The sequence below is a fragment of the Nitrososphaerota archaeon genome (assembly GCA_029785825.1).
Taxonomy (GTDB): Archaea; Thermoproteota; Nitrososphaeria; order Nitrososphaerales; family Gagatemarchaeaceae; genus UBA183.
Genome location: JAFLYY010000001.1, coordinates 396,954 through 454,004 on the forward strand (window position 1 = coordinate 396,954; position 57,051 = coordinate 454,004).

The following is a 57,051-nucleotide window of genomic DNA, read 5'->3' on the forward strand; positions in this document are numbered from 1 at the left end:
GTCGCCAAAGTCACCTGGGATGTCGTGCTGTTGACGTCTATGCTGATGCTTGTCACGGTGAACGCGAATGACTTGATGAGAGACCCGTTGGGGAGATTGGTCGACGCGACTGTCTGTGAGACGTTCAACGCCCCGAGCTCGAGGAGGTCAACTGTCGCCGACCCGCCAGGAGGCGAGACTGAGACTGTCGTCAGCCCGCCATGTGACGCTGGCTCGGAGACAAGGAGGGTGACCGACGAGTAGGTGAGGTTAAGGTAGGTCGTCCCGGTGGGGACCACTGGCGGATCTGCGAGCTGTATTATCAGACTCGCCTGAGTCCCGCCCTGCACGCCTGTAGTGTTGGTCTGCGATGCGCCCCCGTTACCGGAGGTTGGGGAAAGGAAGAATGTCGAAGAGACTATGATGAGTGCAGCGACGGCGAGCGCCGCCGCGGTGTATTTCAGTGCCTGTTTTCTTACGGACATTGTCCCCTCCATCCGGAGGTCCTCGGATATTGCTAGGCCCTTGAATGGACCGGGAGCACGCGGTCGCGCTCCTTTCAACGCCCCTGAATGCGGGCCGTCTCATCGAGGCTGCTATCGCCAGGATGCCAGTCTCCGCCAGACCCTGGCCGTCTCATACCACACCACTACGACGAGCGCGGCCGAGGAGGCGACCAGCAGTGGGACGTAGGAAGCAGACCTGTAAGCCATGACCGAGAAGTACGAAACCAAGACGGTGAAAAGCACCGATATGAAGAGCAGCTGGGGCACCACCACCGTCCCCACCTTGACGTAGCCTTCGAGGATCTGGCCAGTCGCATCCTTCGTCGCAAGGTATCGGCCGTAGCTGTCCTGGGATGCGTACCCCCAGTCGATGAGACGGCCGAGATGATATGAAGCGAGCGAGGCGGTCGAGAAACCTAGCCCGCCCTGGACGTCCTTGAGCTCGCAAGGGCCGTGCCGAAGGATGTAAAGATAGACGCGGAGCGTGTTCCCTCTCAACTCAGGCCCTGCATCGGGGCTCCCGGCCTTTCTCATCCTTCATCTGTCCGTCCGCGGCCGGCTCCATTTAATGTTAGGGGGCGGAACCGGCGATCCTTCCCATCGACTCGTAGTCCCGCTGGAGCCTGGGTCCCAGGGCCAGGAACCCGACGAACACCACGACGGTGAACCCTGCCATGACGTACCACCCCAGGGCCGGAGCGAAGCTCAGGATCTGGAAGAGAGAAGGGCCTGCGGCGTTGGCCGTGGACCGCCCCATGCTCGAGGCGGCGTAGTAGTACCCCTGGTACGTCCCTCTGTTGCCGGACTTCGAAAAGAGCGCGATTACGGTCTGGGACGGCACCGTCAGGAGAATCTCCCCGAGGGTGATCACCACCATCACGAGCTCGTATTGCAGGAACCCTTTGAAAAGCCCCGCCAGCAAGAAGCTGAGGCCCACTAGGAGAGGCGAGACCAGGAGCGGGAAGATGAGCATCCTCGCACGCTGCACGAGGTCGGTGAGCGGGAGCTGAAGCAGCACGATCACGGCGCCGTTGGTGGCGAACAGGTATCCGATCTGGGTGTTGGTGAAACCCAGGAAGTCGGCCACGTATAGCGACAGCGGGGTGATCTCGTAGCCGACGGCGACGAACAGGGCGCCGGTCAGGATTAGGAATGAGATCACGGTGCCGTCCTCCTTCCATGAGAGGGACCGTCTCACGCCGCTTTCGCGGGCTGTGTGCCTCACCCCTCCCCTGATCAGCAGGACAGTCAGGACGATGACAGGGATCACAGATGCGGCGCTCAGGAAGAAGACCGTGGAGTAGCCGTAGGCGTCCGCTATCGGCCCCCCGATAGCCGGCCCGATGGCAAATCCGAGGTTCCCTCCTATTGTGAGCAGGTTGTACCCCGGCCTGATCTGGTCTTCAGGGTGCCCTGCGATGATCGAGCCTGTTGCAGGGTTCGAAAAGCTCCTCAGCAGCGAGAACAAGCAATAGACGACGAAGAAGTAGACTGCGCTGGCGTGCCCTAGCACCATGTAGCCGAGCGCGACAGACGACGCGATCGACATGGTGTAGCCGGCGAGCATGACCTTCTTCGGGCCCACGGCGTCGACGATCCTGCCGCCGAACATCTGGCCCCCCATGCCGAGCACCCCGGCCGCGAAGTACACCAGACCGGTCGTAAGGAGGGAGACCCCCCTGGTCTCGACCAGGTAGATCCCAAAGAAGGGCATGGCCATAGAGAAGCCGAGCGAGTTGACCGTCCTGACGGTGAAGAGGACGTATGACTCCCTTGCAAGGCTCCTTAGCCCGTACCTTCCGAATAACCACATGTGCCCCTGCTTTCTTGGAACCTTTGCCTCGACCTGCTCGGTTCTACCCGAAGCCCAGTCCGGCGGAGTCCATCTTTTTGACGCAGTCGGCGCAACGGAGCCCCCGAGGCGTCCTGTACAGTCTCTCCTTTGACCCGCACTCTGGGCACGCGTGTTCAGTTTCTCTGCGCTGGGCGACGGAGTCTTCCAACGCTCGACGGTAAGGCATGGGGTTCTTATCCACTACTACGCGTCAGGCCGTGCCGGCTAGCTAACAAAACTTATAATTTGTATTGAAGCGTTCCTTGGTTATTGGCGAGTCTACGGTACCTCATAGACCGTGCGATAAACCGCATAGCGACCCTCCTCATACTGATGCTCTTCTCCTTCTTCATCTTCGAGGTCATCCCGCAAGCCGTGGGCTTCAATCTCGGCTTTTTCTTCTCTGGCATCACGATGCTCAGCCCGCATGCGGCCGAGGGGCAGCTCGCTCTCGTCAACGCGGCCGTAGTGAAGTTTGGCCTTAATGACCCTCTCCCACAAAGAATACTTGTCTTCTTCTACAACCTGTTCACGTTCAACTTCGGCAACAGCGCCCTCTTCAAAGAGCCTGTAACGACGGCGATAGCCCAGTACCTCCCCAACAGCTTGGTGCTGGCGAGTTTCTCACTGGCCACGACCACGATTCTGGCCATCGTTGTGGGCACTAGGGCGGCGAAATCCTTCATCAGTTCGAAGAGGAAGATCGGAGACTCAGCCCTTTCGGCCCTTTCGATAGTCACGTTCAACATCCCGTTCATTGTGCTCGCGCTTTTCCTCTACATACTCTTCGCAGACGAGCTCCGCTGGTTCCCGATCAACCTCGCGTTCGCGACCACCAACGGGGGTCTTTCCCACTTCACCGGGGTTGAGTATTACCTGAGGTATCTTTGGGCCGCTGTACTCCCAATCGTCGCGCTTACGATTGTAGGATTCGGGAATGGGGCCATCCTCATCAGGAACAACATCATAGACGAGTACAACTCCGCCGGCTATGTCACGTATGCCAAGGCCAGGGGCATCCCGGAAAACCAGCTGTTCTACAGGCACGCGTTCAGGAACGCGATGTTGCCTTTCGTTACCCAGGTCGGGCTCGCCGTGGCGTTCATAGTAGGGGGGTTGTTCTTTACCGAAGTCCTGTTCGACTTCCCGGGGATAGGATATGCCTCGGTCAACGCCGCTGTCTCTTTCGACATCCCGTTCCTGATTGGGTCTACCTTCGTCTTTGCTATTTACACCCTGGTCGTCCTGTACATTCTTGACCTCGTTTACGCTCGTTTAGATCCGAGGATTCAGCTTGTCTAAACGCGATGCTGGGCTCTTCGCCCGCGCGTTCAGGCGGAAGTCCGCTCTGTTCGGCATCGGGATTGTAATCATCTTCATCTTGATAGGGACCGTGGGGGCGACGACAGCGCCCTTCTCCAACGGGTATTCTCCTCCCCAGTTTGATGCGGCGGCGCCCAACGCTCTCCCAGGCTGGGTCTCGGTGTTTCCTGGCTTCCAATCCCTTCCTCCAAACATCGCCTACCCCTCCTCGGTTTCTGCCCAGGAGTTCAAGACCGCAGCTGCCGTTGCGGCCTGGTCACCTGCCGGGCCAAGCGCCAGCTTGGTGCACTATTCTTCCACGGTGGGCCCCAGCGGGATGACTCCAGCTCAGCGCGCGTACGAGCTTGTGAACTCGGGTCCCGGCAGCGAACTGATCAACGCAAGCGGAAACTCCCAGACACCGATTTCCCTGGAGTTCGGGGCCACCCAGAGCTACCGTTACTCGTCTCCTAGCATCTTCGCGGCGCAGGTAGCGTTCGACCCGGCGTCGGTAACGGGTGCCGGAGTCGCGGTGTTCCTTTCCATCAAGACCACCAACGGGACATACCCATTGGCCCTTGAAGCCAATCCAGCGGGGGTGTCCGCCCTCGAGTCAGGTAGTTCAGCATCAGCGTACCTCTCATACTTTACCAACCCTATCATCCCGGCGCTCCAAGAAGGCAGCTGGAACTATGTGAGCGGAGTGACGACGGCGACCCAATTGATGCCCCTGTACTATCTCAACTCCAGTGTCGTGTCAGGAGCAAAGGTGACCACCTTGGCTTCGACAATCTTCAAGGGGATCACGTCGTACACTCTCGGCGAGACCGTAATGATCTTCCCCCAGGGGAAGTACAGCGTCCAAATCTATCAATCGGATCTGAAGTACCAGGTCTTGGGTAAGGTCTACGGGGTTCTCGGCACCGACACGAACGGCGCCGACTTCTGGTCCGAATTCGCGATAGGTGCAAGGGCAGCCCTGGAGATCGCGTCCGGCGCTGCCGTCATCACGCTTGCCATAGGGATAACCGTCGGGCTCATTGGTGGATTCTTCGGGGGTATCGTGGACAGCGGCTTGCTCCTCCTCACGGACTTCCTCCTCCTCATCCCTGCTCTCATCCTGCTGGTGGACCTTGACACCGTCTTCACGTTGGCCCACATCATAACCAACAAGATATTGTTGCTCGACATCATTTTCGGTGTCCTCCTGTGGCCTGTACTCTCTCGGACTATCAGGTCACAGACGCTTTCTCTAAGGTCGACGACCTACGTGATAGCCGCCGGGGCCATGGGGGGCGGGAGGCTCTACGTCTTGAGGAGGCACATCCTCAATCACGTAGTGGGCACGATCATAGCCCTCACCATCTTCTTGCTGGCAGGGTTCGTGGTCCTCGACGTGGGGGTCGATTTCCTAGGACTCGGCATAACCCAGACACCAACATGGGGGAACATCTTCGCCAGCTTGGTCAACACGGTGTCACCGTCTAACGGGTACCTCTGGTGGATGACTCTCCCGCTATCTGCGGCGATACTGCTGGTCTCGGTGTCGTTCTTCTTCATAGGGTACGCCATCCAATCGGAGTATTCAAGAGCGGCATAACGATGGCGTCCCACACGAGCGTCCTCAGTGTTAGAGGCTTGCATGTGACCTTCTCGACGCCGAGAGGGCCGCTGCACGCCGTGCAGGGGGTCAATTTCGATCTGGGAGAGGGAGAGACAATGGGCCTGGTGGGAGAGTCTGGCTCAGGTAAGTCTACCCTTGCGCTGGGTATCCTCCGACTCCTCCCCCTGAACGGAAAGTGGACAGCAGATTCAATCTCGGTAATGGGTCAGAACGTGACCTCGATGTCGGAGAGGGACCTCGACGACAAATTCAGATGGACGAAGATCGCCTACGTCCCCCAGGCTTCCCAGAACGCACTCGACCCGCTTTACAGGGTCGGAGACCAGTTCGTCGAGACCGTGGCGGCCCACGCCAAGACCGAAAGGGATGACGTCCTGAAAAGGGCGAGGACGCTCCTCGAACAGGTCGGCGTCGACCCGTCTAAACTTCAGAGCTACCCATGGGAGCTTTCGGGGGGTCAGAAGCAGAGGGTCATGATAGCCATGGCCCTCATATTGGAGCCGAAGATTATCATACTCGATGAGCCCACGACCGCTCTGGACACCATCATCCAAGCCCAGATACTGGAGCTCTTCAAGCAGATGCGGACATTCCAGAAGCTGTCGAGCATCTTCATATCCCACGACATCGCTGTGATAGCAAACATAGCTGACAGGGTGGGCGTTATGTACGCAGGAAACCTGGTCGAGGTCGCCTCGGTGAATGACATCTTCAAGAATCCTATTCATCCCTACACTCAGGGCCTTCGGGAGTCGGTTCCAGACGTCCGCAAGAACAAGGCGATAAGCTTCATACCTGGGACCCCTCCTGACCTCGTGAACCCTCCCGCAGGGTGCCGATTCCACCCGAGATGCCCGTACGTCCAAGGAGTTTGCAAGACTACCGATCCACCGCTCGTTCGGTATCCTGGAGACCACTACGCCGCATGTCACTTCGCCGAGAGATGGGTGACGCAACAGTGACGCCTCAACCCAGAGGGAACGACCCGATTCTCGAGACACAGGACCTCACGGTTCAATTCAAGCTGAAGGGGGGGCTGAAGCTGAACGCAGTTGACGGGGTCACGCTCTCCATCGCCAGGAACCAGTCTTTGGGGGTCGCGGGCGAATCGGGTTCTGGCAAGACGACACTGGGCAAGACCCTCTTGAGGATCCAGAAGCCCACGGGGGGGACGGTGAAGTTCGAGGGGAAGGACATCACCAAATTCAGGGGCAAGGAACTCCGAAGGTTCCAAAGGAGCGTACAGATGGTTTTCCAGGATCCCTTCGACGCCATCGATCCACTCTTCACAGTCTTCGACGCCGTTGCGGAAGGGGTGAGGGTCGGCCAGATAGAGAAGAGTCAAGACAGGCTCGAGGCCATCGTGTCCGACGCCTTGAAGCGCGTCCAGCTTAGCCCGCCAGAGGAGTTCATCCGCCGGAGGATAACAAGCCTGTCCGGGGGGCAGAGGCAGCGTGTAGCCGTAGCCCGCTCGCTCGCCATGAGCCCGTCGGTCCTGGTCCTTGACGAACCTGTTTCGATGCTGGATGCGTCGGTCCGGGGAGGGGTAATCGCCCTCATGGACGACCTGAAGAAGCTGGGGACCACTTTCGTGACAATCACGCACGACATCGCGACTGTGAGGTTCTTCACGGACACTCTGGTCGTAATGTACCTTGGCCAGGTGGTCGAGATCGGCGCTACAAAGGAAGTGGTCGGCGACCCCCTCCACCCCTACTCCCAGGCGCTGATCGCCGCGGTCCCCGTCCCGGACCCGTCCTACCAGGTGAAGAGCCTGGCCAAGGGCGAGATAGCCAACGCAGCCGCACCGCCGTCCGGCTGCCGCTTCCATCCTCGCTGCCCCTACGCCCAAGAAAGGTGCAAGGTAGAGGAGCCGAAGCTGAGAGAAGTGAGGAAAGGAAGGTTCGCTTCGTGTCACTTCGCCCAGTAGCGATATTAGTCCTGGCGCTGCTCGTTGCAGTCCCTGCGCCTGTCCTCGCCGGGGGAAGCGGGACCGTCTCCAAGACTGTGCCTGTATCCGAGGTCCTGCCTTGGTTCGACCAGGCCGGGTTATCCTTCAGCTATAGCTTGACAGGCACCAGCGTGGGCATTCAAGGAGGGCAACAGACCTACCTCGGGACTGCGTCTGTCGAGACCCTTGGCATGGCTTCAAATGACACCCTCCGAATATCCACAAATGCAGACGTCGGCAATCCCCTTTTCCCCAACGGCACTTTCTACGATGACCCCTTCTTTCCCGGCTACGTACAGGTCCTTCCCCTAGCGCTCGTAGTTCCGAGCACCTTTACCGTCCTCTCTCCCTCCTACGGGCTCACCTTCCATTACCTCGGGAACGTCACGAGCAGTTTTGAAGGCGGGACGGTGGAGACCTACGCCTACACCGTCAGTGCCTCTGGCCCTGCCCAAGGGGAGTCCGCCGTCGTGAAGTACTACCGGGTCATCCCATCAAGCGGCCTGATTGTGGAGGAGGAGCTCACCAACACGCAGGTCGGGACGACTCTCAATGCGACGCTTACCGGCTTGGGTGGCGGCTCAACCGCGCGGTCGGGCGGAACTCTGCAGTTCACCGCGCCAGTTTTCGCGGCTCCAGGGAGTTCCATCGTTTACAAGAACACGGGGGCAGGGAACCAGGTCATCAACTACACGACAATCTTCTCAGAGCCTGGGGGACTCTTTGCTTATTCGCGAACAGTGGTCGCGAACGGCACGCTGTCCGGGACGCAGTTCTTCGTGGACGACGCGGCCGGGCCCAGGTTCTACCCTGCCGCGAGCAGTTTTGGGAGCGTCATCACCTTTCCAGTCGCGGTGGGCTCGCTCGAGACAGGGATCCTTACGAGGCTTGGAACGACGACGGTCAAGACCCTCGACGGCTACTTCCTCACGCAGGCGTACGCCAACAAGACGATAGGGTTCGAAGCGTACCTTGACAACTCCACTGGGGTCGCTGTCTTCTTGGAGCTCCCGGGAGGGGTGCTCCAGCTGTATGCGTCAAACTATCTCTTTCCGGAACCACCGCCGGGACCGAGTCTCCTGTTGGATTATCTTGTCCCGGTCGCTATCTTGGTAGTCGCAGGACTACTCGTAGCGATGCACTTCCGGAGGGCCCCAAGAAGGCGCGGCCGACGGTGACCCGCCGCCAACGAACATGCAAGTGGACTGCAAGGTGGTTTTTCTAACGAATGTACGAACGTTAACAATACCTAAATACTGTTGGTGAGGTCGATGAGCGCAAGAATTGGTTCTAAAGCACCACGAGTTGGTGATTGCGAGCGTTGCCGTCGCCTTCTTGTTGAGCTTTAACGCGCTGGCTGCGGTCGCGGCCGGACCCAGTCCAGGAGCGGAGTACCTGCCGTCGTACTCAATCTATGGAACTCCGTCAGTACCAAGCAGCGTGTCGGTCCTTAACGCGACCAGTGAAACGTGGGGGCCGTACATCAACACTCTGTACATGACGTGGTTTACTACTTCTGAGGCGATTGTGGAGGCGCTCGTCAACGGCTACATTCAGTTCGACAGCGCCGGAGTCGGGAACATCCAGCAGTACAACCAGCTCCAGCCCTATACGCTCACGGGGCAGATCGCTATCAACATAACCGTGACGAACAGTTTCGGTTACATCGGGTTCAACACCAACAAGGGACTGACGTCGAACGTATGGGTCAGGAGAGGGCTCCAGCAACTGACCAACTATGCCGAGATGTCGCAGGCGCTCGACAACGGTATACTTGGACTAGCCTCGCCATACTACTTGTACCCGTCAGTGTACGGGTCCTACTTCACTACCGCTGAGGCTCAGGCGTACGCAAACTATGGAGCATACAACGTAGCGGCCGCAGAAGCCGACCTGGCAAAGGCGTGTTTCCCGACGGGCAGCACGAACTGCTTGGTTGACCACTCAGCCGCAGGATATTGGTCCTTCACCAACGGCACAAAGGTGGCCCCACTGTCCATATACACGAGCACGGGTCCCGGACTGCAGCTAGAGGACGCCCAAATCGAGGCTATGTCGAACAACGCGAACGCCATTAACTTCACAGTTAACATCACCCCGGTCAACTTCAACACCATCATCGACAGTATCCTTCCGACCGGATCGTTCGAGATGTACTTCCTAGGGTGGTCTCTGGGCACGCCAGTCACTCCCACTTGGATTTACTTCATATTCGGGAACTACGTCCTGAACACTTTCTACCAGGACTTCGTCAATCAGACGATGTGGAATGAGTTCAGCCTTCTTGAGAACTCTGCATCGACGCGGGCTCTGGCACAACAGTACACCCAGGTGTCTGCCGTCGACCTGCAGCTGCAGCTACCATACATCATGATGAGTTGGGGGACGAGCCTGACGCCAGTGAACGTACAGACATGGAAGGGGTACTACCTGGAGGCACCCTACGGGATCAACAACCAATTCCCTGGTGAGATCCATCCTGCCGGTTCGATCTTCGGAAGCCTCTACAGATTCGGGATGCCGCAGAACCCGGACACACTGAACTTCTACTCCGCGACTTCGTTGTACGACTTCCAGATTCTCGATAACTGGGTCGCGAACCCGCTGACCGTCTCCCCGAGCAACCCTGTAGGGATTGCCCCAGAGATTGCGTCGAACTACACGGTGGGCTCGCTTACCGGGACCGACCCGAACGGGCACTACGTGAACGGCACTGTGATCACGATGAACTTCAACCCGAACGCGTACTGGTCTGACGGAGTCCCGTTGACTGCAGCTGACTACAACTTCACACTATGGTACCTGGACCTCGGTGGCTTCTCAAGCAACCCATACAACCCCTCAAGTGGGGTCGTGAACATCGACCCTGGGGTATCAGTGAACTACACTGCGGAGTCTAGCGCGCCGGGCCTGGAGTACTTCGGCCTTGCATCTGGGATGGTCGACACCTACGTGCCGCCAAGCAACCCATACCAACTTCAGATTTTCTTCAACACGTCATCGATATTCAACCTAAACAACGTCTACGCGATCGGCTCAGGAATCATCCCGGAGCACATATTCGGCTCGATATCCCCTGTCACGCTAAACGGCGAGACGACCGCGCAGTACCTGTCCCAAGCGGTGGGCGCCGGTCCATACACACTTGCCGAATACAGTCCGACCAACTCGTACGCCCAGTTGCAGTACAACCCGTCGTTCTTCTTGACGAACCCGCTCTCTGTCCAGCTTAACGCGACCCAGGGGGGTACGGCCCTCTTCTCCATGACGGCAAGCACATGGAGTGGTTCGGGGCTCACGTCGAGCTCCACCGGCTTCACAGGCGCATACGCGCCGGTGACCGGCGCAAACGGCACAGTCTACGTGATTAACCCGACGACACAGGCCGTCGTAGCTTCGTACCCGCTTAATGTAGGAACCAACGGCCAGTACACGGCCCAGATCCCCACAGGATCACTCACAGCGGGGACCTCATACACACTGGACGCACAGCTATCATGGACGGGATTGCAGTACATGGACTTCGCGAACGGCGGGACGACTGGAACCACCTACTACTACCACCAGTACTCGACGCTGAACGTGCTTGCCGCTGGTCCAACTAGCTCGCAGTCGACAACGGCGCCGACGACCCCCAGTACCACCGCGCAATCAACGACCGCTCCCGTCGCTTCTTCTAACACTGCTCTGTACATCGTGGCCGCAATCGTCGTAGTCGCAGTCGTAGTACTGATAGCCGCCCTGGTGACGAGAAGGGGCGGTAAGGCAGCGCCTGCGTAGCAGTAGTGAGGAAGAGATGGCCATCAGTTTGATGAACGCGTCGAGATTCCCATTGTCCCGCGAGTCGGGGACATCGAGCTTAAATCGGTGCAATGGCGTGGTGGTGCCGTAAGGATGAACAGGAAAGCGTGGAACCATGCCGTTCCAAAGGCTGCTTGTATCGCAGGCATCGCATCACTTTTGCTTCTAGGAATGTCAGTGACGCCAGCGATGGCGCAGTCGTCCGGATGGGGAATGACTCTGACCTTCTCATCCTCACTCCAGACGGGCCAGAACCAACTAATCACTGCACTTGTTACCTTCAATGGGGTCCCGACAGACCCGGCTGTAGTCAATGCAACCCTAATTACCCCGGAGGGGACCCAGGTAAGCCTAACTGGCTTCCTCGATGTAACGACCGGCCTCTGGCAGACGCTTTACAGGATTCCTGACACCGGGTCGTACTTCCTTGCAGTGACAGCGTACAACGGCACTGAAACGATTACCGCGTGGGGTACATTCAGCGGGCTGGAGTCGAACACCGCGGGCCTCACCAACATCGCCACCAGCATCGGCTCGGTCCAGGGGAACCTCACTCAAGTGAAGAGCATGCTGTCGGCGATACAGAGTTCTGACACCTCACTGGGCAACCAAATCACCAGCGGGAACAACGGGATTCAGTCCTCGATAGCCGGGCTGAGCTCTCAGCTTAGCAGCCTCGCGAACACCGTCTCGTCTGTTTCGACGAGCGCGTCGAACGCCGAATACTACGCGTTAGGTGCGCTCATAGTAGCGCTGATAGCCGTGGTCGTCGGGGCCTACGGCATCATGAAGAAACAGTAGGCACTGCGACTGTCTAACAACCGATATCCATACATCCGTTCTCTAGGACCCCCCTTCGCTTGAGCAGTTTCGAGGTTCTGCCGCTCCGACCCAACATCCTGAAGGGCGTCCTGGCCGCAGGATACATCAGGCCGTTCCCCGTGCAGGCGCAGGCCGTCGGCCCCCTTATCGACGGGAAGGACTTCGTCGGGCAGGCGAGGGCGGGGTCCGGCAAGACGCTGGCTTTCGGGATCCCCATGGTCCAGGCAATCGACGAACGCCAACGGGAAGTCCAGGGGCTGATCCTGGCTCCTACCAGGGAGCTCGCCGTGCAGATAACCCTCGAGCTGCAGAAGATAGGGTCCTTCACGGCCGTGAGGGTCGTGACCGTGTACGGGGGGCAGTCCATGAACACCCAGCTCGACGCTCTGAGGAGGGGCGCCCACATAGTTGTAGGCACTCCAGGCAGGACCATCGACCACATCAAGAGGGGGACCCTGAGGCTCGATTCTGTCCGCTTCGCGGTCCTCGACGAGGCGGACGTCATGCTAGACATGGGCTTCATCGACGACGTCGACTTCATCCTCGGCAAGACCCCCCGCGGGCGGCAGATGGCCCTGTTCTCGGCCACCATGCCAGGTTCCATCCTCCGGCTGTCGCAGAGGTACATGAAAGATCCGGTGAAGGTGATGGTGGACGAGAACGTCACCTCAGCCGATACGCTGGAACAGCTCTACGCGAGGGTCGAGCGTGACAAGAAGCTGGAACTGCTTCTAGACATCCTCGAAAAGGAGAGCCGGAAGAGCGCTGTGATATTCTGCAGGACCAGGCACGGCACCATCCGGCTGGCCAGGGAGCTGGAGAGGCGGTTCCACAGCGTCGTGTCCCTCCACGGCGACCTGACCCAGAACCAGAGAGACCGCGCCATGGCGCTCTTCAGGTCGGGGAAGGCGGACATCCTGGTAGCCACCGACGTGGCCAGCAGGGGGCTCGACATAAGACAGGTGGACTGCGTGATCAACTACGACGTCCCCGAAGACCCGGTGGTCTACTTCCACAGGGTCGGGAGGACGGCCAGGGCGGGAGACGTGGGACGGTCCTACACGTTCGTCAGCCGCGACGAGGAGCACGACTTCGCCCGGATAACCGCCCGCGCAAGCGCTCCCGTAAAGCCGCTGAGGGAGGAAGACGCCAGGAGGCCGCAGGGGCCGGTCCTGTCTTCGAAGGGCGCGCACCCATGGAGGCACGGCCGTCGGGAAAGGCACAGGGGGAACCCCGGGCGCTGGCGCCGATACCATTAAAATAACGCTTGGGCCGGCGTCCCCCTGGAACAACATGGGGAAGAGGAAGGTCCTCAGCGAGGCGAACCTGAAGGAACTGGTCATGCCCCAGCAGGGAGAGATCCTCGGCAGGGCCATCAAAATGACGGGCGGAGACCAGGTGATAGTGAAATGCGCCGACGGGGCGACCCGGATGTGCCGGATCAGGGGGAAGCTCAAGAGGAGGATGTGGATCCGCGAAGGCGACATCGTCCTCGTCGCCCCTTGGGACTTCGACAACTCCAAGGCTGACATCCTCTGGCGCTACATCAAGGCACACGCCGACTGGCTCGACGCCAACGGATATCTGAAGGGCGTATAGCAACAAGAGATTAACGCCGCTGCCGTCAGGCCTCAGCCCATGGCGGTGCCCCGTCAGACGGACGTCCTCGTCCTGGGGGCGGGGGTGCTGGGTGTGACGGTAGCCTACTGGCTTACCTCGCTCTACGACTGCACCGTGACGCTGGCGGACCGGTCGCCATACGCGGGGGCAAACGCCACCGCCAGAAACACCGGGGTGATCCACCGGCCCTTCTACCTCGACCCTGTGAAGAAAAGGGTCTTTGCCAGGTCGGCCCTGATCTCCCGCGGCCTCTGGAAGGCTTTCGCCGAAGAGGAGGGGCTCCCATGGAGCCCCACTGGGACCTACAACGCTGCGGTGGAAGAGCGCGAGATCCGTACCCTGGAGACCTACCGGGCCTGGGGTGTCGAGAACGGGATGGACGCGACGGAGATGGAACTCCTCGATGCGCGCGAAGTGAGATCCCGAGAGCCAGAGGTCACCTGCAGGGCTGCGCTCTACTCCAAGACCGATGTGTCGGTAGACTTCGCCGCGTTCACCCGCCGCATCCTGCGGCGGCTGCTCTCAAAGGGGGTGGGGTTCCTCGGAGGCCGCGAGCTGACAGGGGTCAGGAAGGAGGGTGGGGGGGCGCTCGCGGAGTTCGAGTCCGCGGACGGCAGGGAGCTTGTCAGGTGTGGTTTCCTGGTCAACGCCGCCGGAGGGGGTGCCCTCGGCGTCGCCCAGCGCATGGGGTTCGCCCGGAGGTTCGCGGCCCTGCACTTCCGAGGGGAGTACTGGGTGGTGGAGGGTCCGCTCTCCTCGAAAGTCACGTCCAACGTCTACAGGCCGCCGAGGTTCCCTCAGTATCCCTTCCTAGACCCTCACTTCGTGGTGAGGGCGGACGGGTCCAGGCAGATCGGCCCTAACGCGGTCGTGGTCCCCGGGCCATACGTCTACTCCGGAGCCGGCCTTACAAAGCTCCCCCAGGTCCTCGAGCGCCCGGCCGCGCCGAAGGTCAGGCTCTTGGCCGACAGGGGCTTCGCGTCGCTGGTCCTGCGAGAGTGGAGGAGCTCCCTCTCGAAAGGCGTCATGTGCGGCAGGGTCAAAGAATTCATCCCAGCCCTGGAGCCTTCAATGCTCAAGAGGCATGCCGTGTTCGGGGTCCGTAGCTCCGTCGTCGATGCCCAAGGGTTCGTCTCCGAGGCGCTCCTCTTCAAGGGGGAGGGTTCGGCTCACATCATCAACTACAACTCCCCAGGCGCTACCGGAGCCCCCGCTTACTCTGCCAGGGTCGTGGACGAGCTCCGTTCGGCAGGCCTCCTCGCGCGGCTGAGGCCCAGGAAGGAGAGCGTCGGACTCCCGGGATGGTCTTTCGACGACGTGATCGCAGGGTTCTAGGCCAGGGCGAGCCTAGCCGGCTGAAGGACCGTCCCGTGGAGGGACCGGGCGTCTCACCGGTACCGCTTGCGGTATGTAACGAAGGCCATGAGGTCGTAGGCGACCTTTGCAGCGCCCCCGGCGAAAGGGAGCCCTCCAACCAGCCCCGCCCCCAGCATCGCGGCCGACACAGGGCTGGCGAAGAACGTCCCTGCGCTCCTCACCGTGTTGGTGACGGCGTAGGCCTGGACCCGCTCCTCCTTCTGGAACATCTCGGTCATCAGCGCCTGTCTCGTGGGGACGTCCATCTGCGAGAGGCTCTGACGGAGGAAGAGGAACGCGAGCGCGAGCGTCAGCGACCCTGCGGCCCCCATGAGGATCAGGAACGCGTTCGAAGCCAGGTGGGTGTAGACCATGGTGCGCAGGTTTCCGACCCTGACGGCTATGAATGCCGACCCATAGGTGGATGCAGCGGAGATGAGGGTCGCCACGAAGAACACCAGGCCGAGTGCGGCCAGGGTCAGGCCATAGGTCGAGTTGAACCAGATGGACAGGAGGTAGGTCGTGGCGAAGACCCCCCCGAAGGCGTCCACCGAGAACAGGCCAGAGAGCCTGACCAGGTCCTTTTTCCCCTGGGGCGTGAGGTTGGCGAACCCCGGCCTAGTCGCCCTGCTTCTCTCTAACCCATGCAGCCCGCTGTATGTCACGAAGAGTATGGCGCCGGCGAGGGCGAACCCAGCGAAGGCGGCGTGGAAAGCGAAGACCCTGTCGCCCAGGAAACCTGGGCCCGACGCCGCCAGCTGCCCCAGCGCGGCCGCCGAGTACCCTATCATGTTGTACCTTCCGAAAACCTTGACGCTCGTCCCCGAGCCAGCCAGGTCTGGGAGGGCCCCTGCCTCTATAGACTGGAACGGCCCCGCCTCAGTCCCTGTGCTGCTTATGTTCCCGATGAGGCACGCGCCCAAGATAGGTACCGCCGCCGGGGAGACCACCAGGATGACCCCGGCCACCACCATGAGCAGGCTGAACGCCTGCAGGAGCCGCCTCCTCCCCACGGCCGAGTCGAGGTAGGTCACAGTGACGTTGGAGAGGGCGTTCCCTGCGACTATGGCGACCAGGGCTAGCCCCTGGAAGAAAGGGCCGTACCCGAGAGCCCTGAGATAGAAGGGGATCGAGATGCTGAGGAGCCCAGAGACGAAGACCCTCACCGCCTTGACGAAGTAGACCCTGCCGGGCCCTTGGCGAATCACGAATGTCGGCCCTTCCTCACCGCGCAGCAGGCGCGGACCGTCTCCACCGTCACCCTTTCAGCCGTGGCGTCTTCGAACCCTTCGGACTCCATCGTTCCCTGAAGCCTTCCGTCCCAGCGGGTGTCCCAGATTGCCTGCTTCAGCGATTCGCCGTCCCCTTTCTCCAACCGGGCTCCTGTCGCTCCCCCACCTCTTATCACCTTTCGGGGATGGAAGTCGGGCCGCCACCTCTCGCAGGCGAGCTTCCGTCACCATTCCCTCATGACCGCAAGCTGTGTCCCAGTCTGGTCCTTGCTGGCTCCGTCGGTCCGCTTCGACAGGATGGCCGGCATGATCCCGGTCTGCCCTTCTGGCCGTGGGGGTGTCAGCGCAGTCGTTCGATGCCACGACCCCAACAGGCCTTTGAAGGAGTTCCTCATGCGCAGGCATCTTATCGTCCTGGCCGTGGCGTCTCTCGCCTCAGCCCTGGACATAGGGCCTCCTCTATGTCCTGATGTATGCCGCTCTCCTCGTCCCCGGCAGGCGGGCTCGCGGGGTCACCCCGCGTCGCTAGGTGACCACCAGGAAGACGAAGGCCGACTGCTGCACCCCACCATCCGTGACGGTCACTGCGACCGTGTAGTCCCCCGCGGGGAGGGACGCGGCGGCAGTGATCTGGACCTTCAGTTCGTAAGAAGTCCCACTTGGAATCGTCGGGACGGACGGGGAGACCGTTATCCGGACGGGAATCGAGTCAGGATTCTCCGTGTCTGACACGTTCACTCCCAGGGGGGTCGACCAGCTCCCTGTCACGCTCAGGTCTACCGACGCGGTCCCTCCGGGAGAAAGATAGAGCGTGTCGTTAGCAGGGGGCGAGATGGAGAAGGCCGGGACGAAGCTAGCGTTCACGAATCCCACGTAGTTCCCCGAGAGCGACGTGAACCACATTCCGCCCGTCCCGGGAGCCATAGAGACGTCGTTCTGGATACCGCCGGCGCCGGAGGCAGGAGGGTCTGACTCGCTGTACTCGGTGAGCGTCCCGGAGGCCTGATGGAGCTCTGCGATCCTGTTGGCATAGTGCTCGTTGAACCAGACCTCGGTTCCGGCCGAGTAGATCACATAGGGGAGGGTGGTGTAGCTCCAGGGGACCAGCGAGGTGGGGTATCTAGTCCACTGCCCGGTGGCGAAATCATAGCTCACCACGCTCGAAGCGCCGTGCTGAGCCACCCATACCCTCCCGTCTGAGAAAGACACGCTGTCGGGAAGGACCAAGGTGTAGTTTCCCCCTACCCTTGTGACCGGGACGTCCGTGGAATTGATGGAGGGGTCGAAGGCGTAGATGTGGCCGGTGCATATGCACGACCCGTTCGACGTAGTAGCCTGGTTGAGCGCGGCGATGAACGCCAAAGACGAGTTGACGAAGTCGACCTGTATTGGCTCGTCATACCTGCTCACGCCGAGCAGGTTCACCGCCGACACCGTCAGGTTGGGGGAGACGCGCCCAAGCTGTGCGGGATACTGGGTTATGTTGTCCGACGTGTACCACAGGTTGTCGTGCGGCCCGACAGCCAGCCAGTAGGGGTAAGGCGCCTTGGCCGTAAGGTTCACGGCCTCTGTCGAACCTGTCGCGGGGTCGACCCCTATTATGGTCCCCGCGCCGTTGTTCGCGTACATGTCGGCGGCCCAGACCATGCCGTTCCAGATTGCGATCCCGGACGACTGCGACTGGTCCAGGCAGTCCGGGGGTTTCGGCGTGGGGAACCCCGGCCACGCGTACTCGACCAGGGTCCCGTTGTCTGGAAAGAGGTGTGCGACCCCCGGTAACTCCTGCTCCGCGAACCAGACGGACCCGTCGGGAGCCGCGATGACGCCGTTGGGAATCCTGCCCTGGCTCGGGAGTGCCCACTCGGTCACCGCTCCGAATGTCGTGCTAGCAAGCTGGGTAGACGAGTGCGTCCCGCCGGGGATCGGGTCGCACTGGGAAAGCGAGGCAGTGGAGGTTCTGCCTTCGAAGACCGGGGCTCCATAGGCGGCGAAACCGGCGGCCGCCAGGATAGCGAGCACAGCCACGGCGGCGACCGCGTTCCTACGCAAAAGGGGGCTCCCGCAGGCTCTACGAGTACGCCTCGAACCCCTTGCCTAGGGCCCCGAGCGCCAGCTTCTGTTCCATGATCTCGTTCGCGCCCTCGTAGATCATCGTCACCCTGGTGTCCGCGAAGTGCCTCGCCGGCCTCCCTTCGAAAGAGTAGCCGTTCGCCCCGAATATCTGCACCGCTCTGTTGGCGGCGTCGAACGATGCGTTGGCTGCAAAGTACTTCGCCCGGGCGCACCAGATGTCTGTTGCGTCCCTGAGCCCAAGGTTGGTCGGGTCCTCTTCGTACTTCTGCTTGACGAACGCCGCCTTCAGTAGAAGGAGCTTGGCCGCTTCGAGGTTCGTGGCCATCAGCCCGATGTGCCTCTGCACCAGCTGGTGCTTCCCGATCGGCTTGCCGTGCTGGAACCTGACCCCCGCATACTTCACCGACTCATTGAGGCAGTCCTGTATTACCCCCACGCACCCCGCGGCGACGCTGAACCTGCCGTTCATCAGCCCGGACAGCGCCACAGACATCCCCTTCCCCGGAGGACCGAGCACGTCCTCCTTCGAGACCTCCACCTTGTCAAGGTAGACGGTCGAAGTGTCTGCGGTCGGGAGCCCGAGCTTGTGATGGATTATCTCGGCTCTGTACCCGGGACTCGTGGTGTCGACTATGAACCCGCACATCCCCTCCCTCTTCCCCTTGGGGTAAGCGAAGACCAGGATGTACTTCGAGGACGAGCCAAGGGATATCCACATCTTCTGCCCCGATATTGCGTACTTCCCTCCCTTCTCCTCGAAATATGTGGTCAGCGACGCGGGGTCGCTCCCGGCGTTGGGTTCCGTCAGCCCGAAGGCGAGTATGGCGTCCCCTCTGCTGGCTGCCGGGAGGATCCTGTCCTTCTGCTCCTCAGTCCCCCAGTGCTGCACCGTCATCTCCCCCAGTGCCATGTGGACCGAGAAGAAGGTCCTCACCCCCGTCCCTTCCCTGCCTATCCTCTCGATGGCCAGAGCGTAAGTCACCATGTCTGCCCCCTGTCCGTCTCCGTACTTCCTGGACACAGGAAGCCCCAGGAGATGCGCCTTGGCGAAGAACGGCCTGACCTGGTCGTTCACCTTGCGGTCAAGGTAATACCTGTCCTCTATCGGGCGGAACTCCTTGCAGGTCGCGTCAATCTGCTCCAGCATGAGCGTCTGCTCTTCAGAGACGTCGAAGTTCATCTTTGACAGGTTCATGAACTCGTCCTGCCTCCGCACCGCTACTTCCACCTCTCCTCTCGCACGCGCCCTCTCACGTGTTCCACGATCTCTTCGAACGAACTCCCCGGCCCGTATAAGCCAGTAATCCCTAATCGCACGAGTTTAGGCTTGTCTTCCTCCGGGATTATCCCTCCTCCCACCACCACGATGCCCTTCCCTCCCATCCTGTCGAGGAGCTTCTTCACCTTAGGGAACGCGGTCATGTGCGCCCCATTGAGGAGTGAGAGCGCGACCACGTCTACGTCCTCGTCTATGGCCATCTGCGCCACCTGCTCCGGCGAGGGGAGGAGCCCGCTGTAGATCACTTCCATCCCAGCGTCCCTGAACGCCCTGGCCAGGACCAGGACCCCCCTGTCATGCCCGTCCAGCCCGGGCTTCGCTACAAGTATCCTGATCTTCCGCTGAATGGTAACTGACTTCTTCGCCATCTCTGTCGAAGGCACCTACCCGGGACTTTCAAAGCTTTTGCCCTAGCCGGGGCCCATGGTCCTCATCGCCATCGGGCGGCTTGAGACGGCTCCCGGGGCGGTCAGGGCCCGGACCTGTCGCGCCTTGCACGCATCAGGACGCGCCCAGGAGGGATGCGCCAGTGCCAGGGCGCTAGATGATCATCGGCTCGCGGTAAGTCCCCCACGCCCTCCGTCCGACCCCTACAATCTCCCCCAGGGTCGCGTACTGCGTGACAGCGTCGAGCATCGGGTAGATCGAGTTGGCATCCTCCCTTTCGAACGCCTTCTCCAGCTTCGCCAGCGCGGTGTTCACTTTCGTCTCGTCCCTCGCCTTCTTCACCGAAGCGAGCCTCTTCGTCTGTGCACGCTGCGCTCGGAAGTCTATCTTCAGCGTCTCGATCGGCTCCTTCTCTGTTTTCGCATACTTGTTCACCCCCACCACCGAGTCCTTCCCTTCCTCGACCCTCCTCGAAAGCCTGTAGGAGTTCTCGGCTATCTCCCGCTGGAGGTATCCGGACTTGATCGCCTTCAGCAGCCCGCCGGCGGCCTCAATCCTATCGAAGTACTTGTACGCCTCCTCCTCCATCTGCTCGGTGAGCCACTCGACGTAGTACGAACCGCCCAGGGGGTCCGCGACGGCGGGGGCCCCTGTCTCCTCGGCTATGATCTGCTGCGTCCTGAGGGCCACTTCGACCGCCTGCTCTGTGGGGAGCGCCCAGGCTTCGTCGTACGAGTTGGTGTGAAGGGACTGAGTCCCGCCCAGGACAGCCGCCAGGGCCTCTATGGCTGTCCTTACGACGTTGTTCAGAGGCTGCTGCCAGGTGAGCGAAGCCCCCGACGTCTGGGTGTGGAACCTCATCAGGAGGCTCCTCTTGTCCTTCACCCCGTACTTGTCCCTGAGCACCGTCGCCCAGATCTTCCTCGCCGCCCTGAACTTCGCGATCTCCTCGAAGAAGTCCATGGTGGAGTTGAAGAAGAAGCTGAGCCGCGGAGCGAACTGCTCCACCTCCAGACCTGCCTCCAGTCCGAGCTCCACGTACCCGAACCCGTCTGCGAGCGTGAACGCGAGCTCCTGCACCGCGCTCGACCCCGCTTCTCTGATATGATACCCACTGACGCTGATGTAGTTCCAGAGGGGCATCTCCTTGGACGAGAAGACCATGAGGTCCCTCACCAGTCTGAGATGAGCTTCCGGGGGATAGACCCACTCCTTCTGGGCGATGTACTCCTTCAGCATGTCCGCCTGCACCGTCCCCCTGAGTTTCGCCATGGGCACCCCCTGCTTCTTGGCCACCCCGGCGTACATGCAGGTCAGCACCGTCGCAGGAGCGTTGATCGTCATCGACGTGCTCACCTTCCCCAGGGGGATCCCCCCGAAGATGACCTCCATGTCCTTAAGGGAGGACACGTTGACCCCGCACCTCCCCACTTCTCCGTGGGCCCGCTCGTGGTCGCAGTCGTATCCGTAGAGGGTGGGCATGTCGAAGGCTACGCTGAGCCCCGTCTCGCCGTGCTCCAGCAGCATCTTGAGCCTCCTGTTGGTGTCCTCGGGGGTACCGAACCCGGAGAACATTCTCATGGTCCAGAGCCTCCCCCGGTACATGTTCGGATAGACCCCGCGCAAGTACGGGTAGACCCCCGGGTATCCCTGGTCCGAGTAGTCGGCGTCGGAAACGTCGTCTGGAGTGTAGAGGGGCTTGAGGGGGATTCCGGAGGCCGTCTGGACGTCCTTCCGTTCTTCCGGGGTCCTATCGGCCCACTCCCTGAGGACCGTGTCCTGCCACTGCTTCACCCCCTTCCTCACCTGCTCGAGCGCCTTCTTGTCGTAGAGTCTTCCCGGGGCTGCTCTCCGCTCCACCACCGACTTCGCCTTCCTCTTCCAGTAGAGGTCCTTCCCTCCTCTGAGCAACACTTCCCGCCGCCCTGTCCCAAGAGATAAAGAATCCTCTCGAACCGATAAAAGAGGCACCAGGGACGGCCGGCCTCACGACGTTGCAGATCGCTCAACTGAGCGCGGCCATAAAGAAGGGAGACAGGGCGGCCCTCGCCAGGGGGATCACTCTCGTCGAGAACGAGCCTTCCAAGGCGTCGGCCCTCATGAAGCGCATAGGGAGCGGCGGCAGGGCGTTCGTCCTGGGGGTCACCGGACCTCCGGGCACCGGCAAGAGCACCCTCGTGGACCAGCTCATAGAATCGCTTCGCACAAGGGGCCTTAAGGTAGGGGTGATAGCGGTCGACCCGACGAGCCCCATCACCGGAGGTGCCCTGCTCGGGGACAGGATACGGATGACCAGGCACACTGGGGACAGGAACGTCTACATCCGGAGCATGGCGTCGAGAGGGTGGTCCGGGGGGCTCTCCATGGCCACGGCGCAGGCCATCAGGCTGTTGGACGCCGCCGGGTTCGACATCGTACTCCTCGAGACGGTGGGTATCGGCCAGTCAGACATCGAGGTAGTGGGGGTGTCACACGCTGTCCTGGTCGTGCTCATGCCGGGTCTCGGGGACGACATCCAGATATCGAAGGCGGGCCTCATGGAGGTGGGTGACATCTACGTGGTGAACAAGGCGGACCTCGAGGGGGCGGACCGCATGGTGGTCGACATCCTGTCGCTTTTCCAGAGGGGGAGGCACAGGCCGCCCGTGCTGAAGGTCTCCGCCCAATCGGGGGAGGGGTTAGAGAAGCTCCTGCGATCGGTCGACGAGATACGCGGGAAGTTCGAGGCCGGGGACGAAGTGCTCAGGCTGAGGGGGATCCGGGGCCTTATCGTCGAGACCGCCCGCGGGGCGGCCCTGGCAAGGTTTACCGCGGTCTCGGAAGCGAAGGCGGACCATCTGGCGAGGCTCGTCGCCGGGGAAAAGATTACGGTGGAGGAGGCTGCGGCCAGGCTGGCCGCCTAGGTCATCGCTTCTCTATGGGGACGTACCCGAGTCCCGACGGTCCCAGATATGTGGAGTCAGGGCGTATCAGTTTGTTGTCCTGCACCTGCTCGTTGTAGTGGGCCATCCATCCGAAGATTCTGCTCGCCGCGAAGATGGGGGTGTACAGGGGGATCTCGATCCCGAGCGCGTAGAAGATGGGGGCAGCGTAATAGTCGAGGTTAGGAGGGATCTTCTTCCTCTCCCACATCTCCGTCTCCACCGCCTCGCAGAGCCTGTAGAGCCTGTCGTCCCGTCCGCGCCTCTTCAGAATCTCCCTCAGGTACTCCTTGCAGAGCCTGGCGCGCGGGTCGAACTGCTTGTAGACGCGATGGCCGAAGCCCATCAGCTTCTTCCCCTCCCTGAATGTCGAGTCGACGAAGGCGGCGGCGTTCTCCGGGTCCTTCACCCTGAGGAGCGTCTCCATGGCCGCCTCGTTGGCGCCCCCGTGGAGCGGCCCCTTCAGGGCGGCCAGCCCGGCCGAAGCTGCTGCGTACGGGTCCGCCAGGGTCGAGGCGACGACCCTCACCGTGAAAGACGACGCGTTCATGTCGTGTTCCATGTAGAGCACAAGGACCCTCTCGAACGTCCGGCGCTCGAACTCTGTATGTTCCCCGGCGGTGAGCATCTGCAGCAGGTTGTCGGCGAACCCGAGCCGCTCCTTGGGGAGACGCGGGGCGCCGCCCTCGGGGACCCTCCTGGAGTTAGCGGCGAGGACCGACGTCTTCGCCTCTATCGAAAGCTCCCTGTCCGGGAGCGACTTTTCCGAGTCGATGCTCCCGAGGGCGGAGACCCCCGTTCGGATGGCGTCTATCGGGTGCGCCCCCTTCCCGAGGCTCCGCATTATGTCGAAGACGCTGTCTTCGACCCCGGACGTCCCTGCGAGGCTGGAGGAGAACTCGCTGAGCTCCCTCTTCGTGGGTAGCTTCCCATTCAGGACGAGGTACGCCGCCTCCTCGAACGTCGCGTTGGCAGCGATATCCGAGATGGGATACCCCCGGTATATCAGGGTCCCGTCCCCTTCGCTCTTCGAGATGCGGGTGTCGGCGACCGAGACTCCGGCCAGCCCCCGGGGGGCTCTGTACAGCTCGTCTTTCACCGTCGTTTCGGTCCCCTCCTGAGCTCGCTGGCCGCCCTCATGGCCCTTTCGTCGGCCTCCTCGAACCTGTGGTAGTCGATGAGGTCATAGAACTCGCTCCGGGTCATCAGCGAGCCCAGGACCCCTTTCTGGGTCCCCTCGGACCTCAGGGTGGCGTACACGTCCTTGACGCTCTTCATCATGGCCCTGAAGGCCGTCACAGGAAAGATGACCATGTTGTACCCCATGCCTTCGAACTCTGCCGCCGAGATATAGGGGGTCTTCCCGAACTCCGTCATGTTCGCCATGAGAGGGGCGCTCACCTTCCTTCTGAACTCCTCGAACTCTCCCCGGCTCTCCAGCGCCTCAGGGAAAATCACGTCGGCGCCCGCCCTCTCGTAGTCTCTCGCCCTTCTCACGGCCCCGTCCAGTCCTTCTCCGGCCCTCGCGTCGGTCCGGGCGATCACGAGGAGGTCCTTCCCCGCGGACTCCTTCGCCGCCACCAGCTTCTTCGCCATCTCGTCGACTTCGACCAGCTCCTTCCCCTCCAGGTGCCCGCACTTCTTGGGGAGGACCTGGTCTTCGATGTGAATGGCCGCGACCCCCGCGCTCTTCATCTCATCCACCGTCCTGGACACGTTCACCGCCTCCCCGAACCCAGTGTCAGCGTCGACCACGAGGGGGACCGAAACCTTCGCCGTGATCTGACGAGACGCCTGCGCTACTTCGCTGAGGGTGGTTATCCCGAGGTCAGGCAAGGCCAGGAGGCTCGAGAACCCCGCGCCTGAAAAGTAGAGCGCCCTGAACCCTGCCTTCTCCGCCAGCTTCGCCACGGCAGGGCTGAAGACCCCCGGGGCCACCACGATCTTCCCTCCGGTCAACATCTTCCAAAGGGCGCTGGCCTGGCTCAAAGACCGCTCTTCCCTCTGCGCCTCTCTCAGCCGCTTTAGGCTTTGCCCCGTCAGGATTAAAACGAGCAGAACCCGGTCGGGGCTGTGTTCGACTTCGACACGTACGCCTCCCCCCACGACGCGGTCTTCGTCCATGGGGCGGGAGGGAACAGCCTTCTGTGGAGGAGGACGCTGAAGAACCTCTCGGGGGGGAGCAGGGCCCTGGCCGTCAATCTCCCCGGTCACCCTGCCGGGGACATCACCTGCAGGAGCGTGAAGGAGTACGTCGAAGCGCTCCACGGCTTCCTGGAAGGGGCCGGGCTCGACAGGCCCGCTGTGTGCGGGCACTCTATGGGAGGAGCCGTCGCGTTGAGCCTCGCGATAGAGCACCCGGGCGACCTCGGCGGGCTGATCCTCGTGAGCACCGGCGCCAAGCTCGGGGTGGACCCCCAGATACTCGAGGGGTTGAAGGACAGCCCCATGAAGACCATCGAAGGGGTCATCACACCCTGGAGCTTCGCGTCCATTGATTTGGGCCTGGGCAGAGAAGCGAGGGCAGCGCTCTCGGTCTCCAACCTCCCGGTCTTCCTGAACGACTACGAGGCGTGCAAGGGGTTCGACGTGCGCCAGGGTCTGTCTAAGATCTCGGCCAGGACCCTCGTCGTCTGCGGCGACAAGGACAGGATGACCCCTCCGAAGTGGTCCCACTTCCTGGATGCCCACATCCAAGCGTCTGAGCTCCGCTTCATCAAAGACTCGGGGCACATGCTCCCGCTCGAGAAGCCCGAGTCGCTCGCACGGGCGATCCAGGGTTTCCTCGAAGGGCTCCGCTGAGCGCCCGACCTCCGCCATGAAGAACGGTCCAGGGCTTTTCCAGCGGCCCCTGTCCGGCTAGTCCGTGAACTCCTCTCCGCCCCGGGCTATCCTGGTCATCTCTCCGACCAGCGCGATCAGCCCTTCCTGCGTCGTCGAAGAAACTGGGTAAAGGTCGGCGCCGAAGGAGAGCCTCCTGATGCTCCTGAAGAGCTCGGAGTAGAGAGAGTACTGCTCCCCGTCCTTGGTCCCGGAAAGCGCGTCCTCGAAGACCTTCGTGTCCCTGCTCCACTCGGTTATCCGCTTCACCCCGTCCCTGGCGATGTCTCTCTTGGTGAGGACTGTTATCCGTGGGATCTTCAGCCTCAGCCCCACTGACGCCGAGAGGAGGGCGAGGGAGAGGAAGTTGGCAGGGGTGCTCGCGAGGAGAGGGTCGAGCAGGAAGAGGAGGAGCTTGGAGTCCGCCTTCGTTTCGCCGACGATGAACTCTCCGCTCTCTCTGAATGCGAAGAGCTCCGTCTGCCCGGGGGTGTCGACTATGACGTTCTCCGCCTTGAACGAGTCTATCTCCTCCTGGATCTCGGACAGGCGGGTCGCTGTGAGGTCCGCGGCCAGGATGAGAGCGCCGTTGGGGCCCAGACCGTACTCCTCCATGACTCCCTGAAGCTGTATCCTGTCCCTCACGTCCACGTCAGGCTCGTACGGGAGCGCGACGACCCCGGGGTCGAGGTTGACGGTGATCGCGTCCTCTCCCCTGTTGACGTACCAGTTCTTCAGCGCCCCCGTCAGGAGGGACTTTCCCGACCCTGCCGTCCCGGTGATGAATGTGACGTCCATGTGAACCCACCTATGTGGTCGAGCTCCGGGCCGGCCCGACCTTCCCGCCCAGCTCGATCACCTTGGAGCGCATCTCCTCCGCTACCACGTCCCCCTCTCTGTCCGCCGCGGCCCTATCCGCGTCTATCACGGCTATGTCCAGCTCCATCTTCGAAACGCCGCCTTTCACCCCCCTTGGGTGGGACTTTATGTACGCGGCAGGGTGCTTCCTGAGCTCTCGCGCGAGGACCGGGGCGAGGGCCGACTCCGGTACCCCCTCCAGCTTCATGGTGACGTATCTCCTGTGCATCTTCCCCAGCCTTGCCCTGACCTCCGGTTCCACCGACCTTCTGTATATGCTCCTCATCTCGGCGGGGACCCCCGGGAGGCAGAACACCACGGTCTTCCCTGCGGCCAGCCTCACCCCTGGAGCTGTCCCCTCGTCGTTCTTCAGGGGCCTGGCCCCGGCCGGAAGGGTCGCCATCTTGACCCTGGCCGGAGTGAGCTCCATGTCCGCGAATCCTGCAGCCGCATAGTGCTCCCTTATCATCGCAAGCGCCTCCCAGTTCTTCTTCAGAGGCTTCCCAAGCGCGCCAGCCACTCCCAGCAGGGTCATGTCGTCGGGGGTCGGCCCGAGCCCTCCGACCACCACGATGAACTCGGGCGAACGGGCCAAGACCCCTTTCAGCGCCTCCCCGATCTCCTTCAGGTCGTCGTCGACGGTGGTGATCTCCTTCAGCATCGAGCCCATCCTCGCGAGCCTCTTCCCCACCCAGTGCGCGTTGGAGTTCATGGTCCTCCCTATGAGGAGCTCCTTCCCCACGGTGAGCATCTCGACCCTTACCAAGGCGTCTGGGTCCGCCCGGCAGGGCTTAAAGCGAGTCCCATGTCACTTCCTCCTGGATCGACGCCGCCTCGGCGGATTGTGCTGGGGGCCGGGACCGTGGTGCACAGAGGCGGGAGGTTGCTGGTGGTGAAGAGGGCGGAAGACCCGCATCGGGGGCTCTGGGCTTTTCCAGGAAGAAAGGTCGAAGCCGGGGAGACCCCCATGGAGGCGGCGCTGAGGGAAACCAGGGAGGAGGTGGGCCTGGACGTGGAGATAGAAGGCATCTTCGACGTGGTGACCTATTTCCCAAACGAGCTGGGAAAGGGAGTGCGGGACCAGGTCGTCCTAGTCGACTAACTTGCGAAGCCCGTGAGGGGGAGGGTAAGGATCAACGACGAGTCGACGGCGTTCAGGTGGGCCCTTCCATCGGAGCTCGCCCGCCTGGGCACCACCCGCCAGATGATCGCCTGCGCGATGAAGTACGCAGAGATGGAGGTCCGATGACCTGCCGCGCCTGCAGCTTCGGCCCTTCGCCGCGCTACTTCTCTTTGTTCCCGCTCAGCCACCACTCAAGGTAGTCGGCCTGCTGCCTGGAGCGTTTCCGTCTCTCCTCGTCTTCGGGGTCTCCCTTTGCTTTGAATCTGGCGTCTGAAAGCTGGTCCCTGGTGAGGAACGCGCCGCACTTCTTGCACCCGTACCTCTTGGTCGGGGCGTCGTACAGCAGTATACCTGCGTGGCACTCGGGGCATGTCTGATCCAACACGAATCGGAGCCCATCCGCGCCGCCGTGTCCTTAACGGTTTCCCTTCCCACGGATTAAGGCTGCAATTCGTTATATAGAGATGAGAGATGAGCCGTTCCGATTAACAAGTGGCCGAAAGGGTTGTCCTCGCGGGCCCCGCCTCGGAAGAACTGGGGAGGTCTGTGGCGGAGAAGCTCGGCCTCCCGCTGCTGGATGCCGAGTTCAAGGTCTTTCCCGACGGTGAAACGAAGTTCACCGTCAGCGACAAGGTCTCGGGAAAGGGGGTCGTCATCGTCCAGTCGACCCACCACCCCGTCGACCAGCACCTCTTCCAGCTCCTCCTCGCCTCCCACCAGCTGAGCGAAGAGGGGGCGAAGGTCACCGCCGTCGTCCCCTATCTGGCCTACGCCAGGCAGGACAAGCAGTTCCTCCCGGGGGAGGGGGTGACCTTGGGGGTGGTGGCGCACCTGATGCGTTCAGTCGGGGTGCGGAGGCTCGTCACCGTAGACATACATTCAGCGGAGGGGCTCGCGCTCTTCTCCTTCCCCACGTACAGCGTGTCTGCGATACCGAGCCTGGTCGCCTACGCCAGGGAGACCCTCGGCCTGAAGGACCCGGTGGTCATCTCGCCTGACTTCGGAGGGTCCAAGAGGACCGAGGCGTTCGCCTCGCTTTACGGCGCGCCGTTCCTGCAGCTGTCGAAGTCTAGGGACCGCACCAGCGGCGAGGTCACGGTGAGGGAGTCGAAGCTCGACGTGGAAGGCAAGGAAGTCGTGATAGTGGACGACATAATCAGTACCGGGGGGACCGTGAATGCGGCAGCGCAGACCGTGATGAAACAGGGGGCAAAGCGGGCGCTGGCCATCTGCGTCCACGGGCTCTTCGTAGGGAGCGCAGTCGAGATCCTCGAAAGGGCATCGGTGAAGACCATCGTAAGCACTAACACGGTCCCCGGCCGGTTCAGCCAGGTTGACGTCTCGGACGCTATCGCTTCGCACCTCAGGACATTTGAAGAATAAGGCCCTCGTCCTCCTGTCGGGCGAGCCCGGCTCTATCCCGGCAGCCGAGGCCAGAGCCCTCTTCCGGGCCTACGACCACTCGACGACCTTCGAACAGCCGTCCCCCAGAGTGGTCGTAGCCGAGTCGGCGGCGGACCCCTTCCTGGTGGGCCGAAGGATAGCCTTCGCGCGGCGGGTCGGCGTCGTCGTCCGCGGCCCTCGGGACGCCGGGCCTCTCCTGAAGGGGAGGAAGGTCAGGTTCAGATGCTTCGACCTCCGGCCGGGGCGCGCACCACCGGACCCGGAGCCGTATCTGAGGGGGGTCGACGCCGAGGTCGACCTGCGCGCCCCCGAGTTGGAGATGACCCTCGTCAGGGGAGACGAAGAGTACCTGGCGGTCACCTCGCCTGGGACGATGCTGCAGGGGTGGTCTGTCAGGCGCCCAAGGAGGCGGCCCTTCTTCCACCCATCGGCAATCTTCCCGAAGCTGTCCCGGGCACTGGTGAACCTCACCGGGTGCGCGGCCGGAGACGTGCTACTCGACCCCTTCGCCGGGACGGGGAGCCTCCTCCTGGAGGCGACTCTCGTGGGGGCCCGTGCGGTGGCGATAGACCAGGTCAAGGGGATGGCCCTAGGAGAGGTCGAGAACATGAAACACTTTGGTCAGGAGTGGCTTGGCGTCCTGCGGGCCGACGCTGGAAGCATCCCGCTGAGGAGGGTGGACGCCGTGGCGACCGACATGCCCTACGGAAGGGTCTCGAGCACCAGGGGGAAAGAGCCCGAAGAGATACTCAGCGGCCTCTTCGCCGCGCTCGGAGAGATAATGCCCCCCGGCGGCGCGCTGGTGCTCATGCACCGGAAGGAGGTGTCAGTGTCAGGGGAGCACCTCTTTTCGGTCGTCGAAGAGCACGACCTTCACGTTCATAAGCTCCTGACGAGGACAATATCGGTCCTCAGGAGGAGATAGTTTCGGTAAAGCTCGCGGTCACTTTTCTCGGGACGAGCTCTGCCGCCCCTACGAAGGAGCGGGGGCTTCCGTCCATAGCCGTAAGGCGGGAAGGGGACGTCGTTTTGATGGACTGCGGCGAGGGGGTGCAGCGCCAGGTCCTGGCGCATTCCATCGGCCTCGGGAAGGACATGGTGGTCTTGGTCACCCACCTCCACGGCGACCACGTGACGGGGCTCCTGGGGCTCCTCCAGACCATGAGCCTCGCCCAGAGGCGGAAGCCCCTTGACCTGGTCGGCCCGCCGCCGCTCCTGCGCTGGCTCCAGGTGACTTCCGACCTCCTCCACGTGAGTCTGACCTTCCCCATCAGGTTCACCCCTGTAAAGCCCGGGATCGTCTTCCGTGCCCCTGGCTTCCGGATAAGGGCCGCCAGGGCGGTCCACTCGGTGGAGGCCTACAGCTATCTGATCGAGGAGAGCGGCCGTCCCGGGGTGTTCCATCCCGAGAAGGCGAAGGCCCTCGGGGTCCCCGAAGGGAAGCTCTGGTCTGCCTTACAGAAGGGGAGGACGGTGTCGGTTCACGGGAAGAAGGTCAGGCCGTCCGCTGTCACGGGACCCCCTCGGCCGGGAAGGCGCATAGGCTACTCCGGCGACACCCGCCCTTCGCCACAGCTCGCCCGTTTCTTCTCCGGCTGCGACCTTCTGATCTTCGACTCCACCTTCAAGGGAAGCGACGGGGACAAGGCGGTGGCCAGGAAGCACAGCACGTGCATCGAAGCCGCCGAGATGGCGAAGAAAGCGAAGGCCCGGAGGCTTGTCCTCACCCACTTCAGCGCCAGATATACGAGCACGGCCCCCCTGGTGAAGGAGGCCCGGAGGGTGTTCCCCGCCGTCATGGCGGCCTCAGACGGCCTCACGGTAGAAGTGGACTACCCTCCCTCCTGACTCCGTCGCGGCGCCCCGTCTCTCTTCTCCCCATGAACATCGGCCAAAGGACGCTGTCACCCGGTCCGCCAGGCGCGCCGGCCGAAGAGGCTGTCAGGCACCGGGGTCGGCGCTGGCCGCCCTATCTGGAGGCAGGCTCTCCTTCGTAAACGGTCAGCCAATCGACGACCTCCTCCAGCTTGGGGGATGATATGGTGAGGTGGATAGGCCCCAGGGGCGACTCGCCGGGGCTCCCGCAGACGGCCATCACTCCTGCGGCCGCGGCTTGCCTGTTCAACATCATCGACGTCGTCTTGCCGGTCCCGTTCAGCAGGAGCTGTCTCCTGGCGACGGAGCGGACGTGCCTGTCTCTGAGCTGGTTCCTGAGGAGGACCAGCGCTTCCTGGTCGTCGCGGACCAGCCTGACGCCGCCCGCTCTGACAGAGACCGACCCGGGGTCAGCCCCCGCGACGTTCGCCACCGCTCCGGCCACCTTCACAGGGTCTTCGGAGGGGGAGACCGTGGCCTCCAAGGTCACGTGCACGGGGAGGTCAGGCACGGGATCCTTTCACCCATCGCTCGACCAGCTTCGCGACGTCCGCCGCGAGCTCTTCGGGGGTGTCCCTCTGGTTCGACACGGTCTCGTCCGCCAGCGCTATGGCCTCGCCGATCCCCACGTCCAGCTCCCTGCGGTCCCTGGCTGCGAACATTTCATAGCTCAAAGGGTCGTCCTTCCTCCCCCTCTCCTTCAGCAGCTCGAAACGCCTGGACGGGGATGCGGTGACCGCCACGAGCAGGACCGCGGCCTTCTTCCGGAACGCTTCCACCTCGGTCATCGACCTGATGCCGTCCACGACTACTTTCTCCGACCCAGAATCCTCCATCTGCTTGAGACAGAGGTCGGCCACGGCGGATGGCCCGCCCTCCTTGCGCAGTAGCTTCATGACCTCTCCCGTATTCCTGGCGTCGGGGTCCAGCCCCCTCCGCTTCGTCTCGGCCCTGATGACGTCTCCCATGACGACCCGGCTCCATCCTCCCTCGACCAGGACCTTGGTTGCGGTCGACTTGCCGGCTCCCGGCATCCCCGTGACTGCGACTATCCGGAGCAACTCTCTGGGCCGGACCAAAAGCGAATTTAAAGGAACCACGCGGGAGCGAAGGAAGATGCGGGCTTTCGTCGCCTTGGAGCTCCCCGGCGCGGTGGTCGAGTCCCTTGTCCGGTTCCAGGATGAACTGGCCCGCACAGGGTCAGACCTGAGGCTAGTCGAGAAGGAGAACCTGCACTTCACGGTGAAGTTCCTCGGCGAGATCTCCGACTCCCAAGCCGCCCAGGCGGCCGCGGCGCTCGGGTCGCTGAGGCTGAAGGCGGTCGACGTCACGGTATCGGGGGCCGGCGCCTTCCCGGACGCCAGGAGGCCCCGCGTGGTGTGGGCCGGGGTCGCAGAGGAAGACAAGCGGGCTGTCGAGCCGCTGGCCCGGGCGGTGAGGGAGTCGCTCGAGGGGATCGGAGAGAGGGACGATAGGCCGTTCCAGGCCCATGTCACCCTGGCCCGGGTCCGGTCGCCAAGGAACTCGCACGAGCTCGAAGCCCTCCTCAGGGAGAACTCGATGCGGAGCTTCGGGCAGGCAAGGCTCGGGGAGCTCAAGCTGAAGTCCAGCCGGCTGACCCCCAGGGGGGCGGTCTACAGCGACATCGGGGTGTTCCCCCTAGGTTGACCGCCGTCGGGACCGTGATCGGTAGGGCGAGGCGCTTAGCCGTCCCCTCGGACGAGGAGACGGGCCGCGTGAAGGGCGTGGCCGACGCCGTCCTCTCCAAGACCAGGGACGCCGCGGCCAGGTTCCCCCAGACTAGAGGAGTCCTCCTGGGCGGGTCGTTCGCCAAGGGGACCTGGGTGACTGGGCACGTGGATCTCGACGTGTTCGTCCGCTTCGACCCCTCCACCCCGGAGGGGGAGTTCGAGCGCATCGGGCTGGAGATAGGCGCCGCAGCCACGGCAGGCCACCCGCGGGGGAAGAAGTTCGCTCAGCACCCTTACACGGAAGCGACGGTCGATGGGGTGAGGGTCAACATCGTCCCCTGCTTCGCCGTCTCCAGGGGGGAGTGGAAGAGTGCGGCAGACAGGTCGCCCTTCCACGTGGAGCTGATAGAGGGGCTCCCCGACGGCCAGAAGGCCGAAGTCAGGCTCCTGAAGATGTTCATGAACGCGGTGGGGGTATACGGGGCCGAAATCCAGAGGCAGGGGTTCAGCGGATACGTGGCCGAGGTGCTCGTCCTCAAGCATGGCACCCTCGCGAACGTCCTCGAGTGGTTCGGCAAGCGCGAGGTAGGGCAGGGCGGGAGGCCTTTCAGCCTCCGCGACCCTGTTGACGAGGGGAGAGACCTCGGCATAGCCGTTTCCGGGGAGAGCTTAGGGAGGATGGTGCTCGCTTCCAGAGAGTTTCTAAGGCGTCCCGGGATGGGGTTCTTCCGAGCGATGCCAGGGAGAGCCCGCGCAGATCTGCGCAAGGACGTGATTGCCGTCGTCTTCGCTCACGCGAAGCTCTCAGAGGACACCCTCTGGGGGGAGCTCAGGAAGACCTCGAAGCACATCGTCAGGCACCTGGAGGTCTCAGGGTTCAAGATAGCGAGGTCGATGGCGGCGTCTGACAACGAGCGCGCGAGCGCCATCTTACTGGTCCCGGAGTTCACCCAGCTCCCGAAGGTCGAGCAGAGGGTGGGCCCGACAGTGGACAGGGAGCGGGACGTGGGGTCCTTCCTCAAAGCGAACTCCAGGCGCTCGAGGCTGGTCTGGGTGGACGACGACGCGAGGGTACGTATGCTGGTGCCGAGAGACCACACCCAGCTGACCGAGCTGCTGGCCGACGCCGTCGGGGGGAGCTCGGGTCCGGTCGGGGCGTCGCGCGAGCTGGAGGCGGGGATGAAGAAGAGCGCGAAGGTCCTCCAGGGAAAGGCGCTGCTCCAGGCGTCAAGGTCGAAGGAGTGGCTGAGGGACGGTATCAGGGAGATCACCACCGATGCAGTCGGAACGCGCTGACCTGGACCTCGTCACGAAGGTCCCCTACCTCCGGGTGCTCACCTACCCCAAGGTCTCGAACGAGTTGGCGAAGGTGAGGGTCGCAGAGCTGAAAAGCCTCGGGGTGGAAGAGGTGGTGTTCGAAGGCCGTACGAGGATAGGCAGCTTGGGGGTCCTGGGGCTCGGTACCGTGGGGGTGGTGGTCAAGGTTCGGGTCGGGGGGGCGTACTTCGCGCTGAAGATCCGGAGGGCCGACGCCAACCGGCCGGACATGGAAGACGAGGCCCGAGTCACGTCTCTGGTCAACCGGGTCGGAGTGGGCCCGGAGGTCTACGCCCACACCCGTGACGCCATCCTCATGAAGCTCCTGGAGCCACTGGAGATCGGGGAATGGCTCAAAGGGGTCCGGGGGGGAGGGAGTCGGGAGAAGGCGAGGGAGCTGGTGCACTCGCTTCTCAACCAGTGCCGGAAGCTCGACATAATGGGGGTGGACCACGGGCAGCTCAGCAACCTCAGGAAGCATGCCGTGGTCGCCGAAGGGAAGCCCTGGATCCTGGACTTCGAATCGGCCGGGACCTCGCGGAAGCCGAGGAACGTCACCACCGCGGCCCAATACCTCTTCGTAGGGGGGGTGCTCGCCCCGGCCATGAGGCGGGCCCTAGGGGTCAGGGACACCGCCGCGCTGAAAGCTCTCCTCGGCGAATACAAGAGGGACCAGTCGGACTACCGCTACTCGAAGGTGCTCGAGCACCTCAGGCTGGCGTAGCTGGGCGGGACCCGTTGGAAGGCGCGCTCAAACTTTAAACTGACTCTAGGTTTGGCCCGCACTTGAGGGGTCGTAGTGTAGCTTGGTCCAGCATACCAGTGTGAATGACCTTCACGGTGAGCCTGGGGCGCTGGCGATCGCGAGTTCAAATCTCGCCGACCCCACTCAAGATTAAGCCTGGTGCGGGAGCATCAGGGCCCTGGAGGGGAGCAGATCGGGCCTGAGCTTGGGCGCTCCGGTCCGGCGGATTGGGAACCTTTCTGACGCCAGCCAAAGGATGACCAGCGCTCTCGGCGGATCACGCCTCATACCGCGGACTGGGGCTCCGCTTAGACGGTGGTGGCTCTCGTCTTCTCCGAGAGGGCTGCGTGGGCGGCTGCGAGCCTTGCCACGGGGACCCTGAACGCGGAACAGCTCACGTAGTCCAGTCCAGCCTCCGCGAAGAACGCGATGCTCTTCGGATCTCCTCCGTGCTCCCCGCATATCCCCACCTCGAGCTCCGGATCCACCTTCCTTCCCTCTTCGACGGCTAGCTTCACGAGCCTCCCTACCCCCGCGACGTCGACCGAGTCGAAGGGGCTCTGGGGGATTATCCCCATCTCGATGTACTTCGGTATGAACTTGGCTTCCACATCGTCCCTGCTGAACCCGAAGGTCGTCTGGGTCAGATCGTTGGTCCCGAACGAGAAGAAGTCGGACTCCTTCGCTATCTCCCCAGCTGTCAGGGCAGCCCTGGGGGTCTCGATCATGGTCCCCACCTGGTAGCCCACTCTGGCCCCGAGCTCGTTGAACGCCGCCTCCGCCGCGGACTCTACGACCTTCCTAAGGATGCTGAACTCCTCTACGCTGGAGACCAGGGGGACCATGACCTTCAACTTCGCCCTTTCCTTCTTCTCCCTGTCCAGCTCGACCGCGGCCTGAACGATAGCCTTCGTCTGCATCTCGTATATCTCGGGGTAGGTGATTGCGAGCCTGCACCCCCTGTGCCCGAGCATAGGGTTGTGCTCGGCCAGCTGCCTCACCCTGTTGAGCATGTTTTCCACCCTTGCGACGTCCTCCGGAGGTGCCCCCTTCTCCTTCATCGACTGCATGTCGAGCATGAGGTCTTCAAGCGGCGGGAGGAACTCGTGGAGCGGAAGGTCGAGGAGCCTGACGACGACAGGCTTCCCTCCCATGGCGGCGAAGATCCCCTTGAAGTCAGACAGCTGGAACGGGAAGAGCCTGTAGAGGTGCTTCTTCCTCGCGTCCTCATCCCTGCTCATTATCATGTCCCTGACTATGGGGAGCCTGTTGGGGGCGTTGAACATCCTCTCTGTCCTGCAGAGGCCTATCCCTCCGGCCCCGAACTCACTCGCCTTCTGGGCAGCCTCGGGGGTGTCCGCGTTCGCCCACACGCCTATCTTCCTCACTTCGTCCGCCGTCTTCAGCAGGGCCACGAGCTCGGGAGAAGGCTCCGGGTCGACCATCTTCACCTCGCCGCGGTAGACCATCCCGGTGGTGCCGTCTATGGTGACCGTCTCCCCCTTGGCCACCCTCTCGCCGGACTTCGTCACGAAGAACCCCTCGTCCATGAAGATGTCTATCTCGCTGCAGCCTACCACCGCCGGCTTCCCCATCCCGCGCGCGACGACCGCCGCGTGGCTTGTTATCCCCCCTCTGGCGGTGAGGACCGCCTGAGCCGCGATGAGCCCCTTGATGTCCTCGGGGGTCGTCTCCGGCCTGACCAGGATTATCTTCTTGCTCCCTCCGACGGCCGCCGCTTCGTCCGTGTCGAAGACCACTTCTCCAGAAGCAGCCCCGGGCGACGCGTCCAGCCCCTTGGCCACCGGCTTGTCTTCGACGGACGGGTCGAGCCTCCGGTGCAGGAGCGCCTCGAGAGCATCTGGTTCCACCCTGGCGACCGACTCCCGTGGCGATATGAGCCCCTCCTTGGCCATGTCCACAGCTATCTTCACCGCAGCCTGGGCGGTCCTCTTCCCGTTCCTGGTCTGAAGGGTGTAGAGCCTCGACTCCTCCACCGTGAACTCAAGGTCTTGCATGTCCTTGAAGTGGGCCTCGAGCTTCTTGGCGACGTCCTGGAGCTGCGCCCTGACGTTGGGGTGCATCTTGTCTATCCCGACGGGGGTTCTCACACCTGCGACGACGTCCTCTCCCTGCGAGTTCGGCAGGTACTCTCCGAAGAGCCTGTTCTCCCCGGTGGACGGGTTCCTCGTGAACCCGACCCCGGAACCTGAGGTCTCTCCGAAGTTCCCGAAGACCATGGCCTGCACGTTGACGGCGGTCCCCAGGGACTCGCTGATGCGATAGTATCTCCGGTACTCCTTGGCCCTGTCGTTGTTCCATGACCTCAGCACGGCTTCCACGGCCATCTCAAGCTGGACGTAGGGGTCCTGGGGGAACTCCTTCCCGGTCTGGCTCCTGATTATCGACTTGAACTCCTCGGCAACATCCTTCAGCTCCTCTGGGGTCAGCTCGATGTCCATCTTCACACCGGCCTTCTTCTTGCGCTCCTCGAGGACCTGCTCGAAGTCCTCGGCGTCCGCTCCCATGGCTATCTTGCCGAACATCTGGATGAGCCTCCTGTAGGAGTCGAAGGCGAACCTCTCGTTCTTCGTCAGGACCGCCATCCTCTCTGCCGTCCTGTCGTTGAGGCCGAGGTTCAGGATGGTGTCCATCATCCCGGGCATCGAGAAGGGGGCGCCCGACCTCACGGAGAAGAGGAGGGGCTTCCCCTCTCCGCCGAACACCTTCCCCGTCTGGGCCTCCACTTCTTTGACCTTGGCGCGAATCTCTTCGAAGAGCCCGTCCGGCACCTTCCCCCCGGCGCTATAGTACTGCTTGCAGACGTCCGTGGTGATCACGAATCCGGGCGGGACAGGGAGCCCGAGCGAAGTCATTTCGACCAGCCCGTACCCCTTCCCTCCGAGCAGGAACTTGTCCCCCCCGAGCGCGTCTTTGAACAGCATGACCCTCTGAGGCAAGGCAGGACTCGGGTCTGCCTCCCATCTGCCAGGATATATCTGTGAAGTGCCGAATGCTTTCTACGCTGAGCTTGGCCGCCTTCCATCTCGGAGAGGGGTTTTCGGGACGCGCCTCAGCCCCTCCCCGTCGAGCCGGTAGACGTACCACTCGGACAGCCGTCTGGCGCCGAGGCTCTCGTAGAACCCGAGCGCCTTCTCGTTCCAGGCAAGGACTGACCACTCCATGCGCCCGCACCCCTGGGCGATGGCTTCGTCGACGCACCTCCTGAAGAGAGCGAGGCCGACCCCGCGCTTCCTTTGCTCCTCGCGCACGAAGAGGTCCTCCAGGTAGAGGGTCGGTCTGGCCAAGAATGAAGAGTAGGAGTAGAAGTAGAGGGCATAGCCGACCAGCGCGCTCCCCTCCGAAGCTACGAACAGGCGGACGCGCTTCCTCACGAACACGTCCTTCAGTATCCTCCGCTTTGCCGCCTCTGACGGAGGCGTCAGCCGCTCGAACTCGGCGAGTGACCTCAGCAGCTTCAGGAACTGGGGGGAGTCCGACCTCCTCCCTTTCCGTATCTGGACGGCGGGCACGGCACTGATGGCCGCCTGGCAGGCGCAATAAATCGGTTGAGAGTCGAAAAGAGCGTGGCCAGGAGCTAGTGCTGCTCCAGGTCCCTCATCATCTGGTCGAATTGGTCCTTCGTGATCTCGCCCTTGGCGTACCTCTGGCGGAGGATTTCGCGGGCGTCCCCGTAGCCGTAGCCGTAGCCGTGCCTCCAACCCCGTCCTCCCCATCCCCAGAACACGAACCGGAAGACGAAGAAGACGAAGATGATGAAGAAGATGGACCCGAACGGGAAGAACCACCAGCCGTAGAACGGCGCCCCGTAATAGGTCATCATCGGGGCGTAGGGTCTGAAGAAGAAGGAAGCGGCCAGCGCAACAAGCACGATCGCAGCGAACGCGACCAAGAGCCATGCGAAGGCGTGCCTGCCCCTGACGTGACCACTGTCGTACGTCGATTGCGTCTGTTCACTCCTCCTTGGCCAGGGGCTCTGGCGGCGGTCTCTTAAGCGTATCGAAATACCAAAATGGAATATCAGAAAGATATTCCTATAAGCGCCTCTCCCGACGAGGCGACTCGATGTGGCCGTTCAAGTTCGCCATGGGGAGACGGCGGAAGCGCGGGCTTCCGCACATGGTGATGTATCTGCTCTCGTCTTCCCCCAAGAACGGCGTCGAGCTCATGGACGGTGTCCAGTCCATCACCCGCGGCTGGTGGCGCCCCACTCCTGGCTCGATCTACCCACTGATGAAAGAGATGACCGACCAGGGGTTGGTGAGGAAGCTGGATGACGGACGATTCGAGCTGACGGCGAAGGGGAGGTCAGAGGCTGGCGGCTTCGGTCCGGGCCCCCAGCGTCCTCAGACCATGGACGACGCACTGGGACAGGTCCAGAGCCTGGTTTCGTACATGGAAGACCTCAAGCGTTCGGGGAGGGAACCGCTGGGAGACCGTTCTGACAGGCTGAAGGACCTGGCGAAGCGTCTGTCCGACCTCCAGGAAGGGTAGGGGCTCCCACTCCGTGCAGCTCCTTCCCGACCTCCTCCACCATCTCCTCCCCCTCCCTCATGACCGCTCCCAAGAAGGGACCGAACAGGAACAACAGCGCCGTGATGACCGTCCCCACTGAGATGAAAGCGAGGACGGACGAGAAGATCTTTCCGGCCGGGTCGCTGACCAGGAGGTTGCTCGGGGGCCCCTGCCCCGTCGCTATGAAACTGGTGAAGTAGAACGAGTCGAGCAGGGTCCACCCCTCTATGAAGTGCATCGTCACCGTCCCCACGACCTCTACCCCGACGATGAGCGCAAAGGAGTACGCAGCCCTGACCCAGAACGACTTCGGTACCCTCCTCCGCCTCGGTGCCTTCGCGTTCAAACGGCTGCTCTAGTGCCGTCCCTGCCAACGTTTTAAACAGCACAGGAGGGCGAGGTGAGACCGGTTTGGAAGGGGACATACAAGCCGGCCTGAAGCACGCCATGAGGGTCTACCCCCAGGGGGTCACGGTGGTCACCGCCGGAGGCAGGGGAGGCCCCGTGGGCCTTACCGTCAGCTCCTTCACCAGCGTGTCGCTGGACCCACCTTTGGTCCTCGTCTCCATAGCCAAGAGCTCGGGGGTGTATGAAGAGCTGAAGGGAGCGCAGGCGTACGCAGTGAACTTCCTCGCTGACGACCAGAAGACCGTGTCCGACCGGTTCGCCGGGAGGACGGGCGGGAAGGACAGGTTCGAAGGGATACGGTTCGCCAGGGGGGCGACGGGTTCCCCCGTCATCGCAGGAGCGCGGGCTGTCTTGGAGTGCAAAGCCTGGAAGCTCTATGACGGCGGAGACCACTCCCTGTTCGTCGGAGAGGTGGTGGCCGCCAGGACCCTCAACTCGAAGAGGCCGTTGGTGTACTATTCCCAGCAGTACACCACCACGGAGCACATAGAGTACCCCGCCCCTCCCTCCGACATAGTCTGGTAGCCTTCGGCGCCGTTTCTCCGTGTCTTCGAAGATCTCTCCACACGTGGCCTTGCTTTCAGCGCAAGGTTTCTCCCCAGCGATGGTTGTGCCACGGGATGCCTGGGGGTCAGCGCGCGGAGAGGAGGTAGTCGGGCCTGTCTTTGGTGACCGGCGCATGGACCTCCTCGAACCCCCCTGACTCCGACTTCACGGGCATCGCCTCGTTGAACCAGCTTTCGGGGGTCGGCGCGCCCCAGAACGTCTGCCTCTGCGGGTCGTTCAGCTTCCACCTGATGGGGACCCAGTCCGGGTCCGCGCTGATGTAGTCTCCCGTGTAGAGCTCTATCCTGTTCCCGTCCGGGTCCCTCAGGTAGAGGAAGAAGGCGTTGGAGACCCCGTGCCTCCCAGGGCCCCGCTCCACGCTCTTCAGGTACCCCATGGATGCCAGGAGGTCCGCGGCGTCCATGATGGAGCTCCTGTCTGCCACGGTGAACCCCGCATGGTGGACCCTGGGTCCTTTTCCTGTGGTGAGGGCAATGTCGTGGCAGGTGTGCTTCCTCCTCAGCCAGGCCGCCCAGAGCTCCGGCTTCGACCCCTCCGTCTCGGTCACCTCGGTGCACCCGAAGCCGAGGGAGTCCACATACCAGGCGTATGCGGAAGCCGCGTCAGGGAGCATGACGTTGAAGTGGTCGAGCCTCATCACCTTCGCCCCCCGGTAGCTCTCGAACTTCTGGAGCATCCATTCCTCCCCCGTCATCTTGGAGTAGAACTCCACGGGGAACCCGAACTGGTCCCTGACGCGCAGCGCCCTCCCCTGGCCCCTCTCCTCTTCCGCTTCGACCCACCTGGAGCCGAGGCCCTTCGACCTCGCCAGCTTCTCGATGGCCTTCAGCCCCTCTTCGCTGGATACCCTGAACGCGAAGTGCCCGACACCAGGTTTCTCCGCCTCCGTCAGGGTCAGGCAGTGATGGCTCCTGTCCTCAAGGCCCCGGAGATAGACGTGCCCTGAATCGGACTCGGTCACCACGAAGCCCAGCGCATCCACGTAGAACCTCTTCGCCGCGTCGAGGTCCTTCACCAGGAACTCTATGTGCCCCGCCTTGACGATGTCGAACCCGGGGTCCAAAGCGTCAGTCCTTCCTGTGGAGCAGCTCTTTCACCCGTTCCTTGTACGGCTCCTTGTTGTACCAGCCGTAGTAGGCGCTGGCCATCCTCACGGGGTCCCCGAAGAAGAACCTCTCGTAGAGGTCCTGCCTCCCCCCGAACGAGCTCCCGGACGCGTCCCAGGCCAGCTTGAAGAGGCGTATCCTCTCCTCGCCGTCTGCAAGCTTCGCCTGGTAATACCGGTCCACGTCGGGCCTTGCCGGCGATCTCATTATCTCTTCAGGAGGGATGGCCATGAGCCCGCTCGCTCCCAGCAGCTTCAGCATCGAAGCCATGGTTGGGGCGATCCTCGGCCACAGGTTGCGGGCCGAGTTGAGTGGGACGTAGTCTGGAGTCATAAGCCCCCACCTGCTCGCGCTCGCGTTCCCCTCGCTCGCTCCTAGGAATGCCTTCATCGTTTCAGCGATCAGAAGTATCTCGGAGACCTTCTCCTGCACCTGGGGGAACTGGTCAGCCCCGATCGTCTCGGCCACGAGGGTCGCCAGGCCCGCCATGAACTCTGCCTTGGATGCCTCCCGCACCGTGGCCTGGTGCGCCATGAAGGCTATCGCGTCCGTGGCTTCGCTCACCCGGTTTGCTTTCTCGGGGTCTTCGAGGATGAACACCCTCTCCCATGGGACCACAACGTCGTCAAAGACCACGACCGCGTCCTGCTCGTCGAACCGCGACGCGAGGGGGTGGTCGTACGCCGACTCCGAAGCGAACGACTCCCTGCAGATGAACTTCAGCCCCCTGGCGCTCACGGGGAGCGCGAAGGCTACGGAGTATGGCATGTCGTCCTGCCCCGACCTTATCACGGTCGACGGGAACACCATGATCTCGTCGGCGATGGGGAGGGTAGCGAGCATCCTCGCCCCCCTTATCACGACCCCTTCCCCTGTCTTTTCCACCACCCTTGCCGCGATGAACGGGTCGGCCTGCTTGGACGGCCCTACGCTCCTGTTGGCCTGAGGGTTGATCAGCGTGTGCGTCAGGAGCAGGTCGTTCTCTCTGATGTGCTCATAGTAGTTCCTGACGTTGGAGGCGTAGTCCCTCCCGTCCTTGCCGAAGAAGTCAGCCGCGGCCGCCATGGCCATCATCGAGCTGTTCAGGTAGTCTGCCGTCCTCCCCATTATCCCCCCTGAGTAGTCGGCCCAGGCCTTCATCATCCGGGTTCTCTGCGCCAGCTCTTCCTTGGTGTGCGGCTGCATGTAGCTCGTTCCAACGGGCTCCCCCGTCTTCGGTGACTCGTACGTCATGAACCCCTTCAGGTCGGGCTTGAGCTGCATGTCGTATAGGGCCGCGATGGACCTCGCGACCCCTCTGAACGCGGGGTGTTCTGACACCCCGCCTGTGATCTTCTTGTCGCCGTACCAGATTTCACGGGGTGTCGCGTCGAGCTTTTCCAGGAACTCCCTGCCGCTTCTCGCTCCCATCTGTCCTACGTCTCGCGCTCTGCGGGAATCTAATTGAACTTTGTGAGGCGGCCGGGATGATTCTTAAACTGTCGATGATGACGGGGCGAAATCTCAGTTGTTGACGGACTCCCCGCAGGCGCCCACCTCAGCGGAATCTCCTCACCGTCGGCGGGCCCTCCTCGTCCTCTCCCTGTACCAGATGCTGTCCAACAACAGGTCCAGCCTCTTCACGGTCTACTTCGTCCTCTATGTCGTCCAGAGGGACGGGGTCTCGGTGGCCGCCGGTCTCGCCGCCTTCTCTGCCGCCTACGTAGCTTCCAGCCTGGCTGGCCCTTTCGCCGGTCGGCTCTCCGACAGGCTCGGACGGCGCAGGCTGGTGCTCATCCTGTCGGAGGTCTCCTCTCTCCCCTTCTTCGTCCTGATACCTTTCGTCGGCGGATTCCTCGGCGTAAGTCTCTTTTTCCTCGCGGGAGAGACACTCCTCTCGTTGGGGGGAGCGGCTCTCCAGGCGTACGTGGCTGACGTCACTTCTAACAGAGAACGGGGGAGGGGATACGGTTTCATCAGTGCGGTCGGGGCGCTGGGATCTGTAGCCGGGGTCCTGTCAGCCGGGCTCGTGGCAGAGTGGTTCGGCCTCGACTCGATCTTCTACCTCGTAGGGTTCTTCATCGTCGCCGACCTGACGCTGCTCGTGTTCGCGCTCCCAGAGAGCAGGGTCCTCGCGGCGGCGAAGAGGAGGCCCCTGGGCGAGATGAAAGGGGTCGTGGTCTTCGCGCTGGCTACCTCCATCAGGACCCTGGGGACCGGGGCCGTGACCGCCTTCATAGGGACGTACGCCTACTTCCTCGGAGCCGACCCCCTCGAGGTGAGCCTGGTGGCTGTCGCTGGGATGGCGACCACCGTCCTGCTCGGGACCAGGCTAGGGGGGAAGGTCGACTCCATAGGCGAGATACGGGGATACCTGTACGGGACGTTGGCGGTCGGAGCCTCGCTCGCGCTGTTCATAGTCGCGGGGACCTGGTCGGAGCTCTTGCCTGGCAGGGTGATCTATGCCGCCGGGTTCGGGCTCCTGAGCCCGGCCATGCTCAGCTGGGTCTCAAAGAGCGCGCCCCCTGGGAGGACGGCCGAATACCTCGGGGTCTTCTCCCTGGTCAACTCGACCCTTTGGAGCCTGGGGCCGATCCCCGGTGCTGTGGTGGTGAGATACTTCGGGAGCCTCGGGCTCTTCGTGTTCGCCATCGGCGCTACGCTGGCTTCGGTCGTGGTGGTCTACGCCCTTTACCCCACCAAGAAGTCTCAGGCTGGGCTCGGCGCGCCCGTGGGGGCCTCACCCGTCGATGCGGGGTGAAACGGGGTTGACCAGCTTGCCTATCCCTGAAATCTCCAACTCTAGGACGCCTCCTCTATCAGGGAGTAGATACTCCGTAGGGTCCATCTCTCCGAGAGCTTCCCTGGTCCAGCCTACGCTGCCGCATGACAGGACGTCGCCCGGCTCCAGGGTCAGGAACCCCGAAACATAGGACGCTATGGCCGCCGGGCCGAAAAGGTACTCTGAGGTGGAGCCTTCCTGCACCAGGGTCCCGTCGAACCTCGTCGTCATTCCGAGCCCTCTCAGGTCCTCGATCTCGTCAGGGGTCATCACCCAGGGCCCCATGGGGCAGAACCCGTCGTGGTTCTTGGAACGGAAGAGCGGGCCCCTCATCGTCGCCTTCCGTATCGCCCCCGAGCCCCTGTCCCGCCTGTACGCTTCGTAGGCGTCGGCCCGCGAGTCGGCCGGAGCCGTAACGTCGTTCAGGACGGTGTACCCAAAGATCGCGGACGCTGCCTCCTCCTCTGTGGCCCTCGAGATCCTCTTCCCAACCACGGCTGCGAGCTCCACCTCCGGCCTCACGCCTCCCAGGGGTGCCGCTATCGTCGCCCCGGGGCCCACCACGGTGCTCGGGGCCTTCATGTCCAGCCTCGGCCACTCGAGCCGGACGTCGCTGCCGCCGAGCATCGCCTGGGTGTTGACTATAGCAGCCAGGATCTTCCCGGGCCTGGGGACAGGCGCCATCAGGCGGACTTCGCTCAGCCTGTGCCTCAGACCCCCCTTCTCGACCTTCCTCGGGTCCGTCCCTGACTCGACCACTGAGCCGACGCTCCGGTGGCCCCTGACCTCGATGACATCGGGGCCTTCGACAACCCCTGCCCTGTATCCAGAGCTCCCCGGAGGTTCGTAGGTGCAGAGTCGCAACGGGCCCCGAGCGCGTGCCCAACCCTTTTTACCCTTTGGACCTCCGAGGGCGCTGTGCTCGACCACCCGCTCGTCCCCGGCCCTGACTCGGCCGTCGAGAAGGGCCCCTGGCACTATGGCGCGGACTACGTCACGGTGTACTTCAGAGGGGAGAGAGACGCCCTTTCTGACCTCCTCCCAAAACCATTCGAGGTGGCCGATGGGACCTGCATGGGGTACGTCTGCGAGATAGTGTCGGTGGCCGAGTCTGCCGCAGACATGGCCGCATATCGCCCGGACAGGACCGTCTACGACGAGGCGGCGGTCGGGGTGAAGTGCACCTACAAGGGGCGGACGGGGGTCTACTTCCCGGTGATGTGGGTCACCACCGAGTGGTCCCTATTGAGGGGGCTCCTGAACGGCTACCAGAAGAGGCTCGCGGACAAGATCTCGATGACGAAGCTCCACCCGCTCAACCCAGGCATGAAGGGGGTCGCGGCCGGGAGCAGGTTCGGGGGGTTCTGCATGAAGGGGCCGGAGCAGACCATCTCCCTCCAGGTGCAGGTCGAGAGGGAGGTCGCCCCCGACGCGCTCCCGAAGTTCGGCGCTACCTTCGGGACGAGGAGGTATCCGAAGACGGACGAGAGCCAGGGGACCGTCGACGAGCCCGTCGAGATCGCAAAGGCGAACTCCAGGGTGTCTGACGCGTGGGTCGGGACCGGCTCGCTGAAGACGACCCTCGGGGTGGGAAAGATAGAGCCCGTCTCGGGCGCGGTCTACCGGAGCGGGTTCACGATCCTGGGCTCGAAGGTCCTGCGGTAGGCCCCTCGCCTGAGCCCGAACCTGCCAAGTTGACGGTTGAACGGGCGATGTCATGAGGTGTCAAAGATCGGTTGACGCTTGTCAGTAGGGCTGTGAAGGACCGCCAGCAGGGAATGGGTGTTCGCTTGGATTGCAGCCAAAGCTCAGTCCGAACCAGTAAGGCGAGTACACAGTCCCAACGCCTATGGTCGCACATCCGAACGACTGATAGACCTGGTATCTCGGCGCGTTAGTGGAACAGACGAGGGGAGAACAGGCCGCCGTTTCCTGATACACTATCGGAGCCATGAAGAAGACCGCCAAGACAACAGCCGCGGCGACGCCGATTCCCACCTTGGTGACGCATCTCACGCCAAGCGGACGCGGAAGCGCCCTAGTTTAGCCCACTGTTCAGAACGCCCGACTGGAGCGTCCTGGACTACGGCCTACTTGTCTTCCCTCTCAACCTTGACTCCGGCACGTTGCGCGGAGCACGTGAAGAGATGACGAGCGCAGACCGCATGCCGGAGAAACCGGTCCTCCGGGCCACTAGCGCCCTTTCTTGATCTGGACCCCCCTCTGATGCAGCTCACTCAGAAGGGTCCGCACCAGCTTCCCGGTGACAGCCCTCTCTGGAGGTATCACCCCCTCCCCCTGGACCTCCCCTTCCCCGAGCATCTGCGTGACGATGGAGCCCGTATAGGCCGTGGTCTTCCCCATGGAGGTCACCCCGTTCGCCTCGTCGTACCTGTCGACCATGTCATAGACGATGCTCCCCTTCCTCCCTTTCGCGATGACGCGCATGACGGTTATGTCCTTAGGCTCCCCCTCGGAGAGCTTCTTGCCCAGCACTGCCCAGGACACCTCGAGCGGAGACGCCTGCGCCTCCCCTGCCCTGACCTTCTCTCGTGAGAAGTAGCCTGACTCCTGGAGCAGCTTCATCTTCTCCGCGTGTCCCGGCCACCTGAGAGTTATCTCGTCGAGGACTCTCATCCCCCTCATGGTGTAGACGAGGCTGGCGAGGCCGTCCGTGCAGAACCCCTCCAGGGTCCCGATGGGGGGCGGGAACTCGTAGGTGTCGACCGTGTCGAAGGGCCTTACCTTCACCATCTTCCCTCCCCTGAACACCCTGGCGTCGTCGGTGTACTCCCTCAGCAGCCCCACGATGGAGAAGACCAGCTTGTATCCGTAGGGGGGGAGAGGCTTCTGGGGGATCCCTCCGACGAGGATATGCCCTTCATCGCCGCCGCCGAGCTCCTGGAGGGCGTCCGTCAGGAGTATCCCCCCGAGTCCGGGGGCGACGCCGCACCCCGGGATCAGCGTCGCGCCGGTCTTCCTCGCCTCCCCGTCGAGCGCCATCTGCTCGTCCTCGAAGGCTATGTTCACCATCTTCGTCCCTGCCTGGACCGCAGCCAGGTCTGACAGGTGCACTATCCCATGAGGGAGCGCCGACGCAGCGGCGTCGAACCGCTTCAGAAACGAGACCACCTTGCTCTTCTCCCTGATGTCCAAGAGCTCGACCCTGAGCTTCTTCCCTGGCGAGCGCTTCTTCAACGCCCGCAGACGCTCTTCGTCTACGTCGGCGACCACGACCTCGTCGACCCCCTCAGACCTGGAGAGGTCCCAGCCGATCACGGACCCCATCAGCCCGGACCCCAGCACCGCTGCCTTCATGGCTCGCTGGTCCTCGGTGCGCGGTTATTGAGCTGAGCGGAGAAGCCGCGAAGAGGCGGACCTAGGCGGGCGCCTGGGCGGCGAAGATCTCCATGGTCTCCGCTATCCAGATCATCCCCTTCCTCAGGTTCTCCAGCTTGAGGTTCTCGTTGGGAGCGTGTATCCCTCCGTCAGTCGCGGACACGCCGATGTCTACCGACGGCATCCCATACCTCCTGGTGAACAGGTAAAGGGGGCCCGTCCCCGGGGAGCCAAGCTCGACCACGGGCTTCCTGCCGTACGTCTTCTCGGCAGCCACTATCGCCGCCTGCGCGAAGGGGTCCTTGTAGGACGTCCTGGCTGCCGGCTCCATGCTCTCCTGTTTGATCTCCACGTCGGCGAAGCCCTTGTCGTCCAGATACTTCCTCAGCTTCTTCAGAAGCTCATCCGGGTCCTGCTCCGGGACGAGCCGAAAGTCCATCTTCACGTGTATCTCCTTCGGGAGGACGGTCTTCGACCCGGGCCCGGTGTACCCCGCCCAGATGCCCGCGATGTTCCCCGTGGGCCTCTGCACGAGCGCCTTCTTCGCAAGTTCGTCCTCCATCCCCCCGGTGAACTTCTCCGCGGCATAGTTCTTCCTGTAGCCGTCTCCGTCGAAAGGCATCTCGTTCAGTACGGAGAGCTCGTCTTCAGCCAGGTTGGTCACCCCGTCGTACCACCCGGGGACGAGGATCCTCTCGTCTTCGTCCTTGAGGATGTTCAGCAGCCTGACCATCCTCCAGGGGGCGCTCGGCAGTATCGCAGCGAGGCTGCTGTGGGCGTCCTGCGAAAGCGACTTCAGCGTGAGCTCGACGTAGATCATCCCCTTCACCCCGAGGGTGACCGTGGGGGTCCCGGCGGAGTCGACTGTCCCGTACTCCCAGATGACGGCGTCTGCTTCAAAGAGCTCGGGGTACTTGGAAATGTAGTCTCCCAGGTGGCCGCTCCCGACCTCTTCCTCCCCTTCGAAGCAGAACTTCACGTTGCAGGGGATGTCCCCGTCCGCCTTCATGAACGACTCCACTACCTTGAGCCTGGCGACCAGCTCCCCCTTGTCATCGGAGACCCCCCTCCCATAGATGACCCCGTCCCTGATCTCCGGCTTGAACGGAGGAGACTTCCAGAGCTCCAGCGGCTCCTCGGGCTGGACGTCGTAGTGGTTGTAGAACAGCAGCGTCTTGCCTGGCTTCTTGGAGCGGATCTCCCCGAAGACCAGTGGGGCGACCCCGTCCAGCTTCAGGACCTTCGTCGTGGCTCCTATCTCCTTCAGCATCTTCTCGACCAGGACAGAGCATTCCGCTACGCCCTCGTTCCTCGCGGACACGCTCCTCTGCGACGCGAGGCGGACCACTTCATCGGCGAAGGCGTGGATGTTGTCGCCTACGTACCGTCTGAAACCTTCGCTTACCAGCCCTCGAACACCTGCGGGTGGCCCCCACGCATGCGGAGATAAAGGTTGGAGCCGGCAAAGAAGACTACAGCCGGGTCCGCATGTGGCCGGAGAGCCCCTCCTGCACCCTTAAATCCCGATATGTCTGCAGGAGATATATCTTGAGGAATGCTATGCCGGCCGGAAAAGGTCGCCAGGTCCCGGCAGCCAGGGGCTCGCCTCTCCGCTTCGATGGAGGGTCGCTCCTGACGGACTTTTCCAGGTTCTATGTCCTCCTCCTGCTCTACGAGGGGGGGAAGCACGGTTACGAGATAATGTCCAGCATCGAGCAGAGGCTCGGTCGGACCGCGAGCCCCGGCATGGTGTACCCGTTCCTCCGGCTGCTGGAGGGGCAGGGGTACGTCTCGCGCAAATCGGTGACCGTCGGCCGCAAGGCGAGGAAGGTGTACTCCCTCACGCAGCAGGGGAGGGCTTTCTGCGACAGGCTCTTCGGTCAGTTCGCGGGAATCGTGTCAAGCGCCATCGAGCCTACCCTGCAGGTGTGCGCCCACTGCGGGTGCAGGGTCTACAAAGACGCCCACCTGGAGGAGGTCGGAGGGAAGGAGCTCGCCTTCTGTTGCAGGTCCTGCGCGAGCACCTACGTAAGAGAAACGGGGAGGGGAAGGTGACACGGCCACAGACCCGGTCTGCGGCATGTACGTCGAGGAGTCCCCCGGAGCCCTGCACGCCGAGGTGAACGGGAGGACCTACTACTTCTGCGCCGAGTCGTGCCTCCGGACGTTCATCGCGCCGACCCTCGAGCTCAGGTCCCTGAAGAGGGACATCGCCCTCGGATTCGCCCTCGGCATCCCAATCCTGGCCCTGACGTACCTTACCGTCTTCCCTGCGGGGTTCCCCACAGGTCTGCTCCTCCTCGCGCTGGCGACCCCGGTCCAGTTCATCGCAGGCAGGAGGTTCTACGAAGGGGCGTGGAACGCGATCAAGATGCGCTCCTCTAACATGGACACCCTGGTCGCCGTGGGGACCTCAGCGGCCTACTTCTACAGCCTCGTCTTCGTCCTCTTCCCGGCCGAGTTCCCCTATGGGGGGCTCTTCTTCGACGCCTCTTCCCTCGTGGTCGCCCTCATACTGGTCGGGAGGCTGCTGGAGCAGACGGTCAAGGTGAGGGCCAACGGCGCCATGATGAAGCTGGGCGAGCTGCAGCCGAGCACCGCGACGGTGATCGGCCCCGACGGGGGCGAGGTTGAGACCCCGGTCGAGAAGGTGGCGGTGGGCGACCTCTTCCTCGTCCGTCCCGGGGAGAGGGTGGCGACGGACGGTGTGGTAGTCGAGGGGCGCTCCTTCGTCGACGAGAAGATGATCAGCGGCGAGAGCATCCCCGTGGAGAAGTCCGCAGGGAGCCAGGTGACCGGCGCTACCGTCAACGGCTCTGGGGCGCTGAGGGTGAAGGCGACCAGGGTAGGGGCTGACACCACCCTATCTAGGATAATCCAGATCGTCCAGGACGCCCAGAGCACCAAGGCCCCGGTGGAGCGCCTCGTGAACACCGTGGCCGCTTACTTCGTCCCGATAGTGGTCGCGGTCTCTCTGGCCTCTTTCGCGCTCTGGGTGTCCGTGGGCGGCAAGTCCGTCAGCTTCGCGTTCACCGCGGCGGTCGCCGTCCTGGTGATCGCCTGCCCCTGCGCTCTGGGCCTCGCCACCCCTGCGGCCATCGCTGTCGGCGCCGGAAAGGGGGCCGAAAACGGGATACTGATCAGGGGAGGGGAGTACCTGGAGCGGACGCAGAAGATCGACACCGTCGCCTTCGACAAGACAGGGACTCTCACAAGGGGAGAGCCTGAAGTGACTGACGTCATCGCCGTGGAGGGGGGAGACCCCAAGGAAGTAGTCAGGCTGGCAGCCGCGGCCGAGCGGAGCTCGGAGCACCCGCTCGCTTCCGCCGTCCTCAGGAGGTACGCCTCCGACTTTCCAGGAGCGCCCTTGCCAGACTCCTCGGCCTTCCAGGCCCTCCCTGGCCTCGGGGTGAGCGCGTCGTATTCTGGGAAGCGACTTCTGGTGGGGAACCTTCAACTCCTCCGAAAGAGCGGAACAGCAGTAGGAGAGGAGCTTTCGAGGAGGATGGATGTCCTTCTCAGCCAGGGGAAGACCGTCGTACTGCTCGCCCAGAACGGGGCGCTGAAGGGGGTCGTCGCTGTGGCGGACGCCGTAAAGCCGTCAGCCAGGGAGGCCATCTCAGGCCTCCAGAAGATGGGGCTCGAGACCGTCATGATAAGCGGGGACAACCAGACCACCACCGCGGCGATAGCGAAGGAGCTCGGGATTGGAAGGTATTTCGCAGAGGTCCTCCCAGAACAGAAGGCGTCGATAGTGAAGATGCTCCAGGAACAGGAGCGGAGAAAAGTCGCCATGGTGGGAGACGGGATAAACGACGCTCCGGCGCTGGCGCAGGCCTACGTAGGCATAGCCATAGGCTCCGGGTCGGATGTGGCCGTGGAGACGGGAGGGCTGATACTGATGAGGGACGACCCCCGGGACGTGGTCGCCGGTATACAGCTCTCGAGGAAGACGATGTCGAAGGTGAAGCAGAACCTCTTCTGGGCCTTCGTCTACAACGTGGCCCTGATCCCGGTGGCTGCCGGGCTCCTCTACCTCCTCGTCGGGGTCCTCCTCAACCCGATCCTGTCGGGGGCCGCAATGGCGATGTCGTCCGTCACCGTAGTCACGAACTCGCTCACCCTGAGGAGGTTCAGACCGAAGCTTTGAGCGGGCTCCCGACGAAGACGGCCACCGCGAGGTTCTCCGTCTCGAGCGTGAGCTGCGTCGCCTGCACCCCTGCCTTCAGGAAGGGGCTGTCGCGGTCGGAGGGCGTCCTGGACGTAAGAGAGCTGCCGATGCTGAACATGGTCGTGGTCGAGTTCGACCCCGCCAGGACGGACGAGGCGAAGATAAGGAGGGAGGTCGAAGCCGTGTCAGCGAAGGCAGGGTTCAAAGGGAAGGTCATCTTCCCGGGCAAGAAGAAGGAGGTGATTACGAAGCGATGACAGCCGTGGATCCCATCTGCAGGATGAAGGTCGACGAGAAGGGAGCGAAGTTCACCTCCAGCTACGACGGGAAGGCCTACTACTTTTGCAGCTCAGGGTGCAAGAGGACCTTCGACAACGACCCGAAGAAGCACGCCGACTGAGCCCTCCGGACGCCTCTGAGCCCGGTTGCCAACCGTGAGAATCGCACCCCGGGCTTAAAGGGGGTGCGGAGCCGTTCTGGTCGGAACCCCAATGGAGCCCCGACTTGGCGCCGAGACGGGCCCGCGTGGTACCCGCCGCTCTGTCCGGACGGGGCCCCCCGAAGGATGCGCCTCCGCCGCAAGGACAAAAATAGCCGGCCGCAGGCAGCCCGCTCCCTTGCCGAAGAAGGCCACGGAGGACGAGTTCTCGAGGAGGGCCCTCGGGTATTCGAAGTTCTACGGCGGTAAGGTGGGGTTCGCCCCCAAGGTCCCCGTGAGGTCTCTCGATGACTTCTCCATCTGGTACACGCCAGGGGTGGCCGCCGTCTCCAAGGCCATCCAGGCCGAACCAGGGCTCTCCTTCGAATACACGGGAAGGTGGAACACCATCGCCATAGTGTCCGACGGGAGCCGGGTCCTCGGCCTGGGGAACATAGGACCGGAGGGGGCCCTCCCGGTCATGGAAGGGAAGGCACTGATATACAATTACCTCGGCGGCGTGAACGCCATCCCGCTCCCCGTGAGGACCAAGACGGAGGAGGAGCTGATCTCCATCGTGAAGGCGCTCGAGCCTTCCCTCGGCGGGGTCAACCTGGAGGACATCGAGTCCCCGAAGTGCTTCGAGGTCCTGGACCGGCTGCGGGCGGAGATGGAGATCCCTGTCTGGCACGACGACCAGCAAGGGACCGCAGGGGTGACGCTCGCGGGGCTCTTCAACGCCCTCGAGGTCACCGATCGGAAGCTCGCGGGGACGAGAGTGGTCCTGTGCGGGTCCGGGGCAGCAAACGTAGCCACGGAGCGGCTCCTGGTCGAAGCGGGCTCCGACCCGAGGGACATCATAGTGGTCGACTCCAAGGGGATACTTCACCCGGAAAGGGAGGACATCGACCAGCTCATGCTGAAGAACAAGTGGAAGTACGAGATCGCCATCCGCACCAACGGGGACAGGGTCACCGGAGGGCTGAAAGAAGCGCTCCGGGGGTCCGACGTGCTCGTGGCCGCCGCCCACCAGGGGCCCGCCGCCATCAAGCCAGATGAGATAGCCGTGATGAACCGGAGGTCTATCGCCTTCTTCCTTGCTAACCCTGTCCCGGAGATGCTCCCCGCGGAGGCCCACGCAGCGGGCGCGGAGGTCGTCGCGACGGGGAGGTCGGACTACCCCAACCAGGTCAACAACAGCCTCCTGTTCCCGGCGATATTCAGGGGCGCCCTGGACGTGAGGGCCAGGACCATCACAGACTCGATGGTCATACAGGCTGCGACGGAGCTGGCCGGGTTTGCCAGAGAAAAAGGGCTGAGCCCTGACTACATCATGCCCACCATGGTCCAATGGGAGGTCTACCCGCGGGTCGCGACCAGGGTAGGGCAGGCGGCGGTCAGGGAGGGGGTGGCGAGGAAGAAGCTGACTGAGGACGAGTCGATGCGCGCCGCCATGGCGACCATCGAGAGGTCGAGGAAGGTGATGAACCAGCTGAGGAGCGGGGGGCTGATAGTTGATCCGCCAGAATAGACGTAAATCGGCTGAGCTGGAAGCGGGGGCCAGGATGCAGCTAAGGCATGCCAAGAAAGAGGACCTGGACGCCATCTCAGACCTGATCGTAAGGACCAAGCGCCTGAACAACGAGTTCGACCCGCTGTTCGCCGTGGTGTCTGACGCGAAGGCCAGGGCGGAGAAGTACGTCCAGTCGACGCTCGGTGCGCCTGGACACCTCCTGCTGGTGGCCTCTGAAGGGGCCAAAGTGGTGGGGGTAATCAGGGCGGAGACGAGGGAACGGATATTCTACGAGCCCCACAAGGAGGGGCGTATCACCGACTTCTACATTCTCCCCGAGTACAGGCGCAAGGCGCTCGGTCACGAGATGCTGGAGAAAGCGTCAGCCGAGCTGAAGAAGCTTGGCGTCGAGATCGTCGTGGCGGACGTCCCTGCCCAGAACGAGATAGCCAACAGGTTCTACGCCAAGCGCGGGTTCAGAGCCCTGACGCACCAGTTCGGGAAGATTCCCTAGTAGTCGAGCAGCGTACCGAGCTGTAGGTCGTCGGCTGGTCCCAGAAGCATTCCGCAGCGGTAGCATACGAAGTTGGAGCCGGTCCTGGCGGGGACGTGCTCCTGAGTCTTGAGGCAGTACGTCTCCTCAGCGACCGCTGTTAAGAGCATCAAGCGTTGGACCTGGGTTCGGATATTTAAAATTCGACAACACATCGACAGAGTTTCGACAATCGCCTTAGTATTTCTTCGTGACTATCCCCTTGAGGGTCCCTCCCCCGTTGATTTCCAGCACAGTCTCGAAGGAACGAAGGTCCTCCACGGCGAGCCCCCCGCTCGCCTCCCACTCCCTGAACGACGCGTCGTTGGAGACCTCGGCCCGGAGCCTGTGGATCGAATTCAGGGCGAACGTCCTCGCTTTGCCTGTGAGGTCCTTCCCGTCAACCACGACCTTGAGGAGGCCGGTGTCCTGGCTCTCCACCGTCACGAGCCGGGTGTACCTCTTGTAGAGCCTTCCGAGGACGAACCCGAAGACCCCTGTCCAGAGGACGAGGAATGCAGACGTCAGGGCGGAAACCTCCAGGTTGAAGAAGAAGCCGACGGGGACGAAGGTGACCAGGACGACGGCGAGCAGGGCCGCGATTATCTCACCTTTCACAGTCGGGCTCCCGGTGGGGAGGGAGTCGTAGTAGATCCCGAGGATCCCCGCAAACGCAAGGCCGACGAAAAACCCCACGAATGACCAGACGGGGACGGCGAGCGATGCCACGAGAGAGAGGCACTGCGCTGCGCTCGTGCCGTTCACGGAGGGAACGAGGGGACAGGCAGACGCCAAGGTCGTGTTCCCATAGACCGTGGACCCATGGCTCTCCACCCATGCCAGGAACTCAGACTGCAGCGCATATAGGAGGGCGACGTTGAAGATCGCCAGCCCACCGAAGTATAGGATCCCACCTAGGGTCCCTGCCTTTATCCCAGCGAAGAACGAACCCAATGCCTGTTTCCTACGACTTCAGTGCAGCCAGGACCTCCGCCTCGTGTCCCTTGGGAGATACCTTCCTGAACACTTTCTTGATCTTCCCGTCCGGCCCTATCACGAAGGTGGACCTCTCCGTCCCCATGTACTTCCGACCGTAGTTCACCTTCTCCTTCCAGGCGCCGTACAGCCCATGGACCTTCAACTCTTCGTCGCTGAGCAGCGTGAAGTTCAGCGAATATTTGTCGATGAACTTGGCGTGCGACGTGAGGGAGTCTTTGCTCACGCCTAGGACCACGGCGTCGAGCTTGTCGAACTTCGGGAGGTTGTCCCTGAAGGCGCAGGCTTCGACCGTGCACCCAGGGGTGTCGTCCTTCGGATAGAAGTAAAGAACGACCGGCTTCCCTTTGAACGAGCTGAGCCTCACGCTCCCTCCCACCGACGACGGCAGCTCGAAGTCAGGGGCGGAGTCTCCCGCTTTGAGCTCCTTTGGCATGGCCTTCATGGACCCCTCCGCTTTAAGCCGTCAGAAAAAGCTACCCATCAGTCGCTGGTGCTCGGGCATCCTGGGGTGTTGTCTCAGCCGCCGGCATCTGCGCCCGGACTCGGCAACCTTAATGCCTGGCCGGGCCACCCGTCCGTCGGTTGTCTATCGACGTCCACGTCCACCCATGGACGCGCGAGTTCATGAAGAAGAACGGCCCTATAATGAAGGCCTGCAACTTCTTCAAGCTGGACCTCGCCAGCCTGCCGAAGTCGGCCGTAGAGCTCATCGACGAGATGGACGAGGCAGGTGTTTCAAAGGCGGTCATCCTCGGACAGGACACCCATGCGACGAAGAACCCGGCGTTCAGGCACTACAGCATCAGGAACGAGGAGGTGGCCTCGCTGGCGGCGAAGTCAGGTGACAGGCTCATCCCGTTCGCGGGAGTCGACCCAAACGCGGGAAGGGATGCCGTCAGGGAGCTCAAACGGTCGGTCAGGGAGCTCGGGATGCGCGGGCTGAAAGTGCACAGCAGCGCCAACTCCGTCTACCTCAACGACAGGAAACTGATGTTCCCGATCTACGAGTACTGCCAGGAAGCGGGACTGCCGGTCCTTGTGCACACGGGGACCACGGGGCTGGGAGACACGGAGATCAGATACAGCAAGACCGAGCTGGTCGACGAGGTCTGCTCCGCGTTCCCTGACCTCAAGGTCGTGATGGCCCACTTCGGTTGGCCCTGGCCCAACGTCGCCATGGCCATCGCCCTGAGGCACCCCAACGTTTTCATCGACGTTTCCGGGTGGAAACCCAGGTACATCCCGCCGGAGATATTCCCATACCTTAACGGCATCCTCCGGGACCGTTTCCTCTTCGGGACCGACTACCCGATGCTGAGGCACAAGGAGTGGATGGAGGACTTCAGGACCACCCTGGAGAAGAGGCTGAAACCGGGGGTCGCCCAGAAACTTCTCTCGGGGAACGCGAAGAGGCTCTTCGCCCGCTAGGGCTGGATGAGCTGTAGTTTCAGCGGCTTGCGCCCCGGAAATCCTTCATGGGGGGTGTGCCAGTACGAGACCTCACGCTCTCCGTACTTCCAGCACAGCAGGACGCCTTCTCCGTACCTTTCGGCTGGAAAATCGACCAGCCCGTAGTCGAGGTCCTTCACCTCCACACCGAGATCCTCCAGCTCAGCAATCTTCCTCGTCATGTCTTCGACCAGCGCGTCGAGCTGCGCTGCCTTCTCAGCCACCTCCATCGGCCTGAACCCGATCACGTCGTACTTCTCGATCTCGCCGTGCAGCTTTGCCACCAGCCTCTTTCGCTCGACCAGCTCCTTCACCTTCGGCTTTATGTCGGAGAGGAGCTTGGAAGCCTCCTGGGGCGTGAAGAGATGCGTCTCCTGGTTTTCGAATGCCGTGGTCTAATTCGCCTCCGGCACTTTGCGCGAGAGCAATAAGAAACTTCCAACTGTAAAACTGGTGACCAAGAGAGGCTCTTCCGTTGACCCAAAGAGTCCCCATCGAACGCGGTCCGGGCTCCGCATCTCCGGCGCCTGCCATCGTTAATAATTCCGGGCTCGGCGGGGCTGCGTTGTACACGCGGACAGGGGACAGGGGGGAGACGTCACTCTTCGGTTCGCGGCGGGTCCGCAAGGACGACCCCCGGGTCGAAGCCTACGGCACCGTCGACGAGCTGAACTCCATGCTCGGGGTCGTGGCCGCAGGCTCCAGGGACCCGTCACTGAGGCGGACCATGAA

General features: G+C 62.7%; 61 protein-coding genes and 1 tRNA gene (2 of these 62 running past the window's edge). 32 read left to right on the forward strand and 30 right to left on the reverse strand.

Annotated features, from left to right (window positions below; all coding sequences use genetic code 11):
- The 3 genes from JRN21_02155 to JRN21_02165 all read right to left on the reverse strand — a co-directional run.
- Positions 1–464, reverse strand: the beginning of a protein-coding gene (locus JRN21_02155) for a hypothetical protein (protein MDG6988108.1). The gene continues 850 nt to the left of window position 1, outside the view; the window shows 464 of its 1,314 coding nt (coding positions 1–464); it begins with the start codon at positions 462–464; the stop codon falls past the left edge of the window.
- 111 nt (positions 465–575) lie between these two features.
- Positions 576–1,019: a hypothetical protein gene (locus JRN21_02160; protein MDG6988109.1), complete on the reverse strand. Its 444-nt coding sequence runs from the start codon at positions 1,017–1,019 to the stop codon at positions 576–578.
- A gap of 37 nt (positions 1,020–1,056) precedes the next feature.
- Positions 1,057–2,298 (reverse strand): MFS transporter, encoded by a 1,242-nt coding sequence (locus JRN21_02165; GenBank protein MDG6988110.1) that lies wholly within the window; start codon positions 2,296–2,298, stop codon positions 1,057–1,059.
- 291 nt (positions 2,299–2,589) lie between these two features.
- On the opposite strand from JRN21_02165, the gene JRN21_02170 reads away from it, so the two are divergent.
- From JRN21_02170 to JRN21_02215, 10 genes are all read left to right on the forward strand, one after another.
- A complete protein-coding gene (locus tag JRN21_02170; protein MDG6988111.1) occupies positions 2,590–3,621 on the forward strand; it encodes an ABC transporter permease in 1,032 nt (343 codons plus the stop codon).
- Positions 3,614–5,221, forward strand: coding sequence for an ABC transporter permease (locus JRN21_02175; protein ID MDG6988112.1), 1,608 nt, complete (start codon positions 3,614–3,616; stop codon positions 5,219–5,221). The genes JRN21_02170 and JRN21_02175 overlap by 8 nt, the downstream gene beginning before the upstream one ends.
- A gap of 497 nt (positions 5,222–5,718) precedes the next feature.
- On the forward strand, positions 5,719–6,207 hold the full coding sequence (locus JRN21_02180; GenBank protein ID MDG6988113.1) for an ABC transporter ATP-binding protein: 489 nt from the start codon (positions 5,719–5,721) through the stop codon (positions 6,205–6,207).
- Positions 6,204–7,175, forward strand: a complete 972-nt coding sequence (locus tag JRN21_02185) for an ABC transporter ATP-binding protein (GenBank protein ID MDG6988114.1) — start codon at positions 6,204–6,206, stop codon at positions 7,173–7,175. Before JRN21_02180 ends, JRN21_02185 begins: the two co-directional genes overlap by 4 nt.
- Positions 7,157–8,374, forward strand: coding sequence for a hypothetical protein (locus JRN21_02190; GenBank protein ID MDG6988115.1), 1,218 nt, complete (start codon positions 7,157–7,159; stop codon positions 8,372–8,374). The genes JRN21_02185 and JRN21_02190 overlap by 19 nt, the downstream gene beginning before the upstream one ends.
- A 106-nt stretch (positions 8,375–8,480) precedes the next feature.
- Positions 8,481–10,976, forward strand: coding sequence for a hypothetical protein (locus JRN21_02195; GenBank protein ID MDG6988116.1), 2,496 nt, complete (start codon positions 8,481–8,483; stop codon positions 10,974–10,976).
- Between the two features lie 192 nt (positions 10,977–11,168).
- A complete protein-coding gene (locus JRN21_02200; GenBank protein ID MDG6988117.1) occupies positions 11,169–11,798 on the forward strand; it encodes a hypothetical protein in 630 nt (209 codons plus the stop codon).
- 59 nt (positions 11,799–11,857) lie between these two features.
- On the forward strand, positions 11,858–13,078 hold the full coding sequence (locus tag JRN21_02205) for a DEAD/DEAH box helicase (protein ID MDG6988118.1): 1,221 nt from the start codon (positions 11,858–11,860) through the stop codon (positions 13,076–13,078).
- Between the two features lie 34 nt (positions 13,079–13,112).
- Complete coding sequence (gene eif1A, locus JRN21_02210; protein ID MDG6988119.1) at positions 13,113–13,418, forward strand: translation initiation factor eIF-1A; 306 nt, start codon at positions 13,113–13,115, stop codon at positions 13,416–13,418.
- A gap of 45 nt (positions 13,419–13,463) precedes the next feature.
- On the forward strand, positions 13,464–14,774 hold the full coding sequence (locus JRN21_02215; protein ID MDG6988120.1) for an FAD-dependent oxidoreductase: 1,311 nt from the start codon (positions 13,464–13,466) through the stop codon (positions 14,772–14,774).
- 53 nt (positions 14,775–14,827) lie between these two features.
- Here JRN21_02215 and JRN21_02220 read toward each other — a convergent pair whose 3' ends face one another.
- The 6 genes from JRN21_02220 to JRN21_02245 form a co-directional block, all read right to left on the reverse strand.
- On the reverse strand, positions 14,828–16,003 hold the full coding sequence (locus JRN21_02220; protein ID MDG6988121.1) for an MFS transporter: 1,176 nt from the start codon (positions 16,001–16,003) through the stop codon (positions 14,828–14,830).
- Positions 16,000–16,170: a hypothetical protein gene (locus JRN21_02225; GenBank protein ID MDG6988122.1), complete on the reverse strand. Its 171-nt coding sequence runs from the start codon at positions 16,168–16,170 to the stop codon at positions 16,000–16,002. The genes JRN21_02220 and JRN21_02225 overlap by 4 nt, the downstream gene beginning before the upstream one ends.
- Before the next feature lie 382 nt (positions 16,171–16,552).
- Entirely contained in the window at positions 16,553–18,076 is a 1,524-nt protein-coding gene (locus tag JRN21_02230) for a hypothetical protein (GenBank protein ID MDG6988123.1), read from the reverse strand.
- A gap of 19 nt (positions 18,077–18,095) precedes the next feature.
- A complete protein-coding gene (locus JRN21_02235; protein MDG6988124.1) occupies positions 18,096–19,316 on the reverse strand; it encodes an acyl-CoA/acyl-ACP dehydrogenase in 1,221 nt (406 codons plus the stop codon).
- A 2-nt stretch (positions 19,317–19,318) separates the two neighbouring features.
- On the reverse strand, positions 19,319–19,747 hold the full coding sequence (locus JRN21_02240) for a cobalamin B12-binding domain-containing protein (protein MDG6988125.1): 429 nt from the start codon (positions 19,745–19,747) through the stop codon (positions 19,319–19,321).
- 172 nt (positions 19,748–19,919) lie between these two features.
- Positions 19,920–21,677, reverse strand: a complete 1,758-nt coding sequence (locus JRN21_02245) for a methylmalonyl-CoA mutase family protein (GenBank protein ID MDG6988126.1) — start codon at positions 21,675–21,677, stop codon at positions 19,920–19,922.
- A gap of 83 nt (positions 21,678–21,760) precedes the next feature.
- On the opposite strand from JRN21_02245, the gene meaB reads away from it, so the two are divergent.
- Entirely contained in the window at positions 21,761–22,669 is a 909-nt protein-coding gene (meaB, locus tag JRN21_02250; GenBank protein MDG6988127.1) for a methylmalonyl Co-A mutase-associated GTPase MeaB, read from the forward strand.
- A gap of 1 nt (position 22,670) precedes the next feature.
- On the opposite strand, the gene JRN21_02255 is transcribed toward meaB, so the two are convergent.
- Together JRN21_02255 and prpB are read right to left on the reverse strand one after the other, a co-directional pair.
- Complete coding sequence (locus JRN21_02255; protein ID MDG6988128.1) at positions 22,671–23,786, reverse strand: hypothetical protein; 1,116 nt, start codon at positions 23,784–23,786, stop codon at positions 22,671–22,673.
- A complete protein-coding gene (prpB, locus tag JRN21_02260) occupies positions 23,783–24,649 on the reverse strand; it encodes a methylisocitrate lyase (protein MDG6988129.1) in 867 nt (288 codons plus the stop codon). The genes JRN21_02255 and prpB overlap by 4 nt, the downstream gene beginning before the upstream one ends.
- 111 nt (positions 24,650–24,760) lie before the next feature.
- On the opposite strand from prpB, the gene JRN21_02265 reads away from it, so the two are divergent.
- A complete protein-coding gene (locus JRN21_02265; GenBank protein ID MDG6988130.1) occupies positions 24,761–25,489 on the forward strand; it encodes an alpha/beta hydrolase in 729 nt (242 codons plus the stop codon).
- Between the two features lie 57 nt (positions 25,490–25,546).
- Here JRN21_02265 and JRN21_02270 read toward each other — a convergent pair whose 3' ends face one another.
- Together JRN21_02270 and JRN21_02275 are read right to left on the reverse strand one after the other, a co-directional pair.
- A complete protein-coding gene (locus JRN21_02270; GenBank protein MDG6988131.1) occupies positions 25,547–26,305 on the reverse strand; it encodes an ATP/GTP-binding protein in 759 nt (252 codons plus the stop codon).
- Positions 26,306–26,315: 10 nt separating this feature from the next.
- On the reverse strand, positions 26,316–27,131 hold the full coding sequence (locus JRN21_02275) for a competence damage-inducible protein A (protein MDG6988132.1): 816 nt from the start codon (positions 27,129–27,131) through the stop codon (positions 26,316–26,318).
- A gap of 39 nt (positions 27,132–27,170) precedes the next feature.
- On the opposite strand from JRN21_02275, the gene JRN21_02280 reads away from it, so the two are divergent.
- Positions 27,171–27,467 carry an NUDIX domain-containing protein gene (locus tag JRN21_02280; protein ID MDG6988133.1) on the forward strand — a complete coding sequence of 99 codons (297 nt, stop codon included), beginning with the start codon at positions 27,171–27,173 and terminating at the stop codon, positions 27,465–27,467.
- A 181-nt stretch (positions 27,468–27,648) separates the two neighbouring features.
- Here the strand turns inward: JRN21_02280 and JRN21_02285 are convergent, their stop codons facing one another.
- Entirely contained in the window at positions 27,649–27,870 is a 222-nt protein-coding gene (locus JRN21_02285; GenBank protein ID MDG6988134.1) for a hypothetical protein, read from the reverse strand.
- 110 nt (positions 27,871–27,980) lie between these two features.
- On the opposite strand from JRN21_02285, the gene JRN21_02290 reads away from it, so the two are divergent.
- The 3 genes from JRN21_02290 to rnz are packed head-to-tail and all read left to right on the forward strand — an operon-like array spanning position 27,981 to position 30,740.
- The gene (locus tag JRN21_02290) at positions 27,981–28,871 is read left to right on the forward strand and encodes a ribose-phosphate pyrophosphokinase (GenBank protein ID MDG6988135.1); all 891 of its coding nucleotides are present in this window, start codon (positions 27,981–27,983) and stop codon (positions 28,869–28,871) included.
- A complete protein-coding gene (locus tag JRN21_02295; protein MDG6988136.1) occupies positions 28,861–29,817 on the forward strand; it encodes a hypothetical protein in 957 nt (318 codons plus the stop codon). The genes JRN21_02290 and JRN21_02295 overlap by 11 nt, the downstream gene beginning before the upstream one ends.
- On the forward strand, positions 29,796–30,740 hold the full coding sequence (rnz, locus tag JRN21_02300; protein ID MDG6988137.1) for a ribonuclease Z: 945 nt from the start codon (positions 29,796–29,798) through the stop codon (positions 30,738–30,740). The genes JRN21_02295 and rnz overlap by 22 nt, the downstream gene beginning before the upstream one ends.
- Before the next feature lie 121 nt (positions 30,741–30,861).
- Here rnz and JRN21_02305 read toward each other — a convergent pair whose 3' ends face one another.
- A complete protein-coding gene (locus tag JRN21_02305; GenBank protein MDG6988138.1) occupies positions 30,862–31,278 on the reverse strand; it encodes a hypothetical protein in 417 nt (138 codons plus the stop codon).
- Positions 31,271–31,828 (reverse strand): AAA family ATPase, encoded by a 558-nt coding sequence (locus JRN21_02310; protein ID MDG6988139.1) that lies wholly within the window; start codon positions 31,826–31,828, stop codon positions 31,271–31,273. Before JRN21_02310 ends, JRN21_02305 begins: the two co-directional genes overlap by 8 nt.
- 55 nt (positions 31,829–31,883) lie before the next feature.
- Between JRN21_02310 and thpR the strand changes: the two genes are divergently transcribed.
- From thpR to JRN21_02330, 4 genes are all read left to right on the forward strand, one after another.
- Positions 31,884–32,435 carry an RNA 2',3'-cyclic phosphodiesterase gene (gene thpR, locus JRN21_02315; GenBank protein MDG6988140.1) on the forward strand — a complete coding sequence of 184 codons (552 nt, stop codon included), beginning with the start codon at positions 31,884–31,886 and terminating at the stop codon, positions 32,433–32,435.
- Positions 32,432–33,754 carry a CCA tRNA nucleotidyltransferase gene (cca, locus tag JRN21_02320; GenBank protein ID MDG6988141.1) on the forward strand — a complete coding sequence of 441 codons (1,323 nt, stop codon included), beginning with the start codon at positions 32,432–32,434 and terminating at the stop codon, positions 33,752–33,754. The genes thpR and cca overlap by 4 nt, the downstream gene beginning before the upstream one ends.
- Complete coding sequence (locus JRN21_02325) at positions 33,735–34,499, forward strand: serine/threonine protein kinase (protein MDG6988142.1); 765 nt, start codon at positions 33,735–33,737, stop codon at positions 34,497–34,499. The genes cca and JRN21_02325 overlap by 20 nt, the downstream gene beginning before the upstream one ends.
- 66 nt (positions 34,500–34,565) lie before the next feature.
- A tRNA-Pro gene (locus JRN21_02330) sits at positions 34,566–34,663 on the forward strand.
- A gap of 165 nt (positions 34,664–34,828) precedes the next feature.
- Here the strand turns inward: JRN21_02330 and JRN21_02335 are convergent.
- From JRN21_02335 to JRN21_02345, 3 genes are all read right to left on the reverse strand, one after another.
- Positions 34,829–37,465, reverse strand: coding sequence for a pyruvate, phosphate dikinase (locus tag JRN21_02335; GenBank protein ID MDG6988143.1), 2,637 nt, complete (start codon positions 37,463–37,465; stop codon positions 34,829–34,831).
- Positions 37,466–37,540: 75 nt separating this feature from the next.
- Complete coding sequence (locus JRN21_02340; protein ID MDG6988144.1) at positions 37,541–38,053, reverse strand: GNAT family N-acetyltransferase; 513 nt, start codon at positions 38,051–38,053, stop codon at positions 37,541–37,543.
- Between the two features lie 65 nt (positions 38,054–38,118).
- Positions 38,119–38,433, reverse strand: coding sequence for an SHOCT domain-containing protein (locus tag JRN21_02345; GenBank protein MDG6988145.1), 315 nt, complete (start codon positions 38,431–38,433; stop codon positions 38,119–38,121).
- A 173-nt stretch (positions 38,434–38,606) separates the two neighbouring features.
- Between JRN21_02345 and JRN21_02350 the strand changes: the two genes are divergently transcribed.
- Positions 38,607–39,035 carry a PadR family transcriptional regulator gene (locus JRN21_02350; GenBank protein MDG6988146.1) on the forward strand — a complete coding sequence of 143 codons (429 nt, stop codon included), beginning with the start codon at positions 38,607–38,609 and terminating at the stop codon, positions 39,033–39,035.
- Here JRN21_02350 and JRN21_02355 read toward each other — a convergent pair.
- Positions 38,947–39,402: a hypothetical protein gene (locus JRN21_02355; GenBank protein MDG6988147.1), complete on the reverse strand. Its 456-nt coding sequence runs from the start codon at positions 39,400–39,402 to the stop codon at positions 38,947–38,949. The two genes, JRN21_02350 and JRN21_02355, sit on opposite strands and share 89 nt — an antisense overlap.
- 65 nt (positions 39,403–39,467) lie before the next feature.
- On the opposite strand from JRN21_02355, the gene JRN21_02360 reads away from it, so the two are divergent.
- Complete coding sequence (locus JRN21_02360) at positions 39,468–39,989, forward strand: flavin reductase family protein (GenBank protein MDG6988148.1); 522 nt, start codon at positions 39,468–39,470, stop codon at positions 39,987–39,989.
- Positions 39,990–40,095: 106 nt separating this feature from the next.
- Here JRN21_02360 and hpaD read toward each other — a convergent pair whose 3' ends face one another.
- Positions 40,096–41,094 (reverse strand): 3,4-dihydroxyphenylacetate 2,3-dioxygenase, encoded by a 999-nt coding sequence (gene hpaD, locus JRN21_02365; protein ID MDG6988149.1) that lies wholly within the window; start codon positions 41,092–41,094, stop codon positions 40,096–40,098.
- A 4-nt stretch (positions 41,095–41,098) separates the two neighbouring features.
- On the reverse strand, positions 41,099–42,547 hold the full coding sequence (gene hpaB, locus JRN21_02370; protein MDG6988150.1) for a 4-hydroxyphenylacetate 3-monooxygenase, oxygenase component: 1,449 nt from the start codon (positions 42,545–42,547) through the stop codon (positions 41,099–41,101).
- A gap of 100 nt (positions 42,548–42,647) precedes the next feature.
- On the opposite strand from hpaB, the gene JRN21_02375 reads away from it, so the two are divergent.
- A complete protein-coding gene (locus JRN21_02375) occupies positions 42,648–43,877 on the forward strand; it encodes an MFS transporter (protein MDG6988151.1) in 1,230 nt (409 codons plus the stop codon).
- Here JRN21_02375 and JRN21_02380 read toward each other — a convergent pair.
- The gene (locus JRN21_02380) at positions 43,857–44,762 is read right to left on the reverse strand and encodes a fumarylacetoacetate hydrolase family protein (protein MDG6988152.1); all 906 of its coding nucleotides are present in this window, start codon (positions 44,760–44,762) and stop codon (positions 43,857–43,859) included. The genes JRN21_02375 and JRN21_02380 overlap by 21 nt on opposite strands.
- A 54-nt stretch (positions 44,763–44,816) precedes the next feature.
- On the opposite strand from JRN21_02380, the gene JRN21_02385 reads away from it, so the two are divergent.
- Positions 44,817–45,563 carry an acetoacetate decarboxylase family protein gene (locus JRN21_02385; GenBank protein ID MDG6988153.1) on the forward strand — a complete coding sequence of 249 codons (747 nt, stop codon included), beginning with the start codon at positions 44,817–44,819 and terminating at the stop codon, positions 45,561–45,563.
- 81 nt (positions 45,564–45,644) lie between these two features.
- On the opposite strand, the gene JRN21_02390 is transcribed toward JRN21_02385, so the two are convergent.
- From JRN21_02390 to JRN21_02400, 3 genes are all read right to left on the reverse strand, one after another.
- A complete protein-coding gene (locus JRN21_02390) occupies positions 45,645–45,914 on the reverse strand; it encodes a hypothetical protein (GenBank protein MDG6988154.1) in 270 nt (89 codons plus the stop codon).
- 177 nt (positions 45,915–46,091) lie between these two features.
- Positions 46,092–47,216: a saccharopine dehydrogenase NADP-binding domain-containing protein gene (locus JRN21_02395; protein ID MDG6988155.1), complete on the reverse strand. Its 1,125-nt coding sequence runs from the start codon at positions 47,214–47,216 to the stop codon at positions 46,092–46,094.
- A 61-nt stretch (positions 47,217–47,277) separates the two neighbouring features.
- Positions 47,278–48,558, reverse strand: a complete 1,281-nt coding sequence (locus JRN21_02400; protein MDG6988156.1) for a M20/M25/M40 family metallo-hydrolase — start codon at positions 48,556–48,558, stop codon at positions 47,278–47,280.
- A 227-nt stretch (positions 48,559–48,785) separates the two neighbouring features.
- Between JRN21_02400 and JRN21_02405 the strand changes: the two genes are divergently transcribed.
- From JRN21_02405 to JRN21_02430, 6 genes are all read left to right on the forward strand, one after another.
- Complete coding sequence (locus tag JRN21_02405; protein MDG6988157.1) at positions 48,786–49,292, forward strand: PadR family transcriptional regulator; 507 nt, start codon at positions 48,786–48,788, stop codon at positions 49,290–49,292.
- A gap of 25 nt (positions 49,293–49,317) precedes the next feature.
- Positions 49,318–51,387: a heavy metal translocating P-type ATPase gene (locus tag JRN21_02410; GenBank protein MDG6988158.1), complete on the forward strand. Its 2,070-nt coding sequence runs from the start codon at positions 49,318–49,320 to the stop codon at positions 51,385–51,387.
- Positions 51,384–51,665 carry a hypothetical protein gene (locus JRN21_02415; GenBank protein MDG6988159.1) on the forward strand — a complete coding sequence of 94 codons (282 nt, stop codon included), beginning with the start codon at positions 51,384–51,386 and terminating at the stop codon, positions 51,663–51,665. Before JRN21_02410 ends, JRN21_02415 begins: the two co-directional genes overlap by 4 nt.
- Positions 51,662–51,808 (forward strand): YHS domain-containing protein, encoded by a 147-nt coding sequence (locus JRN21_02420; protein ID MDG6988160.1) that lies wholly within the window; start codon positions 51,662–51,664, stop codon positions 51,806–51,808. The genes JRN21_02415 and JRN21_02420 overlap by 4 nt, the downstream gene beginning before the upstream one ends.
- A gap of 91 nt (positions 51,809–51,899) precedes the next feature.
- Positions 51,900–53,357 (forward strand): NADP-dependent malic enzyme, encoded by a 1,458-nt coding sequence (locus JRN21_02425; protein ID MDG6988161.1) that lies wholly within the window; start codon positions 51,900–51,902, stop codon positions 53,355–53,357.
- Between the two features lie 34 nt (positions 53,358–53,391).
- Positions 53,392–53,853, forward strand: a complete 462-nt coding sequence (locus tag JRN21_02430) for a GNAT family N-acetyltransferase (protein ID MDG6988162.1) — start codon at positions 53,392–53,394, stop codon at positions 53,851–53,853.
- Here JRN21_02430 and JRN21_02435 read toward each other — a convergent pair.
- From JRN21_02435 to bcp, 3 genes are all read right to left on the reverse strand, one after another.
- Positions 53,850–54,002, reverse strand: coding sequence for a hypothetical protein (locus JRN21_02435; protein MDG6988163.1), 153 nt, complete (start codon positions 54,000–54,002; stop codon positions 53,850–53,852). The two genes, JRN21_02430 and JRN21_02435, sit on opposite strands and share 4 nt — an antisense overlap.
- A 67-nt stretch (positions 54,003–54,069) precedes the next feature.
- The gene (locus JRN21_02440; GenBank protein MDG6988164.1) at positions 54,070–54,825 is read right to left on the reverse strand and encodes a hypothetical protein; all 756 of its coding nucleotides are present in this window, start codon (positions 54,823–54,825) and stop codon (positions 54,070–54,072) included.
- 10 nt (positions 54,826–54,835) lie between these two features.
- On the reverse strand, positions 54,836–55,303 hold the full coding sequence (gene bcp, locus JRN21_02445; protein MDG6988165.1) for a thioredoxin-dependent thiol peroxidase: 468 nt from the start codon (positions 55,301–55,303) through the stop codon (positions 54,836–54,838).
- Positions 55,304–55,452: 149 nt separating this feature from the next.
- Here bcp and JRN21_02450 point away from each other — a divergent pair, with 149 nt between their 5' ends.
- Positions 55,453–56,298: an amidohydrolase gene (locus JRN21_02450; GenBank protein ID MDG6988166.1), complete on the forward strand. Its 846-nt coding sequence runs from the start codon at positions 55,453–55,455 to the stop codon at positions 56,296–56,298.
- Here JRN21_02450 and JRN21_02455 read toward each other — a convergent pair.
- Positions 56,295–56,645 (reverse strand): DUF2203 domain-containing protein, encoded by a 351-nt coding sequence (locus JRN21_02455; protein ID MDG6988167.1) that lies wholly within the window; start codon positions 56,643–56,645, stop codon positions 56,295–56,297. The genes JRN21_02450 and JRN21_02455 overlap by 4 nt on opposite strands.
- Before the next feature lie 239 nt (positions 56,646–56,884).
- On the opposite strand from JRN21_02455, the gene JRN21_02460 reads away from it, so the two are divergent.
- Positions 56,885–57,051, forward strand: partial view of a cob(I)yrinic acid a,c-diamide adenosyltransferase gene (locus tag JRN21_02460; GenBank protein MDG6988168.1) — the start only. Its footprint extends 376 nt past the window's final position; 167 of the gene's 543 nt are visible here — the first part of the coding sequence; its start codon is at positions 56,885–56,887; its stop codon lies off the right edge, out of view.

Excerpts from the sequence above, each read along its gene's own strand:
- prpB (MDG6988129.1), bottom strand. The coding sequence starts at position 24,649 with ATGTTGACCGGAGGGAAGATCGTGGTGGCCCCGGGGGTCTTCAGCCCT.
- JRN21_02280 (MDG6988133.1), top strand. The coding sequence starts at position 27,171 with ATGTCACTTCCTCCTGGATCGACGCCGCCTCGGCGGATTGTGCTGGGG.
- bcp (MDG6988165.1), bottom strand. The coding sequence starts at position 55,303 with ATGCCAAAGGAGCTCAAAGCGGGAGACTCCGCCCCTGACTTCGAGCTG.
- JRN21_02350 (MDG6988146.1), top strand. The coding sequence starts at position 38,607 with ATGTGGCCGTTCAAGTTCGCCATGGGGAGACGGCGGAAGCGCGGGCTT.
- JRN21_02410 (MDG6988158.1), top strand. The coding sequence starts at position 49,318 with ATGTACGTCGAGGAGTCCCCCGGAGCCCTGCACGCCGAGGTGAACGGG.
- JRN21_02435 (MDG6988163.1), bottom strand. The coding sequence starts at position 54,002 with ATGCTCTTAACAGCGGTCGCTGAGGAGACGTACTGCCTCAAGACTCAG.
- JRN21_02335 (MDG6988143.1), bottom strand. The coding sequence starts at position 37,465 with ATGCTGTTCAAAGACGCGCTCGGGGGGGACAAGTTCCTGCTCGGAGGG.
- eif1A (MDG6988119.1), top strand. The coding sequence starts at position 13,113 with ATGGGGAAGAGGAAGGTCCTCAGCGAGGCGAACCTGAAGGAACTGGTC.
- JRN21_02425 (MDG6988161.1), top strand. The coding sequence starts at position 51,900 with ATGGAGCCCCGACTTGGCGCCGAGACGGGCCCGCGTGGTACCCGCCGC.
- JRN21_02325 (MDG6988142.1), top strand. The coding sequence starts at position 33,735 with ATGCAGTCGGAACGCGCTGACCTGGACCTCGTCACGAAGGTCCCCTAC.
- thpR (MDG6988140.1), top strand. The coding sequence starts at position 31,884 with ATGCGGGCTTTCGTCGCCTTGGAGCTCCCCGGCGCGGTGGTCGAGTCC.
- JRN21_02160 (MDG6988109.1), bottom strand. The coding sequence starts at position 1,019 with ATGAGAAAGGCCGGGAGCCCCGATGCAGGGCCTGAGTTGAGAGGGAAC.
- JRN21_02270 (MDG6988131.1), bottom strand. The coding sequence starts at position 26,305 with ATGGACGTCACATTCATCACCGGGACGGCAGGGTCGGGAAAGTCCCTC.
- JRN21_02165 (MDG6988110.1), bottom strand. The coding sequence starts at position 2,298 with ATGTGGTTATTCGGAAGGTACGGGCTAAGGAGCCTTGCAAGGGAGTCA.
- JRN21_02420 (MDG6988160.1), top strand. The coding sequence starts at position 51,662 with ATGACAGCCGTGGATCCCATCTGCAGGATGAAGGTCGACGAGAAGGGA.
- hpaB (MDG6988150.1), bottom strand. The coding sequence starts at position 42,547 with ATGGGAGCGAGAAGCGGCAGGGAGTTCCTGGAAAAGCTCGACGCGACA.
- JRN21_02200 (MDG6988117.1), top strand. The coding sequence starts at position 11,169 with ATGTCAGTGACGCCAGCGATGGCGCAGTCGTCCGGATGGGGAATGACT.
- JRN21_02240 (MDG6988125.1), bottom strand. The coding sequence starts at position 19,747 with ATGGCGAAGAAGTCAGTTACCATTCAGCGGAAGATCAGGATACTTGTA.
- JRN21_02430 (MDG6988162.1), top strand. The coding sequence starts at position 53,392 with ATGCAGCTAAGGCATGCCAAGAAAGAGGACCTGGACGCCATCTCAGAC.
- JRN21_02395 (MDG6988155.1), bottom strand. The coding sequence starts at position 47,216 with ATGAAGGCAGCGGTGCTGGGGTCCGGGCTGATGGGGTCCGTGATCGGC.
- JRN21_02180 (MDG6988113.1), top strand. The coding sequence starts at position 5,719 with ATGATAGCCATGGCCCTCATATTGGAGCCGAAGATTATCATACTCGAT.